The 57,671-nt window shown below is 34.7% G+C and carries 37 protein-coding genes, 4 pseudogenes and 4 CRISPR repeat arrays (1 of these 45 cut by a window edge); of the genes and pseudogenes, 25 read left to right on the top strand and 16 right to left on the bottom strand.

Translation table 11 applies throughout. The features are described from left to right. A CRISPR array of direct repeats spans positions 1-6,015; the repeat unit is 24 nt; unit sequence CTTTCAATTCTATAGTAGATTAAC (it extends 1,000 nt beyond the left edge of the window). Positions 6,016-6,317: 302 nt separating this feature from the next. Further along, positions 6,318-7,013 carry a CRISPR-associated CARF protein Csa3 gene (gene csa3 / locus J5U23_RS08440; RefSeq protein ID WP_218265858.1) on the top strand — a complete coding sequence of 232 codons (696 nt, stop codon included), beginning with the start codon at positions 6,318-6,320 and terminating at the stop codon, positions 7,011-7,013. Positions 7,014-7,548: 535 nt separating this feature from the next. On the opposite strand, the gene cas4 (J5U23_RS08435) is transcribed toward csa3, so the two are convergent. The 4 genes from cas4 (J5U23_RS08435) to cas4a (J5U23_RS08420) are packed head-to-tail and all read right to left on the bottom strand — an operon-like array spanning position 7,549 to position 10,096. Further along, entirely contained in the window at positions 7,549-8,076 is a 528-nt protein-coding gene (gene cas4 / locus J5U23_RS08435; RefSeq protein WP_218265857.1) for a CRISPR-associated protein Cas4, read from the bottom strand. Further along, the gene (gene cas2, locus J5U23_RS08430) at positions 8,064-8,330 is read right to left on the bottom strand and encodes a CRISPR-associated endonuclease Cas2 (RefSeq protein ID WP_218265856.1); all 267 of its coding nucleotides are present in this window, start codon (positions 8,328-8,330) and stop codon (positions 8,064-8,066) included. Before cas2 (J5U23_RS08430) ends, cas4 (J5U23_RS08435) begins: the two co-directional genes overlap by 13 nt. Then, positions 8,331-9,245 (bottom strand): CRISPR-associated endonuclease Cas1, encoded by a 915-nt coding sequence (cas1, locus tag J5U23_RS08425; protein WP_218265855.1) that lies wholly within the window; start codon positions 9,243-9,245, stop codon positions 8,331-8,333. 5 nt (positions 9,246-9,250) lie between these two features. Beyond that, entirely contained in the window at positions 9,251-10,096 is an 846-nt protein-coding gene (gene cas4a / locus J5U23_RS08420) for a type I-A CRISPR-associated protein Cas4/Csa1 (RefSeq protein WP_218265854.1), read from the bottom strand. Positions 10,097-10,487: 391 nt separating this feature from the next. Next, positions 10,488-15,071: direct repeats of the CRISPR family, unit length 24 nt; unit sequence GATAATCTACTATAGAATTGAAAG. A 128-nt stretch (positions 15,072-15,199) separates the two neighbouring features. Between cas4a (J5U23_RS08420) and J5U23_RS08415 the strand changes: the two genes are divergently transcribed. Then, the gene (locus J5U23_RS08415) at positions 15,200-15,442 is read left to right on the top strand and encodes an AbrB/MazE/SpoVT family DNA-binding domain-containing protein (RefSeq protein ID WP_218265853.1); all 243 of its coding nucleotides are present in this window, start codon (positions 15,200-15,202) and stop codon (positions 15,440-15,442) included. A 244-nt stretch (positions 15,443-15,686) separates the two neighbouring features. On the opposite strand, the gene J5U23_RS08410 is transcribed toward J5U23_RS08415, so the two are convergent. Both J5U23_RS08410 and J5U23_RS08405 read right to left on the bottom strand, forming a co-directional pair. Then, positions 15,687-16,742 (bottom strand): ISH3 family transposase, encoded by a 1,056-nt coding sequence (locus J5U23_RS08410; RefSeq protein WP_218265852.1) that lies wholly within the window; start codon positions 16,740-16,742, stop codon positions 15,687-15,689. Between the two features lie 93 nt (positions 16,743-16,835). Then, positions 16,836-18,113 carry an RNA-guided endonuclease InsQ/TnpB family protein gene (locus J5U23_RS08405; protein ID WP_218265851.1) on the bottom strand — a complete coding sequence of 426 codons (1,278 nt, stop codon included), beginning with the start codon at positions 18,111-18,113 and terminating at the stop codon, positions 16,836-16,838. Positions 18,114-18,540: 427 nt separating this feature from the next. On the opposite strand from J5U23_RS08405, the gene J5U23_RS15830 reads away from it, so the two are divergent. The 7 genes and pseudogenes from J5U23_RS15830 (at position 18,541) to J5U23_RS08375 (ending at position 22,776) form a co-directional block, all read left to right on the top strand. Beyond that, positions 18,541-18,828: an ADP-ribosylglycohydrolase family protein gene (locus tag J5U23_RS15830; RefSeq protein WP_244988763.1), complete on the top strand. Its 288-nt coding sequence runs from the start codon at positions 18,541-18,543 to the stop codon at positions 18,826-18,828. A 180-nt stretch (positions 18,829-19,008) separates the two neighbouring features. Continuing rightward, entirely contained in the window at positions 19,009-19,182 is a 174-nt protein-coding gene (locus tag J5U23_RS15825) for a hypothetical protein (protein ID WP_244988762.1), read from the top strand. 693 nt (positions 19,183-19,875) lie between these two features. Beyond that, complete coding sequence (locus tag J5U23_RS08395; RefSeq protein ID WP_218265850.1) at positions 19,876-20,832, top strand: putative CRISPR-associated protein; 957 nt, start codon at positions 19,876-19,878, stop codon at positions 20,830-20,832. Next, positions 20,833-21,150 (top strand): clan AA aspartic protease, encoded by a 318-nt coding sequence (locus J5U23_RS08390; protein ID WP_218265849.1) that lies wholly within the window; start codon positions 20,833-20,835, stop codon positions 21,148-21,150. Positions 21,151-21,800: 650 nt separating this feature from the next. After that, positions 21,801-22,051 (top strand): annotated as a pseudogene (locus J5U23_RS08385) (IS6 family transposase); the annotation flags it as partial. 118 nt (positions 22,052-22,169) lie between these two features. Then, entirely contained in the window at positions 22,170-22,394 is a 225-nt protein-coding gene (locus tag J5U23_RS08380; protein WP_218265848.1) for a type II toxin-antitoxin system CcdA family antitoxin, read from the top strand. Continuing rightward, positions 22,384-22,776 carry a type II toxin-antitoxin system VapC family toxin gene (locus J5U23_RS08375; protein WP_218257805.1) on the top strand — a complete coding sequence of 131 codons (393 nt, stop codon included), beginning with the start codon at positions 22,384-22,386 and terminating at the stop codon, positions 22,774-22,776. Before J5U23_RS08380 ends, J5U23_RS08375 begins: the two co-directional genes overlap by 11 nt. 39 nt (positions 22,777-22,815) lie before the next feature. On the opposite strand, the gene J5U23_RS16005 is transcribed toward J5U23_RS08375, so the two are convergent. From J5U23_RS16005 to J5U23_RS15805, 5 genes are all read right to left on the bottom strand, one after another. Then, positions 22,816-22,950, bottom strand: coding sequence for a hypothetical protein (locus tag J5U23_RS16005; RefSeq protein ID WP_280638372.1), 135 nt, complete (start codon positions 22,948-22,950; stop codon positions 22,816-22,818). Continuing rightward, on the bottom strand, positions 22,943-23,083 hold the full coding sequence (locus tag J5U23_RS15820) for a hypothetical protein (RefSeq protein ID WP_244988761.1): 141 nt from the start codon (positions 23,081-23,083) through the stop codon (positions 22,943-22,945). The genes J5U23_RS16005 and J5U23_RS15820 overlap by 8 nt, the downstream gene beginning before the upstream one ends. A 191-nt stretch (positions 23,084-23,274) precedes the next feature. After that, positions 23,275-23,463, bottom strand: a complete 189-nt coding sequence (locus tag J5U23_RS15815; protein WP_244988760.1) for a hypothetical protein — start codon at positions 23,461-23,463, stop codon at positions 23,275-23,277. 62 nt (positions 23,464-23,525) lie between these two features. After that, positions 23,526-23,996, bottom strand: a complete 471-nt coding sequence (locus tag J5U23_RS15810; RefSeq protein ID WP_244988759.1) for an ATP-binding protein — start codon at positions 23,994-23,996, stop codon at positions 23,526-23,528. A gap of 103 nt (positions 23,997-24,099) precedes the next feature. Continuing rightward, complete coding sequence (locus J5U23_RS15805; RefSeq protein WP_244988758.1) at positions 24,100-24,429, bottom strand: hypothetical protein; 330 nt, start codon at positions 24,427-24,429, stop codon at positions 24,100-24,102. Positions 24,430-24,604: 175 nt separating this feature from the next. Between J5U23_RS15805 and J5U23_RS15800 the strand changes: the two genes are divergently transcribed. The 3 genes from J5U23_RS15800 (at position 24,605) to J5U23_RS15795 (ending at position 25,819) form a co-directional block, all read left to right on the top strand. Next, the gene (locus tag J5U23_RS15800) at positions 24,605-24,907 is read left to right on the top strand and encodes a hypothetical protein (RefSeq protein WP_244988757.1); all 303 of its coding nucleotides are present in this window, start codon (positions 24,605-24,607) and stop codon (positions 24,905-24,907) included. Next, entirely contained in the window at positions 24,870-25,448 is a 579-nt protein-coding gene (locus tag J5U23_RS08360; protein WP_244988756.1) for a hypothetical protein, read from the top strand. The genes J5U23_RS15800 and J5U23_RS08360 overlap by 38 nt, the downstream gene beginning before the upstream one ends. Positions 25,449-25,666: 218 nt before the next feature. Next, on the top strand, positions 25,667-25,819 hold the full coding sequence (locus J5U23_RS15795; protein WP_244988755.1) for a hypothetical protein: 153 nt from the start codon (positions 25,667-25,669) through the stop codon (positions 25,817-25,819). Positions 25,820-26,750: 931 nt separating this feature from the next. On the opposite strand, the gene J5U23_RS08350 is transcribed toward J5U23_RS15795, so the two are convergent. Further along, on the bottom strand, positions 26,751-27,152 hold the full coding sequence (locus J5U23_RS08350) for a hypothetical protein (protein WP_218257797.1): 402 nt from the start codon (positions 27,150-27,152) through the stop codon (positions 26,751-26,753). A gap of 211 nt (positions 27,153-27,363) precedes the next feature. Between J5U23_RS08350 and J5U23_RS08345 the strand changes: the two are divergent. Together J5U23_RS08345 and J5U23_RS08340 are read left to right on the top strand one after the other, a co-directional pair. Further along, positions 27,364-28,020: pseudogene (locus J5U23_RS08345) on the top strand (IS1 family transposase). Positions 28,021-28,395: 375 nt separating this feature from the next. Continuing rightward, positions 28,396-29,610 carry a TM1812 family CRISPR-associated protein gene (locus J5U23_RS08340; RefSeq protein ID WP_218265847.1) on the top strand — a complete coding sequence of 405 codons (1,215 nt, stop codon included), beginning with the start codon at positions 28,396-28,398 and terminating at the stop codon, positions 29,608-29,610. A gap of 19 nt (positions 29,611-29,629) precedes the next feature. Here J5U23_RS08340 and cas2 (J5U23_RS08335) read toward each other — a convergent pair whose 3' ends face one another. Beyond that, on the bottom strand, positions 29,630-29,917 hold the full coding sequence (cas2, locus tag J5U23_RS08335) for a CRISPR-associated endonuclease Cas2 (protein WP_218265846.1): 288 nt from the start codon (positions 29,915-29,917) through the stop codon (positions 29,630-29,632). Next, positions 29,918-30,727: pseudogene (gene cas1 / locus J5U23_RS08330) on the bottom strand (CRISPR-associated endonuclease Cas1). It lies immediately after the preceding gene. A gap of 143 nt (positions 30,728-30,870) precedes the next feature. Further along, positions 30,871-39,432: direct repeats of the CRISPR family, unit length 25 nt; unit sequence CTTTCAATTCCTTCTAGGATTATTC. Between the two features lie 1,040 nt (positions 39,433-40,472). Here cas1 (J5U23_RS08330) and cas4a (J5U23_RS08325) point away from each other — a divergent pair. From cas4a (J5U23_RS08325) to J5U23_RS08280, 10 genes and pseudogenes are all read left to right on the top strand, one after another. Next, a complete protein-coding gene (cas4a, locus tag J5U23_RS08325; protein ID WP_218265845.1) occupies positions 40,473-41,348 on the top strand; it encodes a type I-A CRISPR-associated protein Cas4/Csa1 in 876 nt (291 codons plus the stop codon). A gap of 7 nt (positions 41,349-41,355) precedes the next feature. Then, positions 41,356-41,913 (top strand): CRISPR-associated protein Cas4, encoded by a 558-nt coding sequence (gene cas4, locus J5U23_RS08320; RefSeq protein ID WP_218265844.1) that lies wholly within the window; start codon positions 41,356-41,358, stop codon positions 41,911-41,913. Positions 41,914-42,529: 616 nt separating this feature from the next. Continuing rightward, positions 42,530-43,063, top strand: a complete 534-nt coding sequence (crn1, locus tag J5U23_RS08315; protein WP_218265843.1) for a CRISPR-associated ring nuclease Crn1 — start codon at positions 42,530-42,532, stop codon at positions 43,061-43,063. Between the two features lie 769 nt (positions 43,064-43,832). Continuing rightward, positions 43,833-43,982, top strand: a pseudogene (locus tag J5U23_RS08310) (DUF1404 domain-containing protein); the annotation flags it as partial. A gap of 202 nt (positions 43,983-44,184) precedes the next feature. Further along, positions 44,185-44,673: a type I-A CRISPR-associated protein Csa5 gene (gene csa5, locus J5U23_RS08305; RefSeq protein WP_218257791.1), complete on the top strand. Its 489-nt coding sequence runs from the start codon at positions 44,185-44,187 to the stop codon at positions 44,671-44,673. 2 nt (positions 44,674-44,675) lie between these two features. Continuing rightward, positions 44,676-45,611, top strand: coding sequence for a type I-A CRISPR-associated protein Cas7/Csa2 (gene cas7a / locus J5U23_RS08300; protein ID WP_218265842.1), 936 nt, complete (start codon positions 44,676-44,678; stop codon positions 45,609-45,611). After that, positions 45,612-46,403 (top strand): type I-A CRISPR-associated protein Cas5a, encoded by a 792-nt coding sequence (cas5a, locus tag J5U23_RS08295; protein WP_218257789.1) that lies wholly within the window; start codon positions 45,612-45,614, stop codon positions 46,401-46,403. Beyond that, positions 46,388-47,359, top strand: coding sequence for a CRISPR-associated protein (locus J5U23_RS08290; RefSeq protein WP_218265841.1), 972 nt, complete (start codon positions 46,388-46,390; stop codon positions 47,357-47,359). The genes cas5a and J5U23_RS08290 overlap by 16 nt, the downstream gene beginning before the upstream one ends. Continuing rightward, positions 47,356-49,002, top strand: coding sequence for a CRISPR-associated helicase Cas3' (cas3, locus tag J5U23_RS08285; RefSeq protein WP_218265840.1), 1,647 nt, complete (start codon positions 47,356-47,358; stop codon positions 49,000-49,002). The genes J5U23_RS08290 and cas3 overlap by 4 nt, the downstream gene beginning before the upstream one ends. Then, positions 48,999-49,643, top strand: a complete 645-nt coding sequence (locus J5U23_RS08280; RefSeq protein WP_218265839.1) for a CRISPR-associated endonuclease Cas3'' — start codon at positions 48,999-49,001, stop codon at positions 49,641-49,643. Before cas3 ends, J5U23_RS08280 begins: the two co-directional genes overlap by 4 nt. 43 nt (positions 49,644-49,686) lie before the next feature. Here the strand turns inward: J5U23_RS08280 and cas2 (J5U23_RS08275) are convergent, their stop codons facing one another. Both cas2 (J5U23_RS08275) and cas1 (J5U23_RS08270) read right to left on the bottom strand, forming a co-directional pair. Beyond that, complete coding sequence (gene cas2 / locus J5U23_RS08275) at positions 49,687-49,992, bottom strand: CRISPR-associated endonuclease Cas2 (protein ID WP_218267520.1); 306 nt, start codon at positions 49,990-49,992, stop codon at positions 49,687-49,689. Position 49,993: 1 nt separating this feature from the next. Then, complete coding sequence (gene cas1, locus J5U23_RS08270) at positions 49,994-50,896, bottom strand: CRISPR-associated endonuclease Cas1 (protein WP_218265838.1); 903 nt, start codon at positions 50,894-50,896, stop codon at positions 49,994-49,996. Between the two features lie 202 nt (positions 50,897-51,098). Here cas1 (J5U23_RS08270) and cas6 point away from each other — a divergent pair, with 202 nt between their 5' ends. Then, positions 51,099-51,884 carry a CRISPR-associated endoribonuclease Cas6 gene (cas6, locus tag J5U23_RS08265; RefSeq protein WP_218265837.1) on the top strand — a complete coding sequence of 262 codons (786 nt, stop codon included), beginning with the start codon at positions 51,099-51,101 and terminating at the stop codon, positions 51,882-51,884. Between the two features lie 57 nt (positions 51,885-51,941). Beyond that, positions 51,942-57,623: direct repeats of the CRISPR family, unit length 25 nt; unit sequence CTTTCAATTCCTTCTAGGATTATTC. Between the last annotated feature and the right edge of the window lie 48 nt (positions 57,624-57,671).

Raw genomic sequence — 57,671 nt, 5'->3', positions numbered from 1 at the left:
AACGCAGGTGGGAAATGAGAACTTTCAATTCTATAGTAGATTAACCATTATCGCAATCGCAATGCTTGGGATAGGCTGGTGGTTCTTTCAATTCTATAGTAGATTAACAAAGTGGGTGGAATTGCTGTCCGTAATGCCGGTAGTAAGTCTTTCAATTCTATAGTAGATTAACAAAAAGAAGTAATAAAAGTGTTGAAAGACTTAAGGAAAACCTTTCAATTCTATAGTAGATTAACTGCATTATCAGAGCAGAAAGCTATAGAATATGCCCTAATCTTTCAATTCTATAGTAGATTAACGTAGATGCTCATTACTTAATTACGGCTTGGCATGTCGTCTTTCAATTCTATAGTAGATTAACATTCTCAGGTAGTCTATAAGATGCAAAGAGATAACAATCTTTCAATTCTATAGTAGATTAACCCGGAGGCACAGAAAAGAGCGAAGAACGACGTAAAATAGGATCTTTCAATTCTATAGTAGATTAACGATTCACTATTTTGTTAGCGAGACAATCGAAGTCCATTTCTTTCAATTCTATAGTAGATTAACAGGCATCACAAGCATAGGAGGTGAGTTTTTTGTCAGATACTTTCAATTCTATAGTAGATTAACCCGACAGTATAGTTTTACAATTAAATGCAATACCTAATGACTTTCAATTCTATAGTAGATTAACATCACTATGCAATTTGTCATTAGTTATGGATTAAATACCTTCTTTCAATTCTATAGTAGATTAACGGCTCACCAGTCCTTTTATTGTAAAGTACTATTTGCCACAACTTTCAATTCTATAGTAGATTAACCTATATCTACCGCTATCTTCTTTATTATCCTGGCATATTGCTTTCAATTCTATAGTAGATTAACCAACCTTTCCTTTAATAACGCTGCCTCCGCTACAGAAAGTCTTTCAATTCTATAGTAGATTAACATACTTCCTCAAAAATCTCCCTACTAGGAAATGATATAACTTTCAATTCTATAGTAGATTAACTAGAAAATCCTATCATTGATGGTGGTTTCGGAGGTACCGGCTTTCAATTCTATAGTAGATTAACCTTAAGTGAAGTGCATTCGCCACCCCTCTTAAACGTCCCTTCTTTCAATTCTATAGTAGATTAACACAATCAATGAGGAAAGCCTTTATGTTGATGCTCATTTGCTTTCAATTCTATAGTAGATTAACAAGAAATTATATGATCTGTATCAGAGCGTAGAAGTTGACTTTCAATTCTATAGTAGATTAACTTCTTACAACATTATAATACTAGGGCAAGGATAAAGGGACTTTCAATTCTATAGTAGATTAACCACCTAGTGCTTTCACACTTTCTGTTAGTACTGATATTGCCTTTCAATTCTATAGTAGATTAACACGTTATCAGCACCTAATAAATTCGGCAAAAGGAATTTCTTTCAATTCTATAGTAGATTAACCTCAAAGCGTTGCAGGAACATATAAAGCAGTATGATGCTATCATCTTTCAATTCTATAGTAGATTAACTTTGTCAATGAGGCTATTAGAGAAAAATTGAAAGAACTCTTTCAATTCTATAGTAGATTAACGTCTTACGTATTTCCTCAAGTGTCGGCACACGTAAATCCTTTCAATTCTATAGTAGATTAACCCGGTGACCACAAGAAAATAATGAAGTGAAGTGATTTTTTACTTTCAATTCTATAGTAGATTAACATGTTCCGCCTAACATAGATTATGAAACATTTAGCCTTCCTTTCAATTCTATAGTAGATTAACAACGTTAGCGTCTGTTCTTCTCTCCAAAGAGAAAAGAGAACTTTCAATTCTATAGTAGATTAACCCTAATAGATGATATAGTTGATAATCCTTTAACAGTTCCCAACTTTCAATTCTATAGTAGATTAACTAGGTATACTGATTATCTGTGGGGTATTCCGTTGTTTCTTACTTTCAATTCTATAGTAGATTAACACTGGTTCCTCTTCGGAGACCGAGATAGGAATAAACACTTTCAATTCTATAGTAGATTAACTCATGAATTTATTAAAGAGTTTCTTTAGTGGAGAAAAATCTTTCAATTCTATAGTAGATTAACATTCAGCTCCGGATACCTTGTTGGATACACATAAATGTCCTTTCAATTCTATAGTAGATTAACACGGATATGAAGACCCTAGCGAGCTTGCACAAGCATCTTTCAATTCTATAGTAGATTAACGAGGAAACGGGAAGAGGAAGAAGGAAACAAAGTTCCATATCTTTCAATTCTATAGTAGATTAACATTCCCGTTATTCATAGGTTATCCGAAAAGGGAAAGTTTTACTTTCAATTCTATAGTAGATTAACACTACTGTGGAAGAATGTGAGGCACTTATGGCATGGGCTGCTTTCAATTCTATAGTAGATTAACAGAAAATGAGTATACTACTGAGATTATACAGCAATACAGCTTTCAATTCTATAGTAGATTAACTAGAGTAAAATACATAACCGAAAACTACGAATATATAAAAACTTTCAATTCTATAGTAGATTAACCTTATGACGCCCTGAAAGTGATCACACAAGATATACTAACCTTTCAATTCTATAGTAGATTAACTTTCCTGAAAAACTCCCTATTCCCTTGGGGTTTGAATTCTTTCAATTCTATAGTAGATTAACTTTAAACTACTTTTTACAGTCACATTTACAAACACATAACTTTCAATTCTATAGTAGATTAACATAAAAAATCAAGTAAATTGGTCTAGTACAATAACACCTAACTTTCAATTCTATAGTAGATTAACACAAGTTTTAGAGAGAATTATGAAGATAGCAGAAAGTAGCTTTCAATTCTATAGTAGATTAACCGAATCTGCCGTTCGAAGGGTCGTAGAACTTGGTAGTGACTTTCAATTCTATAGTAGATTAACACGGTCTATAAGCTCTTTTATACTCTTTTCAATAGTTTCTTTCAATTCTATAGTAGATTAACTTAGGCTCATACTCTAAGAGCAATGCATTGCCCTCTGATACTCTTTCAATTCTATAGTAGATTAACAAACTAAGTTTCGAGTTCAGAAGAACTGGCATGCGACTTTCAATTCTATAGTAGATTAACTTGATGAAATTTGGTGGAAAAATGAAACGCTTATAGATAGCTTTCAATTCTATAGTAGATTAACTTATATCTTGAAGTAGATATTGATTGACGCCAGTCATTATCTTTCAATTCTATAGTAGATTAACCGTCTATAGGTAATGCAAGTCCAGGGTAAATCTCTACTGTCTTTCAATTCTATAGTAGATTAACAAACTCCCCAGTTTACCATTAGTAGTTCCCTGGGTACTTTCTTTCAATTCTATAGTAGATTAACGCACATTCAAGAGTTTTCAGACAAAATAATGGAGATGTTCTTTCAATTCTATAGTAGATTAACATATACCACTCAAATTTGACGACGTATTAATTTTGACAACTTTCAATTCTATAGTAGATTAACATATTCGAGACGAAAAAATCTTAACAATCGCAAAATTTATCTTTCAATTCTATAGTAGATTAACAATTGAGCGATTTTTTCAACTTCAGTAAAAGACGATTTACTTTCAATTCTATAGTAGATTAACCTCCGGTACACTTCATATAATAGCGTATGAAATATATCAACTTTCAATTCTATAGTAGATTAACCTTATTATATACGACAACGCTGATAAACCCTAAGACAATACTTTCAATTCTATAGTAGATTAACCAAACTACATTTTCAGTGATAGCGAATGCATTAGAAAGCTTTCAATTCTATAGTAGATTAACCGTTCCATCCCACGTTCCACCTGAAACAAATCCAAATTCCTTTCAATTCTATAGTAGATTAACAAAAGTATTTTTGGGCAAGTTTACGATAATATAAAGTCATTCTTTCAATTCTATAGTAGATTAACGTGACGCTATGTCATCTTGCCAATACGGCATAAACATTTTCTTTCAATTCTATAGTAGATTAACATTTGACTTGTACACGCTTATTGCAGATTATGTATCAAGCTTTCAATTCTATAGTAGATTAACCGGGACATTTGGCGTGGATGTTGTAGTAGAAGAATCAGTAGCCTTTCAATTCTATAGTAGATTAACTAATTTTTCGAGTCCCGTCCCAGACCGACGAAGAGAGCTCTTTCAATTCTATAGTAGATTAACACATACTTTTTCACCAATCCCTTTAATTCTTCTATATTGATCTTTCAATTCTATAGTAGATTAACAAGGTGGTGTGTTAGGTGCAATAGGTGAAGCAGGAGGGTCTTTCAATTCTATAGTAGATTAACTTGGTCTATTACCTTCTTAAGATAATGGAAAGTTATTCTTTCAATTCTATAGTAGATTAACCGGGAAACCCGGGTCTGATAGTGGGTGCCCTTTTAGTCTTTCAATTCTATAGTAGATTAACTTTCTTCCGCGGGAACAATAGTATTACAGAGTGAAATCTTTCAATTCTATAGTAGATTAACACAACCAAGGGAGCTCCCGAAAGCCAACATTATCCTTTGCTTTCAATTCTATAGTAGATTAACGGGCTACATTACTTGAGACAATGATGGATGTTTTTGACTTTCAATTCTATAGTAGATTAACAAGGATCATAGCCAGAATTATCAGTTAGTAGTTTACAGACTTTCAATTCTATAGTAGATTAACTGGCGTACACTCCAAACCCAAAAGGTAACCCACAAGGGACTTTCAATTCTATAGTAGATTAACAGGCTGTTAGTGACGTTGGTTGGTTTGTTCAGTTTCAGTGCTTTCAATTCTATAGTAGATTAACCCTCGGAAATGATCTCAAAGAGCTCTAAGTATAAATACTTTCAATTCTATAGTAGATTAACAAGAAACTACTTATATTGTTTCCCAGCCCTTGAAGCGCCTTTCAATTCTATAGTAGATTAACAAGCGTAGGGAACGACCTAAAGAGTTTCTTTTCAACTGTCTTTCAATTCTATAGTAGATTAACACTTGTGGCTTATAGACGTATAAGAAGACTCGTTGATGCCTTTCAATTCTATAGTAGATTAACTTATCATCAATCCACACGAAAATGTTATAGTATCCTTGACCTTTCAATTCTATAGTAGATTAACACGTAAAACACCTAATATATATGGCTGCCGGAGTTTTTGTCTTTCAATTCTATAGTAGATTAACTTGGTTAACATCTTATGCGGTACTGCTTTAAGAGCAAATCTTTCAATTCTATAGTAGATTAACTGTAAGTCTTCCCAAATAGCCCCTATTGCTATACTTAACTCCTTTCAATTCTATAGTAGATTAACGCGTTGTCACTGGCTTTGTTACGGGGATCGTCCTATATAAATTCTTTCAATTCTATAGTAGATTAACCCCCAGTTCTGGTTGAATGGCAATGCCCATTCTGCCCTCTTTCAATTCTATAGTAGATTAACAAAAATCCGAATGCCGCTGCAAAACCTAGGCTAAATATCATCTTTCAATTCTATAGTAGATTAACGTAGCGGGATTAGGCTATGTGGGTACCGGAGACACTTTACCATACTTTCAATTCTATAGTAGATTAACGCAAAAGATTTAAATATCGCTTTCTACTTTAGAAAGTAATCTTTCAATTCTATAGTAGATTAACTAGAAACTATCCAAACAGAATTGTGGTGAGGTAATAATGTCACTTTCAATTCTATAGTAGATTAACTTAGCCCAGTTACTATAGCTATCAGTGTGTTTAGTCTTTCTTTCAATTCTATAGTAGATTAACGTAATTCATCAATTAATGCCACCATTTGATGAATTTACATCACTTTCAATTCTATAGTAGATTAACTTGGAGAAGTTGATGGTGAGGATGATGGAGATTGTGTCTTTCAATTCTATAGTAGATTAACCAGCCTTGTAGGAGAGGTAGTTCATGAACTTAGAAAAGTCTTTCAATTCTATAGTAGATTAACCTCTGGATTTATATACGTATTTATACGATAGGCCCTTTTCTTTCAATTCTATAGTAGATTAACTGAGGATTTATTAATCTCTATTTACACTCTTATTTTCTCTTCTTTACTTATAAACTTTACTTCATTCTCATATCTTCAATTTTTCTAATAGTTTTCACACTCCCTACTAAACCCGGGACAACAAGATATTCTTCATAAAGGTAATCATTTAAGGACAACATCCTACCTCCCCTCCTTAAAACCTAAAAGAAACAACACTTACAAAAACGGGACAAAAAATACAAAACTACAAAATACCTACCTCAACAACTAGCTCTTAAGTTATAGAAAGATTTATGAGGTGGTAATACCAATTCTATGGTATGAAGTCATATTTTGTCACCATGGGATTTAATGAAACTTTTCTGCTGAGACTTCTAAATGAAACTTCGGCACAAAAAGAAGATAATCTTGTAATCATTGTTCCCTCTCCAATTATCTCTGGAACTAGGACTGCAATAGATAGTTTAAGGGCTCAAACTTCAAGGTTAAACTATCCGTTTCCGAGGGTTTACGAAATAGACATAACCGACTTCAATTCAGCTCTCTCCAAGATCTTGGATATCCTCTTGCCTTTATCAGAGCCAATAATAAGCGACCTAACAATGGGAATGAGGATGATAAACACTTTACTTCTCTTAGGGATTATCGTGAGTAGGAAGAAGTTCACGATTTACGTTAGAGATGAGGGTGGGGGTAGTAAGGTTATTTCATTTAGCGATAAAGCAATAACGGCTTTAATGAGGGATTATAGCAGAGAGGAAATGAAGCTACTTAATTTACTCTACGAAACGAAAGGAGCTGGAGTAACGGAGCTCGCTAAAATGTTAGATAAGAGTGAGAAGACTTTGATAAACAAAATAGCTGAGTTAAAGAAATTCGGTATCTTAATACAGAAAGGCAAGGATAGAAAGGTTGAGCTGAATGAGTTGGGATTGAATATTATTAAACTAAATAGGAGTGTTGTAAACAGCGTCAAAAGCAGTGAGCAACTGATTGAGGAAGGAGAGAGAAGCTAAATTACCTTATTATAGCAGTTGTTCTACTTTAACGTAGCTTAAAGATTTTCATCAAACCTAGTTCATCAACTAAATATATCTCAACTAATCTGAGGAGTTTATCCTCATATTTTTAATTAACTAAACACTAAACTAAAAACCTTATCGGTAGTACCGGGAATTTTGTATTACCGAAGGAAAATTAGAACAACTGCTACTTATTAGATTTTTTGAATTGGAGTTATGTGAGTACTGATAGATAGTGTAAGAGATTAGAAGAGTAAGTGAAATATTATGAGGTCATTCACGCATCCTTTGTGAATTCAGTTTATGTATTGAAATGGAATGAATTTAATTGAACACTCTCCTAGGACCGGCAAGGATTCACGCTTAACAATTTCCTTTTTTAATCTATTTTTGCCATAATCACAATTCGCAATGGAAACCTGAATCGCCCTTAATTTCACTACTTGTCCACTACACTTAACTCTCTAATAACAATCTAATCGAGTCTATTCTGAAAAATATCTTGCTATAAGGCTCTACTTGGTCAAACTCACAACAAAACGCTAACTGGGCAGATCCTCCTATACTGACAAGCCTTACATAACAAGGGTGAGGGATTAACAACTGGAGGGCTATCATCTTCTAAGCTATCAATCAACCGGTTAACTAACTTTCCTATATATTCAATATGTTCCCTTCTAATCTCGATGTTAATCTTCTTCTCCTTATTCATCAACAACACCGAACTCCTCACTCTAAATCCATTTCTCTCAGCTAAGTAGGCATAAGCCAACAACTGTATTCTGAAGTGATTGTAGAACCTCCTATGAAAGGCCTTGATCTCTATTACGCTATCCTCAGTTAGAACGTCGACTATCCCGTTAAGTCCACTGCCCTTATCCCTCAAATGAACTTCGTAATATTTAGGTTCGGGGAAATCACTCACCATCTCCTTTAAATTTACGCTCTTAGCTATCTTTTGACTATTCGTTATTGGCTCTCTCCATCCCATCTTCCTCCTTATCCAAGGTATAACCTTACATAAGGTAAAGTCTTTTAAGTCTGTTACACTAACCACTCCTCTAACCCCTCCTTACCTATTACAATTCTCCTCTCCCAATCCCTTATACCTAAAGGGATGATGTGAACTATGTCAGTGTTAATGTCGACGATTAGCCTAATAACTCTAACCAAATCCTTAACCCTTTGACTATCAATATCACCCTCAAAGGCACTTTTCTGAATCCTCTCTAATCCCAGCTTCTTCAAATTGTTGGCCAGTTTACTTCTCTTACTGTCGTCGGAGACGTCGTATACTACTAATAATTTCACTCACATCACCAACTTGAATCCCTTATATTCCTTCCCTTCCCTAATACTTGATGCAAACTTCACTGCATGAGCCCTTATTGCTTGTATCAAGGTTTTCGGATTATGATCACCCTCCTCCTTAACGTTCTCCTCCATCCCCTTTCTTATCAGCTTAGCTAAATCTCCCCTACTGTTCTCTTCAATCAAACCATCCTTGACCTTTAACCTAAAACCGCTTCTGAAAGCCCTAACCAATAAGAGGTCAATATACGGCTTAAACATTTCTGAGAAGTCGTAGACTAGGCTCTCGTTTCCGGGTCTGTCCTTGTGTATAAAACCTAGGTAAGGGTCCAACCCAGCTATAACTAGATATTTGAATATAGTGTTATAAAGTATGGCGTAAGAGTAGTTCAACGCCATGTTAAACTGGTCAACTCCATCTACATCTCTGCCGTCAAATCCAATATCCTTAGGTAACAGTTGAGATATGTTCTGCCAATATATTCTAGCAGCAGTTGGTTCATCCTTACCCAACAGCTCCTTGTAATCGTTCTTAGTCCCAGTGAACCTAGTCCAATACTTTAGGTGCACACTTTGGTTGTAAATCTTGGAACTTATAATCTCCTCTCCGTATTTAATCTCCTTCCTACCCACAATTATCTCGTACTGCGCCTTCTTAGTTCTAACAGTCTCAGTTATAATAGAAGGTAATAGTATTCCCCAAGGGGTATCCCTAGAGTTCAAGAACATAACGCTTATGCCGTGAGTTAATGCTAGTGATAGGGCACTAGTTGAAATAGAACAAGAGGCAGTTATCAATATTTCGTCAACTTCAGAGGGCGAAATCTCAACCTTCTTATCCCCTTTCTTTATCACGAACATGTTCTTCTTGACGTATACGTAAGCGCCGTAGTCTGATATGATGAGAGTCCTCATACTCTTCACCTCTTGTTATTACAGTAGCTTAGGAAGGGACAAGAGGGTGAACATGAGACCGGCATCCCCGGATCTTTCTCTTGGCTTACCATGTCAATAACCTCATCCCTAGCATCCAAGAATTCCTTCCTAAGGTCAGAGGAGACGTAAAAGACCTCAATCTTAAACTCTGGGGAGGTAGTGGTGATTCCGTTAACGTAAATTAAGGCACCGAAGTCAATTGGAAGCTCTAGAGCGCTCTCCAAAGCCATACCGTATCCTGCTAAGGCCAATTTGTGAAACTCTTGTACACTTCCCACTTTCATCTCAACAACTAAAGAGAGTTGCATTATTGCGTCAACTGAAAGCCTGGAAGAAAGCCCCAAGGGAGTCCCATCTACCTTGAACTCGTTTATGACTGGAATGAAGGAGGTAGAGTCGGAGAAGTCGCTCAATAAGTCCAATGCGTAAGCCTTGTAGACTTCCTCGCAGTACTTAATGAATTGTTGGGGGCAAATACTTTTAGCGATCTTGTTGTTCCTAAACAGAATCTCTAATATATTCCAAGGTTTGTAACCAGAGGAGAGGAGTTTCACGATCTCGTTTGACACGCTCTTAACTATCTCGTGGATTGCTTGGCCCAACAGTAGGGGAGTTCTCTGTTCCCCTTGCACCTTCAAGACCTTCCTTAAGTAGACGTCCCTCTTGGTCTCGCAATACCTATAGGCTACGTCAGACATGGATAGACCTAGATAACGCCTAGGCTTTACGGGGGGCATGTGGTAGTTCCACCCCCGTAGCTCCTCCTCAATAGGGTCTGAAGCCCTATATGAGTGGAGCCTCCGTAACTGTCTAACTATCTGCGACCTCATAATATAATAGTGTGTGGTAAATCTAAAAACCGTTTTAATGAGGTAGAGGAAAAAGTTCCCAGGTTTACTAGGGAAAGCCCTTAAAACTATGGTAAAATCTCTACATAAAGATTAATCGTGGAAAAAGGGAAAAAGGGTAATCTATCGTTGAGGAAAGTATATAGTAGTTTTGTATTTTCTGTCCCGTTTTTGTAAGTGAGTTTCCTTGATCGTAGTTCTCTTAGGAGGCAGGGCGTTAGCCTAAATTCATTACCTTCATAAAGGAATCCTCATCTTCCCAGATTTAGTAGGGATTGCAGAATTTGAATGAAAAATTGTAAGCCTAGAGGAAAGTAAAGCTTATAAATAGAGAAGAAAAATAATAGTGTAGTAAAGGATTAATAAAGCGTCAGATAATCTACTATAGAATTGAAAGTGTGCGAATCTTTGCGATCCTAATGTAGCGACACCTTGCTGATAATCTACTATAGAATTGAAAGAGAAGATACCCTAAGATAGAACCCACAAAAACTCCAGCGATAATCTACTATAGAATTGAAAGGAAATACATTCAGTAGAATACGATGAGGACACTGGAGAAGATAATCTACTATAGAATTGAAAGCCTAGCAACAGTCTCCAGTATAATTTCGTTTCTATCTATGATAATCTACTATAGAATTGAAAGCCAATTCTTCTAGCGATGGTAGATTCGAAAGAGAGTCTATGATAATCTACTATAGAATTGAAAGCCCCTAAGGACGGGAAGGAGGTCAGCCCTACTCAAAAGGATAATCTACTATAGAATTGAAAGTTCATTTGGAATAGGTAGCAATGTCCTTTCGTGGAATTGATAATCTACTATAGAATTGAAAGACATCCGTAAATATCGTTGCTTGATGCGTATTTGTTCGTGATAATCTACTATAGAATTGAAAGATGTCACCTAAGTTTAAGAGGAAGGACATTACTATCTATTGATAATCTACTATAGAATTGAAAGACCCATATTTACGATCACCCCGAAACAAACTGAAATTCCACGATAATCTACTATAGAATTGAAAGGCTTTTTCTGTTGGTTGGGGTATTTCTTCTTGCTGCGTCGATAATCTACTATAGAATTGAAAGAAGTGAAGTGGACTAAATGGCAGCAGCTAACGAGATATGTAGATAATCTACTATAGAATTGAAAGTTAGAATATGATATTGACATAATACATGTCAATTGTATGATAATCTACTATAGAATTGAAAGAACAGACTTGGCAAGTTTGACACTTTAATAACTTACAGGATAATCTACTATAGAATTGAAAGGAAACAAACTGAAATTCCATCACACCGGAACAAACAAAGATAATCTACTATAGAATTGAAAGATAATTGAAAATGGAAAATTTCTAGGATGGAGATACTTAAGATAATCTACTATAGAATTGAAAGCTCTATTTTACTTGCAAAGTCCCGATCCACTTTGCTTAAGTTGATAATCTACTATAGAATTGAAAGTACAATCAGTTTATGTTAACAGCACAGAGTACGTGTTAAATGGATAATCTACTATAGAATTGAAAGGAAAAGCGGAAAACCGTTAACGTATAAGTTACACACTTGATAATCTACTATAGAATTGAAAGCGCTGCGTTGGGCGCCAAATTGTTATTCTTTAATATATGATAATCTACTATAGAATTGAAAGAACCAGTACGAACAACAACTTCAACTAGCGCAGTAATGGATAATCTACTATAGAATTGAAAGGCGGAATCCCTAGTCTCTTCACATCTTCCCCTAATCTTACTGATAATCTACTATAGAATTGAAAGTACTACAATCCTTCAAATATTGATGTGTTCAAATTTTTGGATAATCTACTATAGAATTGAAAGATAATCGCCTATTGCCGACCTTTAGCAAAACCTTCTTGATAATCTACTATAGAATTGAAAGTAACTACAACATCAGGTAGTATCACCATGTCCTCCTTAGATAATCTACTATAGAATTGAAAGTTTTTTTAGTTCAGCCTAATTCTTCATGGTAAACGACTTGATAATCTACTATAGAATTGAAAGATAATTCAAGAAATCTTGGTAAGACAATGACCTTTCACCGATAATCTACTATAGAATTGAAAGTCTCCTCGGTCACATTAGTCAACCTTACTTCGCCTTGAGATAATCTACTATAGAATTGAAAGGTAAGAGTATAACTTATTGGATTGCCAGCGTAAATTATCGATAATCTACTATAGAATTGAAAGTTTCAAAATGTTTTCGGTGGCATAAGACTTTTAGTAGAGATAATCTACTATAGAATTGAAAGAAACAAGTAGAAGTTCTAAGTGTGTCAGAAGTCCCAGCGAGATAATCTACTATAGAATTGAAAGTCTTATCAATCATGTCCATCAAATCAGCATTAGATATTTGATAATCTACTATAGAATTGAAAGTCAGCGTCACAATCACAACAACTATCGCAATGTATAACGATAATCTACTATAGAATTGAAAGGATATAATAAACGACATTATCCATTTACCTCCATTGCATCAGATAATCTACTATAGAATTGAAAGTTGGGGTGCAGGGAAGTGATACATTAGCAAATAATGCGATAATCTACTATAGAATTGAAAGATTAAAAAAGGAAACGATTACTTAGAAAGATATATCACCTGATAATCTACTATAGAATTGAAAGCATCATTTCTTACAACCTCCTCGATATTGTATAAATTAGATAATCTACTATAGAATTGAAAGCCTATGGAATTACAAAACAGACAAGAAGTAACAACACCTTGGGATAATCTACTATAGAATTGAAAGATCAAGTTACCGCTTAAGTCGGCAACAGCTAAGATGCTATGATAATCTACTATAGAATTGAAAGATTAGGAACGCAATCAAAGACATACCGCTTAATCTACTGATAATCTACTATAGAATTGAAAGATTCAAGCTGGAGGTACTTCAGGTTCACCGCCATACTAGATAATCTACTATAGAATTGAAAGTATTACGATCCCTCCAGGACCTATACTCACACTAAGAGCTTGATAATCTACTATAGAATTGAAAGATAAGAATTCTCTCGTTCATGCCTTTCGGTGTCAAGAATGATAATCTACTATAGAATTGAAAGGTAAAGCACAAGTTAGTAGTATTCGATGAAGCTCATAACCGATAATCTACTATAGAATTGAAAGTCTTATCAACACTCCTATATACGGTTTCCTTAATTTCAGGATAATCTACTATAGAATTGAAAGATATTGAAAATGCGGTACAAAGCGCACTGAGTAATGCCGCAGATAATCTACTATAGAATTGAAAGTATGTAAGCCAATAAGTGTTGTTACATCATGTATTGTATTGATAATCTACTATAAAATTGAAAGAAAATCAGGCAGAGTACAAAGTACCACCTTATTCACAAGATAATCTACTATAGAATTGAAAGTATGAATCTCGCTTGTAAGCATTGTGGTACGCCCGCTGCTGATAATCTACTATAGAATTGAAAGCTAGAGATCGTCAGGAGTGTTATAGGTAACAGAAAGACGGATAATCTACTATAGAATTGAAAGACCGGTATAATAAGGATTTTTGAGATCTCCTTATCACTGTGATAATCTACTATAGAATTGAAAGCCTTTTATAGTGAAAACTGCTACCTTCATCGCTTCTATGATAATCTACTATAGAATTGAAAGTACCAGTAAGCAGTTAGGGTAGGGTAAAGATCCCTTTCATAGATAATCTACTATAGAATTGAAAGTTCATCATCCAACCCTGGTCACCTTAAAGTGTCTACGTATGATAATCTACTATAGAATTGAAAGCCTCAGTCCGTACTACAGCCGATATTCCCTATAACGAATGATAATCTACTATAGAATTGAAAGCTAACATAAACCCCTCCGCTAGATAAAATTCCCTTAATCTTGATAATCTACTATAGAATTGAAAGTTTAGTAGTAAATATGATGCTAACAACTTAGGCATTTTTGCTGATAATCTACTATAGAATTGAAAGTTGGGGTTACCTTTTGGGTTTTGGGCTTGTGCCAACTTTTGATAATCTACTATAGAATTGAAAGAGAGTATGCTTCGCCATTTATTATCTATTATAAAAAAATGATAATCTACTATAGAATTGAAAGTTGAGGCTGGCACAAATTCGCAATATTTTCAATCAAAGCGATAATCTACTATAGAATTGAAAGAGTTGAGCAAACGCCGTAGCATAATGCGGTACAATATCGGATAATCTACTATAGAATTGAAAGCTCTATAAGATCTTCAGCTTCTTTTAACGCTTGTTGATGATAATCTACTATAGAATTGAAAGTTGGCACTACTTCGGTTGTTATCAACTGACCCGTTCCGCTAGGATAATCTACTATAGAATTGAAAGAAAGCCGCGCCGAAACCTATAGCAAATAGCATAGGATATGGATAATCTACTATAGAATTGAAAGAGGTGCTTCTTGATATGATTTATTGAGCATTATATTCAAAGGATAATCTACTATAGAATTGAAAGAACGCTATATACACATATACACATATTATAAGTTACTCAGATAATCTACTATAGAATTGAAAGTTTTTAGGCGCTTTTTCGGTAGCTGGTGGTATTTCTTCTGATAATCTACTATAGAATTGAAAGTCATCTTACATCACATGAATATAAACATAACTATTTTTGATAATCTACTATAGAATTGAAAGAGCAGTGCTGATTGAAGAGTTTGTCTGCTTTGCAACGCTAGATAATCTACTATAGAATTGAAAGAATGTTGTTAGAATGGACAACTGGGAAAGAAACAAACGAAGATAATCTACTATAGAATTGAAAGTTTGACGCTTGCGATATTAAAGTTGTTACTTTATCCGTGTCGATAATCTACTATAGAATTGAAAGTTATCGAGCTACATAACACAAGTGTACACGTATTATGATAATCTACTATAGAATTGAAAAATATCCCAATTCATTATCCTTGTAGGTATAGCTGATTTCGATGATGATAATTCTTCCAGAATAGGCCAATTTAATAAATCATTCCAATAGTCAGAACATTTATATATCATCCAGACTAATTATATATAATGGAGACTAAAGTAAAGGTAGGAAAGAAGTTAACAATTCACATACCTAAGGGTATTGCTGAAGAACTTAACATTAAAGAGGGCGATATATTAACTCTAAAGGCTAAGGATAATGAGATAATTTTAGAGGTTAATAACCCAGTTTTGCTATCAATAAAAGGTAAGAAGTTTGCTAAAATTTCTCCAGATGAGGTAGAAAAGATAAGTGAGGAGGGGCAAGGAAAGTACGAGGATTCTGATTGATACCAGCTTCATACTACTTGCATTTGGAATAGACTTAGGCGAAGAGGATTGGAAGACATCAAAAAAAAAAAAAAATTCCGAACCACGAAATATACTTTACGGAGTTTTCCCTAATTGAAGCAATGTGGGTTATTAGGAGATTGATTAAGAGGGAAAAGAAAATAGATTATAATTCTGTTAAAGCAGGGTTAAAAAGTCCATTTAGCACTTGTGAGCTACTCCCTCCTGAACGGTAGACCCAAAATCACCTCCCTAAAAATAAATCTATTACATTAATAAGCATATTTATTAGTTTAAATAGAAAATTTTCCAGATTGAATAAATCACCAGGAAACAAAAGGATAAGCAATAATCTGAACTCTTCCCTCCTCACCACACCCTTAAATATGGTGTACAAGGAGTAGAAAACCATGGCCAGCACGAAGATCAACGTGCGGAAGACGAACTTAGTGGAACTGGTGAAGGGAAGGAAAGCCTTGATGTTCCTGTAAGAGGTCTCTATGGGACTCCTTACCTTATTGTACAACCTCAACACCTCCTTCTTCGGTAGGTCAAGATTAGTCGCCCTAGCGAAGTAAACAACCTTCTTCTTCCTCTTGATTTTCTCCCTGCGATACACGATCAGCCTAAACTTAACCTGTTCATCCCTCCTATGCCTCTTACTATTTGTCATGTACTCTCCATCAAACTCCTCATAGACTTTCACGTCCCCAACGGGAACTCCGATTATATAATTGAACTGCGAAATGAAGTTAAGCACATTAACTGTGTAGAAACCCGCATCAAGAGCTATTAACCTTATCTTGAACCCCATTGCAACAACTTGCTCCACGAGGACCTTCACGATATCATCCTTAGTCATCCCGTTCACTTGTGTGACGAAAGCCAGTAGGAGTACTTTCCCATCATGTTTAGTCGTTGCTGTTGCGTAGTTCCACGAGCTTCCCTTTTCCGAGCTTCCGAGTCCTTCCACCGGTTTCCCATACCAGGTTTTGGTGGTCCAGTCTATTGAAATGTCTATTTCCTTTTCTCCCTTTAGCGTCTCCAAGGATATTTTCCTCACTTGTTCCAAGAGTTTCTCAACTACTTCCACACCTTGCTCCTCCGCGTAGTTCCTCACGGTTTGTGGTGATACGTTGTATGCGCTTGACTTGTTTTCTATGGAGTCGTTCCATAAACACGCGGAGACTAGCGTTTTTTCTACGTTCTCTGCCTTTTTCCCTTGGAAGTCTAACATGGAAAGTAATTTATATCCTATTTGTTGAATGTTATTTTGGTGGGGAAGACAAGGTGTTATCACCTTGGTTCACCTCGTGATAATACCGTCTTCCTCACCTTAAGCTTTTCTTCAATTTGTTGAACTCTTAATATAGTTATAAATTCCATTTATTTTCTATAAAATTAATAGTACCTTACCGGAATTATTTTTGTAAAATGATTTTGGGTCTATCGTGAAGGAGGAAGCTTCCTGCTTCATAACTCCACCTTGCCAGTACTGAAGTACTGGTAGAGGGTGAAGCTCCACAGGCACTAAGGGCAGCTCCCACCCCGACCTACGTAAGATATTTAGAGAAGCATTATAGTCACGGTCAGCTATCCAACCGCACTTAGGACAAGTAAAGATACGGTCAGCTAAAGTTAGATCTTCCTTCACATATCCACATCTAGCACACGTCCTTGACGTGTTTGACGGATTAACTAACACCAATTTCTTTCCATACTTCCCTATCTGATATTTGATTATATCCCTTAGCTCACCAAACGATACGTCATGTAACCTCATCCTAAGCTTTCTGAGAGACTTACCAACCAGTTGTTTAACATTAATATCCTCCATTACCACAACATCGTAATTCATCGATAGGTACTTCCCTATCTTCATGTACATATCCCTCTTCAAATTAGCAAGATGTTCATATGCCTTAGCTAACTTAACCTTGGCTTTAAGCCAATTCTTGGAAAGGAACTCCTTCCTAGACAATTCCTTGTGCAAATGCTTGATCTTACGGAGTGCCTTCTCGTAAAACTTGAAGTTGGGTAAATATTCACCATCTGAAGTTGTTAGAAGCTTCTCTACACCAACATCTATTGCCACTACATTGTTAGTCTTCGGAGCTTGCTGGAACACATGGTCTTCTACCACAAATGATATGTATACTCTTTCAGACTTCGTTAGCTTAACTACCACCCTCTTTACCTTGTCCAAGGGAAAGTCCCTATGGACAATGACCTTGAAGGTGCCTAAGTGAGACAAACTTAGCACAAGCAGTTTCTTTTTATTCTTTCTACTTCCAGTCCTTATTTCTCTAACGGATAGTATTTTCCAACCACTTTGAGGATAGACAAGAGAATACCACTTGTGGATTTTCTTTTCCTTAGGAAAACGTGCTAATTCTTGGAAGAACCTCTGTCTTGCTTCATAAAAACGATTTGCTATTTCTTGTACCACTTGTGAATATAGTTGTTTGTACTCCTTGTCTTGTTTTCTCAAGTCTAGGGCTAATTGTCTTAACTCCGTTTGTGTTAGACCTTTTCCATCTCTTTGGTAGAAGTAGATGTCTGCCCATCGTAACGTGTTGTATATCTCACATGCTAACTTCAACCGGGCTTTTAACGCCCTCAAGGTTTGCTCGTCTGTAAAGGCACGAAAACGAAACGTTACGATGGACATTGAAAAAAGTTAACATTTCGCGTTAAAAAACTTAACTACAAAGGGGACTATCCGTCGTCACCTTAAAAGGTGAGGTTTTTCGTCCCCTTTGAACCCCTTATTTTTATAAATTAATTAAAAATCTCAGGTTAGCCTACATTAAAGCTTTAAAAGATGATAGGGATAAAGACTTTATAGACCTGTTGCTTTATTACACTGCGTTAACCTACGGGATGAAGTTCTTAACTCTAGATGAAAAATTAAGAGAGCTAGACGATAAGGGCATAATTACAAGTAGACTGTGAGCATAAGGTCTTTTTTTAATAATAAATGCAAGAAACTTATAACTTCCCTGAAAGTGCCATTATCTAGTTGTTTAGATAAGGAATTCTATATGTAGAGTACAGTATGGCTTAGATTATAAGAGTTACCTTTTTACTATCGAGGAATGAAATGGCACGAATGCGGCGTTAAATCAGCATCAAATGGTGACTTAATGAGAATATCTCCAGTTATACTCCCTAGTTTAAAAGTGGATGAAAATCATCTTGTAGATTCAGTTCTGGATACCATAATTACGCAGAATGATGTGTTAGCAATAGAAACATCAATAGCTTTCGCAGAACTCTTTAGGAATTTGATAACTTTCGTAAATGATGATTTCTTAATGAACCTCCCCAGTAGGATAGTTAAATTCGTAGGGAATAAATACTATAAGGTGAAAATTTCTATGTAAATTTATATGAATTATTAACGGGAGAAATTGATAAGGCTTTAAAGGGAGATGATACTTTAACCTTTTGTGAGAGATTTCGTTCAACGGCATATTTAGGTGAAACTTTGCCGTGTGTTCTCTATATCGTGAAAAAATTTAGGGAAAACCGCAAAGAGTTGTTTTGGAAGCGGTTAATTATACATGGGATGTGATACAATTTCCTCAATAGTGGGGGCAATAATGGGGGCAATTTACGGGAAAAGTGCGTTTAGAAAGGAATGGATTGATGGTTTATCTGGGAGATTGCTTATCAATGGGAAAGATGGTGTTGTATTCGAGAGGAAGTTTAAATCTTGGCTATCTTCTTCATCGTAAGAGAAGGTTACGTATGATAGGAAAAATTTATCTAATTTTTATTTTAATACCACTTAGTTACAAGTTCGTCTTAAATGTAATAAAGGGTCTAAATTAGGTTGTACTCTATGTGGAGAATCCTTAATTAGGTGCACTAGGTTTGATGAAAATCTTTAAGCTGCGTTAAAGTAGAACAACTGCTGTTAATTAATAATTTTATACCTATATGCCTGATGCTGTGGATATTCTTATTAAATGTTATAATTACTGATAATTTTCATAAAATTAGCTTTATACTGTATGTTGTAGCGAAAATATTGTTAACAAGCTACTATTTTATGTAATTCCTAATTTTTATAAGTCCGTCGAATTTTCTTAAAACGTTAGATTAAAAGTAAGTTTAACATTATAAAAATTGAAGTAACCTAAAAAGCATTTATATTGGAAAAAGTTATAGGCTTGTCGTAATGGGACATTCAGGTTTCCATTACAAATTCACTATATTTCAAAAACTATAACGAATTTAATTTGGTAATAATGGTTAATAAAGGGGATACGTGCTTAATCATGTTAACACTTTTATACTTATATTATTCATAAATTACAATTCACAATGGAGCCGTGAATCACCCGTCGTAATGATTATGGAAAAGACTACATCCTTCGAAACACGTATAAAAAAGTATAAATCTTAGCATAGGGTTACTAGTACATATGAAAGTGCATTTAAGTGCTGTGGGTACTTCCGTATTAAGAAACTCATCTAAAGATCCTAAAATTAAAGATAGACTTAGTAGCCTAGGTTTAGAAAATTGGGATAGTCTATCTTTGGATGATAAAAAGCAAAGAATGATTATAGAATACCGTAATGAACTTCTAGAATATCTTAAGAATTATATTAGAGAGAACGGGGAGAAGGCTTCAGCTGAATTATCAGCCCTTTTAAAGGCTTTCAGAAAGTTTAATCATACACTAGAGGATACTAAAATTTTCCTTTACTACACTAATTCGCCTAACTCTGAACTTGCAGGAGAGGCAATTAGATATTATTTAAATGAATTAGGTTATAAGGACGTTGTATTAGCAGAAGTAACTAAAATAAATTCTGAATCAAATTTTTATGAGGGGACTGTTGACCTATTCGATAAAGTTATAACAAAACTCATAGACTGGAAAAATAATGGATATGAGATATTCATTAATACCACTTCGGGATTTAAAAGTGAAACAATATTTATTTCAATTGCAGGTCTCATGCTAGAATCAACTCTATACTATTTGCACGAAAGCTTCAATGACATTATAATTTTGCCATCGCCTCCCATATCTATAAAACCTAATTACGTTAAAATTATAAAGAGATTAAAGGAGGAAGGTTACGTAGTTCCATTAAGTCGTGCAGAAAAGATATTCTCCTCAGATATTATGCGCCGTCTTGAAGAGCTAGCGATAATTGAGAGAAAAGAGGGAGCCATTAGATTGAGAGATTGGAGTAGGAAATTTATAGATAATTTCTACAAGGAGACAGATATCAGCAAGGGATATAAAATAGTTACAGAAGATGGAAAAGAGATAGTAGTAGCTAACGGAGAAGAGTTGGACAAGGAACTAAGAAAATTAGAGGGTAAAAAGTATAGGATAGAGCCTATAGGTAGCATAAAGGTGAGATAAGTGGAAATTGAAGGTGAAGTTAGCGGGGTTAGAATAAGATTTCTGATAGATACGGGATTTGAAGGTGAATGCACACTTAGTTTTGAAACATTTAAGGAAATTAGAGGTGAGGAGTTTCAAGGAATCCCGTTTGAATCAATAACTGGGGAAATTATACATACCAGAGCTAAATTAGTAGAACTAAGAATAATGAATAGGGTAATTAAGGTGATTTGTTACTCGTTTGAAGGATTAGATGAGAATTTATTAGGAGAGGAAATAGCAAAGAAGTTAAATCTGGTTTTAGATTATAAGCAAGATAAGATAGACGATCCTTAGTTTACTGGGTATAAATGTTTTATTTTGTAATAGTTACACTTTATAGCAGTTGTTCTAATTTTCCTCGGTAATGCATAATCCCCAGTATTGCCAAGAGAGTTTTTCGGTTAGTATCTAACTGAGTGAAAAAGCATGGAGAAATTCCCTAGGTTTATTGAAATCAGTTTAAGAAAAACCTCAAGTCGATAAAGATGTTTAGCCACGTAAAAGTAGAACAACTGCTAACTTTAATAAACAAATGATTGAGTGAGTATAGAATGTGATAATTATATCGTAAATTAGATAAATTGAGGATTAATTTTCTCTTTCAAAAGACTAATTCTAAAGAATAATTGATTACTTTTAAAAACTTATATTTATAGCTTGTTTTTTGATTCGTTCAGTGTATTTCATTAAAACGATATAGTGAGAATTTTGATAGTGTTAGCACTAAGCTATAAATTTTATTAAAAAGGGGAATTCTCTATAGAAAGTATAGTCTAGCTCAGATTCTCAGAGACACCTTTTTACGTTGAAGTATAAATTTATAACTTAATAACGACACTATGTTTTTCCTTAGGTCTTAAGTTAGGCTAATTAGGATAAATTCTAAACTTTAGCGATAGTATCGTGAACTTCATATTACCGAGGAAAAGTAGAGTAACTGCCTTAATGCTTTTAGCTGGTTTAATGTGGAGCATAAGAGGGTCACATTTGGGAAAAGGGATTATGCAGAACAAGGCTTTAGGAGTTTAAAGCATAGCCTCTCCTCAATGGGCTTCCACTTCCCTTGAAATTCTAATAAGTTTACGATAGCCCGTTGGTTCACAACCTTCTTCTTGATCTATAACATTCTCTACACTCTCAAGTATTTTTGTTGGGCAAGGAGGTGACAATAAATATAAATATTTCAGATGAATGAAATTATTCTCCAGACTGTAAAAGTTAGTCATATGTTATCTCTGAGGAAAAAATTGGAGTAACCTAACAAAGCATGAATATACGAAAATTTTATATACGTATATCTCGTATACATATATATGTCAGACGTAATAAGCGTAAGAGTGAAGAAAGAGCTAAAGAAGAAGGCAGAGGAATTGGGAATTAACATTAGGGAAGTTGTAGAAAAGGCTTTAGAGGAAGCCATAAAGGAGAAGGAGAAGGAAGAACTTAAGGATACGGCTAAGAAAATTAAGGAACTAATGAGGGATGTAAGTGAAGATGATTGGGTGAGGACTGTTAGGGAGAGTAGAGATGAAAGATAAGGAATTCTTGCTCGATGCCTCAGCTTTATATTCGCTTTTAGATTACGTGGATAAGGTAGATGTTAAGAAAATTCATATACTTACCCTAACTTTTTATGAGGTAGGCAACGTCATATGGAAGGAGTATTATATACATAAAAAGGTTAAAGACCCCATAACCCTTTCGAGACTTTTCTATAAATTAATGCGAAAATTTAACGTAGTAGAGGATCCGCCTCTTGAGGGGGTAATGAGAATTGCCATAGAAAGGGGTTTAACTTACTATGACGCATCTTATGCGTATGTAGCTGAATCTTTAGGGCTTATCCTAGTGTCTAACGATAAAGAGTTGATAAGAAAGGCTAATGCTATTTCGTTAAAGGATTTGATAAAAAGTATGTAAAAAAAGTAAATTATTGGTATGTTGATATTTTTGCAGTTTTTAGGTTCTCTTTAGTAAGGTGTACATATTAACCACGTTTCTAAATTTCAATAACCTCGTTGTTATTATTATTTCTCTCTCCTCTTCTCCTGGATAATCTACTAAATCAGTTTTCTCTTTAACTTCTTTAGACACTCTCTAACACTATTATTAGTACTCTTCCGGTCTTTGACGGTGTGACTTTAACTTCTTTAGACACTCTCTCATTCCTAGCGTTTAAATAGGCGTAAGTGACTAAAGCTTTAGGGATTTCACAATCCTCTATCATTTGCCCTATGTTGTAAACTTTATATAAATACCCACTCGGTACATTACTTTCAATTAATTTCTTGACGTATTCCAGAAATTTAACAGCCTCACTCCAGCTTAAAGATCTCTTATCTAAGCCATCACATAGTTTTTTCTCATCTTCAGTATACTTCTCGAATATATTACTTGATACCCTGCCTTCTTTTCCGTTTAGTTCTTTCTTAGCGATCCCCTCCTGTTCTTTAGCAAATGAGTACGTGAAGCTATGGGATACTTTTTCTTAAATATAAATATTCCTCCAGAGACAGAAATCGATGGTAAGATTTCAACTATTAAATTAGAGAGTTCACTGAGAAGTATAAGAACATCGTCCCACGCGTAAATTTCCAGCAACTTCAATGTTCTTACATTTTTCAATACAGTAATATAATCCAATTAAATCAATATAAACACGAACCATATTATCCTAACACCGCAGAAACACTGAAACCTGGGATATACCAACTGTCTTCTCTAGGGCCGATCTCTAGCTTCTTTCCATCTCTGTTTATCACATATACCTTAACATTTGAGGAATTACGGTATAAGAGTCCTCTATAAAAGTCCCAACTATGGGTTATGGCAATTACGTGTAAATATTCTGAGTTTTCCGTTAAGTGTCTAATTATTCTCCCTAATGTATAAGCGAAACTGGGATATGTAAAGGCTTCAGGTTCATCAAGTAAGAGCAAAACATTTTCCCTTTTTTTACTTAAGGCATAAGAATACATTGTAGCAGTTAAAACAAAAGAGGGATAAAAAGAGGGAGGAAGCTCAGTGATTTTAGTACCTTCATTTCCAAAAATGTCTCTCCATTCTAAGCCGTTTTTAGTTAAGGAAATCCATAACGGTACTAGATACTTAGCTTCTTCCTCATGCTTTGCTTCTTTCAATTCTTCAGTTATTTCCCGAATGACATTGTTAACTTGTTGTTTAGCCTCGAATAAATCATCGTCTCTAGATAATGAACGTATTTCAAGTAATCTAGAAATACCGCTAAACTTCTTTCTCTATTTCTGATAATTCAGTCAGCTTCTCATTACCCTCATATCTTTCAAAGAATTCTCTATATTTATCATAAATATAATAGGTTATTACATAGGGGTCTATATATATTACGTAATTAAAATCCTTATCTATCGAACATTCTCCTATAGGTGGATAATTTACGCTTAAATTGTATTTTAATCCTTTTACAGAATTATAAATACACCTCAATAATATTGACTTACCGTTTAAATTTGGTCCTATTAGTAACGTTAATCTAGTTAGCTCTAACGTTACGTTAGCTTCTACGAGATCCGTGACGTTTACGTTTACCTTCATAATTAATATTTAGGATAAAAAGATAATATTTCTTTTCTCTCACTAAGTACTTCATTGCGATACCCCTTTATAATGATCACTTATAAAAAGGTTTGGCATTAAATTTGAAGAAGAAAATGGCACATATCTAAAAAGTTGATGAAGAAATATAAAACAGCCTAACAACTATAAATTAATGAAACTCATTGTCATTAGGTTCACATCTCCTTTCAAAATAGCAGAAAGGGAGAACTATATAGATTCAATAACTCTTTACAGAGCGTTCATTAAGGCTTTATCACTCTTAGGTGAATCTTTTGACGAGATAAAAAACAGTGAGGTAAAATTCTCATCTATGTTCCCGATAGTTAATAATAAACTTTACCTAAAAATACCCTTTAAAACAATACAATGCGATAGCAGGGATATGGAAAAAGAGCTCAAGAAAATAGAGTATATAGATGTTGGTATATTGGAAGAAGTTGAACCCGCCTTATAGACTTGAATGTAGAGGGAATGAAAAATACGCTAAGGGGATTAATGGAAAAGAGATAAAGTTGGAATCAAATTACCTTTCATCATACGGAGATACAATAGTTGAGTACAAGAATAGAATGGACAGACTTGTAAATTCAGCCGATATATACGCTACTCCTTCCTTCATGCCTAAACCCGAGATGGGATTTCTAAGTACTAATTGGAATGATAAGCTAGATAAGGCCTTAAGGCTTTTAGAGAAACTCGGTATCGGAAAGGACAGAAATCTAGGATATGGTAGATTTACAGTTAAGGAAATTAAGGACTATAATTTGAGCTTTCCAGAAAAAAGACAGTATAAATATGTTACCGGAAGGGCCTATACGGAACATGAGTTCTTAGCGGAAAGACTAGATAAAGTCCAGATATTAGGAGGTGATATAAGTCCAATATTGTTTAATACTCTGATACTCCTCCCTATCGGTTCTCTTGCGAAGAACGTAAAGAGACTATTGTTAGAAAAAGAAAATAACATCGTAATAATAGATCCCATACTCTTATAAATTAACTAAAAAGTAGCAATAAGCTATAAAAATGATTCTACTCCCTCAACTCTAAAGGAAAAGGAAATTAGAAGTTTCTTAAATTAAATATATTCTATAGATTTTGAGAAAATTTTTGACTTATATAAAAAAAGTAGGTTATTAAGACAAAGCAATATCATTAGCAAGAGAACTTCCCATAGCCTTTTACTTTAACTCCAGAGGAGGTGGCGTATATAGTGACTGTGACAAGAATTATAAAGAATTATGATGAAATTATTAGGGATTACCTTAAGGAAAGTAGCATACTTCAGTTAGGAAATATATTAATACATGGAAGCCTTTCTGAGGATGTGGGGACAGAGGTAAAAGAAGATAGAATAGAACTATGAAATGAAATTGAATTATCAGTAATAGAGAATTACGAGTGTCGTAGAGGGTTACTTCGTCAATAGTTATGACTTCCATGATATTACCTCAAGCTCGTCCCCTATTAGTGTTACCGAAAATTTAGAATCAATTATTCTTATCTAGTTTTAGAGAAACAAATTGAATTCGCAAAGTAGACTTGAATCGCCCAGAATTACATTATACAGAAAATGGAGAAGGACTGCCGGAATATTAAAAGTAAAGTAATACAAACAAACACTCAACGATAAGTAGTTAAATGACTGTCTATCTATAAAATTTATTTATAATTTGTATTGTTTTAAATATTTATCTTTATTTATATATTTACTATTTAAATATAGTAAATCGAATTATCTACGTAAAGCTTCTAACAGTAATTTTGCATAATTTATTGAAAATTTGGGTTAGGGATTATCATAAAATCGGTTTTAATCTCTTCTTATCTCTAAATTTTTACGTACTTTTATGGAAAGACTCAACGTTTTATTACATTTCTATATTAAAAGTATTACTCACGTAAAATCGGTTCTGATTAAGAAAATATTACTGTTAATTTTCGTACTTAATAAACGTGACTAAACACAACACTTCAAAACTATATAACTATCATAAATATCGCTAGATGTGAGGTAAATTAACAATTGTAGGATTTTCTATTAATTTTAGACTTAGCAAATAACTATCATAGCTCTTTAACTTTTTCTATGTTAGACCTTGTTATGCAGAATGTTTTGCGCATTAGTTAATTTTCTCAGTTCTTAAGCTGCTCTGGATAAATCGTCAATAAATTTTAAACCAATTCTAGATTAAAAGCTAGTCATCGTTCTCTCTATAAAAATTAAAGAATTCCGTAAAATATATATAAAATAGATTCAAATATTATCCGTTTTAGGAATTGATTGGATACAACGATTAAAATAACCTAGGCAATTCTACCGGCTTTATGATTCTAACTCCTAATTTTAATACCTCTTCAGCATTCATTTTATTTTTCAGCTTTACCTTTACCTTTTTACGATTTCCGTTTATCTCTCTAGATATTTTAATTAAAGGAAGTAATTGCGATAAATTGTATATTATTCCCTCAAACTCCTCCAATTCCTCCTTAACCTTAAACACCTCTGGATCATTAGGAATATATACCTTTTTTCCGTAGACGTTATAAATTCTAAAATTTTTATCATATTTAAGTAAATTTATAAACGAAGAGAACAAATAGTCTTCACTTTCGCAATAATACCATTTCATCACCTTTCCTTCATATACCTTAAGACAAGGTCTTCCATCTCCCTTAGCATCAGTTATGTAAATCAATTGTATCTCCTATAGATTAAGACTAACAAAATTATAAAAACTAATTGTTCCAATAAATATAGATCGGAAATCTATAAATAACTATGTTATAATATGAATACATTTGATAAAAAATTCTTTATAATTTTTTTCCGATTAAACTTTTTATATTCGTGTTAATAGAGATAGTGTCGTCATTAGAGTATAAATTCTTGTATTATGAGTATTACTTATGGGTAGGAAGCCTGTAATTAGGCAAGATTTAGCTTGTCCTTCTTGTGGTAGTCATCATGTTGTTAAGTGTGGTTGGGTAGGCAGAAGTTTTTGTGTAGTGTGGTAAGCGTTTTTTGGGTGATGCTTCTAGGCATCATTATCATAAGAGGGTTAGGGAGGAGGCTTTGAGGATGTATGCTAATGGTATGAGGGCTATTTCTAGGGTTCCTAATGTGCCTTTGGGTACTGTTTTTACTTGGGTTAAGCGTTATGGTGGGAAGTACGAGAAGCTAGTGGACTTGTGGGATAAAGGGTTTGTTAAGGGTAAAGTTGTTACTAAGGTTGTTGATGAGATGTGGACGTACTTGTACAGAAACACTAGGGCTTTCTACAAGTGGGTGTTTACTTGTTATGTGTACACTAGGCTAGGGTTATACATAATTTACTCTGTGGGTGATAGGGATGAGAATACTTTAAGTGAGGTTAAAATTTACTTGCCGGATGATGGTAGGTGAGTGATGATTACAAAGTTTACTTCTGGTTAAAGGATCACACGGTAGTCTCACTGGTTAACCCTAACGAGGGGCTTCATTCCTCACTAAGGGATAGGCTTTTCAAGAGAGCAACGAAGGCAGTAAATAGGAGCATAAGCATGATTAGCAGTGTTCTACTTTAACGTAGCTTAAAGATTTTCATCAAATCCAGTGCATTAACTAAACACATCTCAACTAACCTGAGGAGTTTATCCTCATATTTTTAATTAACTAAACACTAAACTAAAAACTTTATCGGTAGTGCCGGGAATTTTGTATTACCGAGGAAAATTAGAACAACTGCTAGCATGATAAAGTACTCCATGGCACTAGTCTTATGGGAGAGAAGACTAATCCCAGAATTTATACCCTAACGACAACACTATCAATGTTTACGTCAAAGTATTGAGCTTTCAAGAAAAATATATAAAAATTATTTAATTTGTAATTGTTTCTATATATTATTAGTTATCATTTTCAGCGGTAAACTTAATTAGTCGCTTATCAATATTTAACATATGGTTTACATCGCAACATGGGGCGATCCTCTAGGGTGGAGTATGGCTGAATATAACTCAGACAATGGGAAAATTAAATGTTGGACCACATTATCCATATCAGAAGGTAGATCGATTATAATAGTCTTTTATTCAGCTATCTTTGCAAAACCGAGAGAAGGTAATGTATTATATTCCTTTTGTGATGAAGCGAAAAAGGCTTTAATTAAAGCTAATGAAAGGGTCAATAAAGGGGATGACATAAGGGATGTGGTAAGAGACTACATCTATGATTTGCTTAAGTGTTTAGATAAATGCAATAAATCGGTAAGCGACGTGGAAATTATTCCGATACCGAATTTGGGTAAAGTAAGTGGCGTAAGTTTTAATAAGATAACTTCTGAGGCTATGCGCGGGCTACTTTACGCTGAGCTCTATAAAAGACTTAAGGGAGAAAATGAAATAGTTTTAGATATAACTCACGGAATAAATTACCTCACTGCGATAACGTTAAATGTACTTCAGCAGTTATCTGCACTTTTAGGGGCTAAGCTTAGGGTAATTAACGCAGTACCGATTTCCCAAACTGAGTTCGAAATAGAGACCGTGGCGAAATTCAATAAAGACTCTTTTAATCTTCAAGACCTAGAGAATACAGATGTTATTAATTCGATAAAGCTTAATGCTCCTCTACCATTAATTTACTTGTGCAGAAGGAATAGAAAGAATTTCGAAATACCTGAAATTAAGTTTATTAAGGAAGATATCAAATCGCAAGGGATACTATTCTCTCTAAAAGACAAAAGAGTTTTAGGAGAGCTTAAGGAGAGCGTGATACTATCGAGGATAGTTGAGGATTACATATGCGATAAAATAAATACCTACGATGATCCCTTTAAGGTCGAGAGTCTTCACGAAATTACGGAGCTTTTCGAAAGATTTTACAGTATTTCGAAACCCTTAATAATTAATGAACTTAATAATATTACGAATAAGAAAAAGAGCGGAATGGTTTATGAAATATTAGAACAGCCAAAAGAAGATTGTAATAGTATGATGAAAAGTATAGATCAGACCAGAAGGAACTTTATAGCTCATGGAGGACTTTTAAAGGAGTTCACATACTACGATCATAAAATGAACAGGATATACTATAAGATTGACGATGAATGCTATGGAAATGTTTTAAATAAAATATTAGGCTTTGATATTTACGGGCTCATAGAAAGAGGATAAAAAGCCCACACTTACCAATCTACCAAACAACATTACCTTCCTCTTCTCTATATTCCCCTCCTATCACTATCCTCTGCTTAAATAGTGTATCTGTAACGGGCAATATTAATATCATAAACCTACCCCCTGGATTACTCTTTCTATAAATGAGCCTTAAACCAGCCTCCATATCCTTAAGCCTTGAGGAATTTAACTCCTTAACGAAAACGCTTAATTGAACTCTTCTCATTCCCTTTTTCTTTAAAAAATCTGCAACCTTATTCCTTAACTCATTATCGGTTATATCGTAAAATACAACGTACAACATTTACTTCGCCATATAAGGCTTATATTCCTCATTATGAAGTATAGCGTTAGCCAATCTCCTAGCTTGAGTATATATTTCCTCCTCAAATACCATGTTAGTATATATAACCTTAATGTCCTTCACGTCTTCAGGCTTCTGTCTAGCAATCTCTATTAACTTCCTATCTGCAAATGGAGAGCGGAAATCTTCCATTAAGTCTAGAACCAACGAAGGTCTTCCAGCCCTATACTTATGCAAAAAGCCCAGATATGAGTTCAATCCAACAGAAATTACCGCTCCTCACGCGGACTTCCTCAGCATCCCGTAACCTATATTTAAAGCTACGTTAAATGGATCCTTTGCCTCACCCCTCTTTTTCCTCCCTTTAAATCCCAACTCCTTAGGTATTAATTGCCTCACGCCACTCCAATACCATTTAGCTACTTCAGCCTCCTTCTGCATAGCCCCTTCTACAGTGTTTTCAACTAATACCTCTCTTTCAAGCTGTAATAATTTGCCGGAATTTAAATTAATATTATATTTCTTCTCGTAGTATCTTAACGTAACCCATTGATTGTGAAGTTTACCGTATATGAATTCCCTAGCTAAATTAACCTTCTTGCTCTTCCACGCCCTTATTTGCCTTAACCATAACTTAAAAGACCCAGCATAAGATGCGGGTATTATTTTAGGAATAGGCTCATTACCTTTAAAGAACACTATTTCTATACCGTACTGATTAGCCAAATTTATGACCTCTGAATATATTGAGGAATTAGTCAAAATTATAATTGATGATATTTCAGTTGGAGATAAAGACCATTTAACCATCCTTTACCACACAAGTTATCATATCTTTACTAACTCTAACATAAGCCCCCAATCCTTAACGAAAACAATCTTCTTATCTAACATTATCTTATCAACCCTTTAACTAAAAATATAACTCATGTAGGCAAATTTAAGTTAACGTTCTTTCAATTCCTTCTAGGATTAATCCTCAAGCAGTTCCAATCGGCAATTATAGCGGTTTTGCTCTTTCAAATCCTTCTAGGATTAATCACTGAGGAAGAGGAAGAAGATGACGATATTTTTGAGTGGCTTTCAATTCCTTCTAGGATTAATCCTAATTTACCATTCTCTAATTTTGCTCTGACAGTAACTTTCAATTCCTTCTAGGATTAATCGATTTAGCACGTGGAGAGGATTCCTATGGAGACTAGTACAACTTTCAATTCCTTCTAGGATTAATCAAGTGTATTAGTAAAAATCTATGATGATTATGATAAATCTTTCAATTCCTTCTAGGATTAATCTTGGTATAACATTTGGAAAATCGTATAATGATAAAATTCTCTTTCAATTCCTTCTAGGATTAATCTAAGTCCTTCAAGTATCTTCTTACTAAATACACTGATTATTCCTTTCAATTCCTTCTAGGATTACTCAGTAAATCCTGAACGAAATTATTCCACTCTTGTAACGATCTTTCAATTCCTTCTAGGATTAATCAAAATTAATGATTTCGCATTCGAGGAGGGGGAAAACTTTCAATTCCTTCTAGGATTATTCGATAAGGTGAACGATTCGCTTAGACAACTGGAAGATCTCTTTCAATTCCTTCTAGGATTATTCCTAATTTGCCTGCAGATAAGGCACCTCGTATAATAAACTTTCAATTCCTTCTAGGATTAATCCTGAGCAAGGACAAAATCATACCACCGAAGGAATTTGCTTTCAATTCCTTCTAGGATTATTCAGAGGGCACATGGTTTTTAGTGCTCTCTGCTACAATTTCTTTCAATTCCTTCTAGGATTATTCCAGAGCGTTGGTGATAAAGAGAAATATGGTGTTTAACTTTCAATTCCTTCTAGGATTATTCGCATAAATTTGAATACATTAACATTAAAATGTATTATGACTTTCAATTCCTTCTAGGATTATTCATAATCCACAAAGAGTAAGGGAAATGTATAAGAGATTATCTTTCAATTCCTTCTAGGATTATTCTTATGTTTTTTAAGAAAAAAGATAAAAACTATACATTTGCTTTCAATTCCTTCTAGGATTATTCGATGATACAATTCGCGAAAATGGCGTAGATCTACGTATACTTTCAATTCCTTCTAGGATTATTCAAAGATACAATGTCAAAGAACAAAATGATTGAGAGGTTGACTTTCAATTCCTTCTAGGATTATTCCAACAACAAGAGGAAACTACGACTAACAATACTAACTATACTTTCAATTCCTTCTAGGATTATTCGACAACACATTTGACTACGTTTTTCTGTTTGAGATTTTCTTTCAATTCCTTCTAGGATTATTCTTCCGATTTCTGCATTGTAATAGTTGAGATAATGTAATCTTTCAATTCCTTCTAGGATTATTCATTGTACATGGATTACCCAAAGGCATATCAATATTACGCATCTTTCAATTCCTTCTAGGATTATTCCTTTTCAAGCTTAGGAAACGATATTATAAACGGTATTACTTTCAATTCCTTCTAGGATTATTCAAGTATGAAGTTGCACTAAGTAAAGGAGCTGAGGAGATATGCTTTCAATTCCTTCTAGGATTATTCTACTTTGACGTTGATTAAGGTGTAATTTATGTATCATTGCTTTCAATTCCTTCTAGGATTATTCATTATATCCCGAGGATTTCAAAAAATTATATGAATTTCTAACTCTTTCAATTCCTTCTAGGATTATTCATTCTGTTTAACGATAGCTTTACGGGCATGCTATCTTTCCCTTTCAATTCCTTCTAGGATTATTCTGCTACTGCTATGCAAGCCGCAATAGCAAACAAAAGCCTTTCAATTCCTTCTAGGATTATTCGGAAGCACTAGCATAGGAAGTTCAATTGGTTCTTTCAATCTTTCAATTCCTTCTAGGATTATTCATTATTATTGCACGACCTACGACGTTCGAGAATATAATACACTTTCAATTCCTTCTAGGATTATTCTGAGTATAGCTGATGCTAGGTCAATGGATGTAACTGCACCTTTCAATTCCTTCTAGGATTATTCCATAGAACGACATAACGGGAAGTATGACGTATATATCGCTTTCAATTCCTTCTAGGATTATTCCTGCAACTGCAGCTAATAGTGCAATCCAACAGGAACAGCTTTCAATTCCTTCTAGGATTATTCTTTTCCTTGTATAATGTCCCTGACAGTGCCACCTACTCTTTCAATTCCTTCTAGGATTATTCATTGTTTGCTGATTTCCGGTATTATCAGTATACGTTCTTTCAATTCCTTCTAGGATTATTCTGATAAAATATCAATCAACGCAAATTGAAAACTTGATAACTTTCAATTCCTTCTAGGATTATTCACTTAATAATGTTGAAGATTGTGCATATAAGTCAAGTTGCTTTCAATTCCTTCTAGGATTATTCGAAACGGTGAAATTAGACAATACTGAAATAGAATATCTCTTTCAATTCCTTCTAGGATTATTCAATTATAAAAGATGGATGGTATGGAACTGGAGTATCGGACTTTCAATTCCTTCTAGGATTATTCGATTAAATGGGTCATTTCTAGTAGAGTTAAGGAAAATCTTTCAATTCCTTCTAGGATTATTCAATCCGATCCGATCGTAGATCCCATCATAAATGGGGTTATCTTTCAATTCCTTCTAGGATTATTCTTTCTTTATCAATAAATTAGGCAATCTAACAATCTTACACTTTCAATTCCTTCTAGGATTATTCTATTTCTTCTTGTTGGGCTGGTAGGTACTCGTAAAATACTTTCAATTCCTTCTAGGATTATTCTAGTAGTGTAGAACAAAGTAATGTTGTCAAAGTAGATTTGTTTCTTTCAATTCCTTCTAGGATTATTCTACTTTGACGTTGATTAAGGTGTAATTTATGTATCATTGCTTTCAATTCCTTCTAGGATTATTCATTATATCCCGAGGATTTCAAAAAATTATATGAATTTCTAACTCTTTCAATTCCTTCTAGGATTATTCTATTTTTCATATCTTTTAATAAATCAAACAATTGTTAGTCTTTCAATTCCTTCTAGGATTATTCAGAGTAGGCGCAATACCGCTTATAAACGTCTGCAAAATCTTTCAATTCCTTCTAGGATTATTTCCGATAATTTAACAATATTTAATCATGCAATTAAAGCCTTTCAATTCCTTCTAGGATTATTCGATATAATAATATTATCTTTTTTTATAGAATAGAAGAATTCTTTCAATTCCTTCTAGGATTATTCTACGAGTTAGCCATCCAAATAGCTCAGCTCGCAGGGTTCCTTTCAATTCCTTCTAGGATTATTCTCGATACTTCTATACATTTCAGTATGATTCGATATAACTTTCAATTCCTTCTAGGATTATTCAATTACTTAGAATATGGGGTGGAGCGGAATGGTGAAGTTCTTTCAATTCCTTCTAGGATTATTCGGTTCTAAAAATATCTCTATCTCTTTTTCGCTAGCAACTTTCAATTCCTTCTAGGATTATTCTATGAAAGTATATCACGGAAGTTTAAAATACTGCGTTAAACTTTCAATTCCTTCTAGGATTATTCGGAGAAAAGATTTTGGGTGGCTTGAAAAAACTATTTGGCCTTTCAATTCCTTCTAGGATTATTCCATACTGATATTGTCTATAGCGAGATAGAAACTATTTACCTTTCAATTCCTTCTAGGATTATTCCCTAACATCTGGGATGTGGAATACCGCAGTTTTACTACTCTTTCAATTCCTTCTAGGATTATTCGATTTTTACAAGAAGAATTAAAAAATGAGACTATACCGCTTTCAATTCCTTCTAGGATTATTCATTGTAAATGTTTCATTTATGCTTAAAAATATAAATATACTTTCAATTCCTTCTAGGATTATTCGGTGATTCAACATGAGTGTGTCCAAGTCCAATATTTGTCCCTTTCAATTCCTTCTAGGATTATTCTTAGAAATTATACTAAAAGCCAGTAGATAAATCATACTTTCAATTCCTTCTAGGATTATTCGATAAATTAATGTTCACGGTAAAGATGTCGTTTAATGGCTTTCAATTCCTTCTAGGATTATTCATTTGTTGTATAACTTGTTTGTGCAGGATTTAGCCAATACTTTCAATTCCTTCTAGGATTATTCATGGGTCATTCAAAAAATAATTACTGTTACTCATGACGTCTTTCAATTCCTTCTAGGATTATTCTAATTTACAACCTATAGAGTTGGATTAGAAATCTTAAAACTTTCAATTCCTTCTAGGATTATTCAGAGCTTAACAGTCTGCCGGATGGTGCTGTAATCCTTGCACTTTCAATTCCTTCTAGGATTATTCCTTCTGGTAGATACAATTGTACTTATTTTCATAATTTCTATAACTTTCAATTCCTTCTAGGATTATTCTTGATATACTGCCCGGTTTGTGTAATATATGTTGGGTCAACTTTCAATTCCTTCTAGGATTATTCGTCAACTAGAATAAATAAAGAAATTTTCATAAAATTTACTTTCAATTCCTTCTAGGATTATTCCTAGCGTCGTTAACAAGACATGTTCATGTGGATTAATTCTTTCAATTCCTTCTAGGATTATCCTACATTGAACCATGGTGTTTTGGCACAAATTTCATTTTCTTTCAATTCCTTCTAGGATTATTCAAGATGCCGAAAGAAGTTTTAATTGGTATTTGGATATACTTTCAATTCCTTCTAGGATTATTCGTCTAGATACTGGTTCATCAGTTTTAGCGAAAACTAAACTTTCAATTCCTTCTAGGATTATTCTAAGTAATTCTTAACCGCGCTTTTTTCCTTCATAAACTTTCAATTCCTTCTAGGATTATTCAAGCCCTATTGGAAGTTTTTTGAAGGCTTGACACCAGCTTTCAATTCCTTCTAGGATTATTCTTAGCTTTTGCGCTTGCCTTGGAAGAAGATGAGAAAATTCTTTCAATTCCTTCTAGGATTATTCATTTCTGAGTCAATGTATGAAAGTATATCATGGCAGTTCTTTCAATTCCTTCTAGGATTATTCTTTGAGCTAAACCATCCCAATCAATTTTGCCATCCTTTACTTTCAATTCCTTCTAGGATTATTCGTTATGAAGAAGCGTTTGCTATCTTAACTGCAAGTTACTTTCAATTCCTTCTAGGATTATTCCCTATGTCCGTAAACCAACCAAATTCAACCCAAACTCACTTTCAATTCCTTCTAGGATTATTCACAACAAAAGAGTTAACTCAAACGTGTTATCTCTTTTAGTCTTTCAATTCCTTCTAGGATTATTCTTTGAAAATTATAAGATAAAAATGATAATGTATAACTTTCAATTCCTTCTAGGATTATTCTTTTTATGCTTATTTTTTTATGCCTAACTTTTTCTCTAGCTTTCAATTCCTTCTAGGATTATTCAAAAATTACAGTAGAATTAGCACGTGGAAGCGATTTTATACTTTCAATTCCTTCTAGGATTATTCGCTACAACTAAAAGAGTTGACGCAATAAAGAGATTACTATACTTTCAATTCCTTCTAGGATTATTCACAGTGCTGGTAATGTTACGTTAACTGCCGAATATATAAACGCTTTCAATTCCTTCTAGGATTATTCTCCATTTACTGAAAATATTGATAACATTGTACCTACTTGCTTTCAATTCCTTCTAGGATTATTCTGAAGATCTGCGCCATCTTTTTGTTCCTCAAAATTGCTTTCAATTCCTTCTAGGATTATTCAGAGTTTTATATGCGATTTTCAAATTTAGAAGGTGGTGCTTTCAATTCCTTCTAGGATTATTCAGGCACATCTACACACAAGTAAGAGCGGTCGTCATGGTGCTTTCAATTCCTTCTAGGATTATTCCCCCTCCTCCCTGTGATTGTTGTTGGCTCGCCTGATTTACTTTCAATTCCTTCTAGGATTATTCAAAATCATAATCGTTTGTTGTTGGATCCATTAAACATATCTTTCAATTCCTTCTAGGATTATTCACACTTTAAGGTGGCTAACATGGTTTTGCTCTAAAACTGCTTTCAATTCCTTCTAGGATTATTCATGTTTGGGGCGTAAAGCAGAAAGTGCCATATAGAATCTTTCAATTCCTTCTAGGATTATTCTCAGAATAAACCTACCTCCGAGTTCTTTCATTGCTTTATCTTTCAATTCCTTCTAGGATTATTCATTATAACTAAGGCAATGATAAGGGCGTCATATGAGAAACTTTCAATTCCTTCTAGGATTATTCATTGTAATCCTCCTTTTTCCGAAAAAGCTGCATTTATAAGCCTTTCAATTCCTTCTAGGATTATTCGGTAAAAAGTGAAAAAGATGAGCAAATAAAAGCTAGGGTCTTTCAATTCCTTCTAGGATTATTCGTCAGTGTAGAAAATACTCCTAATGTAAATGTATCTTTCAATTCCTTCTAGGATTATTCCTTCTCGGTGTTAGGCCTTCCCTTTCATCTTCTTCCGTGCATCTTTCAATTCCTTCTAGGATTATTCAAAGATGGCACATAATATTAGATACAAACCCTCCCTTTCAATTCCTTCTAGGATTATTCGAATTAGAGAAAGCAATCAAAAACATAAAAACGATAAACTTTCAATTCCTTCTAGGATTATTCAGGACGGGGAGTAACAATATAGTGAGTATAAGGGTGGTGTCTTTCAATTCCTTCTAGGATTATTCCATCTTTTACTTCAGCTATTTCAATTGCAATATCAGGAACTTTCAATTCCTTCTAGGATTATTCGTTCTAGATTTATTAAGTTGTTAATGTTGTAATGTTTTTTCTTTCAATTCCTTCTAGGATTATTCAATAAACTCAGGCTTCTCGCTCGATACCGGATGGCTAGATCTTTCAATTCCTTCTAGGATTATTCCAAAGAATGCAAATAAGCCAATCTCAAAAATAATTACTTTCAATTCCTTCTAGGATTATTCTCGACATCTAGTTCACTAAAATTTCAGACTTACTATCTCTTTCAATTCCTTCTAGGATTATTCATAATTGCGAAAGATCCTTCTCTCTTTGAAAAAACTTTCAATTCCTTCTAGGATTATTCCTTTTGAAGCTCCTCCACCTAACTTTAATCCCTGTTGACTTTCAATTCCTTCTAGGATTATTCCTGTGCCGTAATCCATTACGTTGACGTAAAACGTGAGGAACTTTCAATTCCTTCTAGGATTATTCGTCCTTCCTCATTAAGACCCTCCAATTCGCTATATCACCTTTCAATTCCTTCTAGGATTATTCGGTGTTTAGTATACAATATTATATTAAGCTCGCCACTGTCCTTCTTTCAATTCCTTCTAGGATTATTCTACTTAATTAAAATAGAGCAAGCGGGGAGTATAATAGGCTTTCAATTCCTTCTAGGATTATTCATCTGAGAAGGAAATTACGAACGAAAAAATTGTCAACTTTCAATTCCTTCTAGGATTATTCGTTCTAAAGCAGTTGTGAGGTCTATCATATCTTTCCCAATCTTTCAATTCCTTCTAGGATTATTCATAAATAGCGCGTTATTACTTTACATTGTGCTACAAAACTTTCAATTCCTTCTAGGATTATTCCAGGTGTATAATTACTCCAACGATCGCAACTATCGCTCCCTTTCAATTCCTTCTAGGATTATTCGGAAAAGGGTTGAGCTACGCTACCGTGCTGATTGACTACCTTTCAATTCCTTCTAGGATTATTCTTGGTGGAGATTAAGGGAAAAAATATTTTTTATCTTTTCACTTTCAATTCCTTCTAGGATTATTCTTATGATAATCCCAGATTTCCTAGGTTCTGTAATGCTTCTCTTTCAATTCCTTCTAGGATTATTCTTCTAATGAGCCGAATGGCGAACAATATTGAAGTTTAGCTTTCAATTCCTTCTAGGATTATTCGCTACCAGTTATGATATTTGTAACTGCATCCAATATTTGCCTTTCAATTCCTTCTAGGATTATTCATAGAGTCATAAATATAAAATTGTAAGATTTCATAAAACTTTCAATTCCTTCTAGGATTATTCAGGAGATTTAAAGTAAAAATTGATAGAAAGCTTTATATACTCTTTCAATTCCTTCTAGGATTATTCAATTGACGCATTTAAATATGTAAGATTTCTAATTTTTTTACTTTCAATTCCTTCTAGGATTATTCATTCATTTAAACGCATTGGGTAAAGTAGGGAAATTTACTTTCAATTCCTTCTAGGATTATTCCAGTGTATAAAATGCAACATTATTTTGAGGACGAAAAACTTTCAATTCCTTCTAGGATTATTCAATTTATTATATCAGCACGTGTATTTTTGGACAGAGAGACTTTCAATTCCTTCTAGGATTATTCTTCAAGTTGTAGATCCTCAAGTAATGCTGACGCTATCGCCTTTCAATTCCTTCTAGGATTATTCCCAGTATTGGGCGTGGAGATAAGTATTCCAGCATCAGAATTCTTTCAATTCCTTCTAGGATTATTCACGTATAATTGCCAAACATGAAAACAAGGAATATGTCTTTCAATTCCTTCTAGGATTATTCTGTTGTGTTTTTATACTTCTTATCTTTCTTTTCTCCTTTCTCACTTATAAATTTTCATGACTATCCTTTACTCTTCATGCGACCAATTTTAGTTGTAATTAATTTAACAATTTCTGGTCGCAAGGATTTTATGTTAAATTGAAATATACCCCATCATTTATAAGCGTTCAATTATTATAGAAAGATTCGTTTTGGTCGCATTGAGACTCGAACCTTCACACTTTTAAATTACTTAATGAAAACGAACTTTTAGGTAACATCTTAGTTATTCTACATCTCTAAAATCGTTACGGATGATAAGCAATAATTTAGTAAATGCGCTTCTTAGTATAATTGTTTTTCATTCTATCGTATAGTTATCCTTTTAAAAAGACTTATAATCACGTTAATTCCACGACTAATCCAGAAATGTATTGGTGAAAACTTTTTAAACAAATATAATATTAATACTGATTAAAAAATAAGGAATCCTCTTGTGGTTATTTTTTTAATCTACACATAGAAATATAAATTTTCTTGTAGGGATGGTTTATTCATGAATTTTAAAAGTTGAATTTCCTTAAGCAGGATTTACTAAACTCTCGTACGATAAAATTTATACTTTCTGAGACTTTAAAGGGCAAGACTTTCTCCCCAATATAAGGTTTTTGTGTAATTTTAGAAATGTCGTTGCCCTTTAGACTATAAGCAAGTATAATGAGATTTAGCCTATCGATAAAGGAGATGGTTGAGATTTAAGGATAGTAGTCTCCCTAGAACGAAGGATATTTGTAAATGTTCAAGTGCTTCACGTCGAGAATCAGCAACTTACTAGTTCCCTAACGACTAAGTATATTTTACACTTCTTCAAACTAATTACTTACCATTGTTTGATAATGGGGATATCAACTTATGATTAATCTTACAAAGAAAATTCCATCAAATTAAAACAAGGGAATTTTAGGGAGATATGGAAACAGTAGGTAGCCTTTTTGTGGTACGTTACGATAAAAGTTACTTAGGATAAAAGAGTTATTAGTTTGCATTGTCTATCTATATATGTGTTCTTTACTCATTCAGATATACTGTTGCTTTCAAAGAGGATAAAGAAGTTACCTAAAAACGTGGATGAGGAGCTGAGGGGATGGAATTGGAGCGAACCACCAGTTTACACTAGATCCCTTTCCCAAGTATCAATTTCCGAAATGGTTTACTGTAGTACTCTGAGAAACGTTTACCTTAAGGTAAAGGGCTTTAGGGGAGAAATAGGTAGGCAAATACTTCAAGGTTCACTTATCCACACGGTTTACGCTATTGGCATAGAAGCAGTTAAGCGCTTTATTTATTCAAGGGAAAACGTTGATGGGAGTACTCTGAGAACGCTAATGGGAGATGAGTTTTACTCTCTACTTAAGGACTTAAAGGAGGAAGAAGGGATTTACGCAAAGATCTTATGGGATCACATTATAAGCATTTACTCGGCTGAACTGGATAGGGTTAGGAGTAAGTTCACTAACTTGACTAGGGATTCCTTGGTCTCCCAAGTTGTACCGTTTTACGTTGAGTTTCCGGTTGATGGTTCCCTTCTGGGCCTAACCAATTTAAGGGTTGACGCTTTTATTCCTCACCTTCCCCTAATAGCGGAAATGAAGACTGGGAAATACAAATACACCCACGAGTTGTCCCTTGCAGGATACGCTTTGGCAATTGAAAGCCAGTACGAGATACCCATTGATTTTGGTTACTTGTGTTACGTTACTGTGACTGAAAAGGAGGTTAGGAATAACTGTAAGCTGATTCCCATTTCAGACTCCTTGAGGAGTGAGTTCTTGGACATGAGGGATAAGGCTCAAGACATAATGGATAAGGGTGTGGATCCGGGGATAGCTAAGGATTGTGAGAGGGATTGCATGTTTTATAAGGTTTGCCACCCTTAATGTATTAATGACAATAAGTGGCATTACGATAAAGCACTTCGCCTACTGCCCTCAAATAGTTAGGATAGAGAGCATGGGATTTACTGAGAGGGTGAGTGAGGCTATGATTGAGGGGGAGCAAGTAGAGAAGGAAAAGGTTATGAACTTCCTTTACGCCACATTAAAACCGTTGAATGTTGTGGGAAAACCGATCTTTAGGTATGGGGACTTGATCGGTTCACCGGACTACGTTTTGACTTACCCAAATCACTGGGTTCCACTCGACGTTAAGAGCGGGAGGAAGAGGTATGATCACAAGTTGCAAATGAAGTATTACCTTTACCTAATGGACATGAATGGGATTAACGTGAAAGAGGGGTTGTTATATTACGTTAGCCTTAAGGAAATGGTTAGGTTAGAGTACAATTACGCTGAGAAGAGGTATGTGGAGAAGGTTTTGAGTAAGATAAGGGATGCCATAAACGGTAAGGTGAGGGTTGTTCAAGACGCGAGGAAGTGCCATAATTGCGGATTTTTCATCTATTGTAAACCTAAAATAAAGGGAAATTTAGCTTATGTTGATTGAGAGAAAAAAGGGTTTCATTAACGCATCCTTTGCGAATCCAGTTTATTTAAAGAATTGTAATGAATTTAATTAAATACCACTACACAGACTAGATTGTGATCAACGCTAAGTAGTTTACTTTATCGTATCCACCTTATTTTTATGAATTACAATCCGCAAAAGAGACCTTAATTGCCCAACGCGATTGGCGTTTGTAATTAGAGTTTACGTTGATTAAGAAAAAGTATACCAAAACGGATCGATATTTGAAGATATATACACACAATCGAATTATTGATAGGAAAAAGAATATTATTGGGTAAAACTGGCTTTTCCTTAATATACAAAAGCCTTCTTCTCTTTATTATCCTATTTAAGTATTGTGATAAGCATTCCACCAATGAGGTAGCTAATACAAAAAGGGGATAACGTTAATTTCCCTAGGTAAAAGTTGAGACAGAGTGAAACATTTTAGGGAACAGGCAATGATTCAGCTGATTTGTGAAATTAATTAAATTTCAGCAAAGCCCATTTTTGGTAATTTCATTAAAAGATACGTGAAGAAGTTGAGTGAATTCCGACGTAGTTGGGAGAGGAAGCGTACTAGTTTATAAGTCACTTCTTATTCATTTCAACTATGGTAAAGCTAGTCGCAACTCTAGGTAAGTCTCCTGGAGGAATAGCTGAGACTTTGGATAACTTGACCTCTGGAAATTACGTAGCTCCCTTTGAGGCTAAGGAAATCAAGGTTAATGAGCTTGTCGTAATAAGGACTGAAGAGGTGACTGAGAGCTATTACTTCTTGAAAACCATTCTTCTATGTTGTTTGGATTTCACTAACGTTAGGGAAATAGCGTTACCGTTTGACGATATTTCATCCCCCCAGGATTTCATAACTGTTAGGGAAAGTGTTAGGAAGGTTTTGAGTACTGGAGATTATTTGGACTTCTCTGGAGGAAGAAAGGCAATTACTGCAGCTGCAGTATTGACAGCAAGGGATGTTGGGGCGCACCTGGTTACAACTGTTATTGATCAAGACGATTACATTAGAATGAATAGGAGGTATGAGGAACTGAAGGGTAAGGCATTGTCAGTTTATAACAAGGGGCAGTGTGTAAGTTACTTCTGCGATTTGATGTCATCTAAGGCTAAGACTATAATATTTTTCTAAAAATAGAAATATTAGGTATATAATCGCGGCAAGAAAGGATGGCCTATTGTTAGATTTTAGTACGTTCTTGGATCCATGTAGGGAGAAATACAGCGTATATTCATAAACGTTAATTCCTTGAAAGCTCTGTTTGAGACTTCACGTAATATTTGAAAAAGGGCTACTATTATAGCCGATAATTATATCGTTAGATGTGTAAAGGAAAAATTGGCGTAATACAATTTGAAAAGAATTTGGTAAAAAAGAGGTTTAAGTGGTTTTCTAAGTGTTGGAAAAATAACGCTAGGACAGAGCGTACCACGGTTGTACTTTTTTAGTGTACCGGAGTTTTGAGTTGAGCTGTTAATTTAATTGTAGCCTTTGGCAATGGAAGTAAATGACGTATAGTGTTGAAGTACAGAGTAACTAAAGAATGATTTAAGTAACTTTAAGTTTAGGCTGATATACTCCCCAGTTAATTTGCCTAGAGAGTATTAAATTGTTACAATGTTTTAACTTTTCTCATGATATTATTATTATACATAAAAGTCTAGAATTTTCTATCTTACAATTTATATGATTTCTCGCTATCAATACCAGTTGTTCTAATTTTCCTCGGTAATATAAGATTTTCAGTACTGCCGATAAAGTTTTTAGTCTAGCGTTTGGTTAATTAAAAATATGAGGAGAAACTCCTCAGGTTAGTTGAGATATGTTTGGTTGATGCACTAGGTTCAATGAAAATCTTTAAGCTACGTTAAAGTAGAACAACAACTGCTATCTAGTTTACTTCTCCGGAATATTTGTCGGTTATAAGTGCTTTAAGGGAGACGAAATTTCTTTAGCACTTGGATTGATATCACCTATCTTGTGGCACTTACATTTTTTCGCATTAGGATTGAGAAAAATCCTTTTTACTTTAATTCCTTCTATCCTTTAATCAAGTTTATTTTACTACTTGATGTTCTGCATGTTATTTAATGAGCTTATGAGATTTGCGTAAATATATTTATCTATACTTTTTCGCGCATAGGAAAAAATAACGTAACATATTTATCGTAAAATGTGAAGTTTCTTTTCGTAATACAAAACGTTTAAATAATGGGCAATATTTAAATACTGGAAAATACAAGTGATTTCCTATGGAAGTGTCAGAACCAGTTGCGGAAACTATCTCGAAAAGGTTTTGGGCATTAATAAAGATGTTGAGGTTCTACGTTGTGCTTAGGAGGTTTGGCTACATAGACCCCTTAATATATTCCATTGATCCGAAGCAAATAAAGGATGTGTTGTCAGAAGCATTGAGGGAATTCGTTTCTTATACTTCCTCTTCATCTAGTAGAAGCATTGTTATTAATGATGATCCGAAAAATCCGGTAACCACTCAAGCCCCTTGTCTAGTTGTAGCTAAGAGGGAGGAGATCCCCCAAAACTTCCCCAATATTTATCGATATACAATTTACAAGATTGATAAATCTAGTGAGTACTGTATTTCCCCTCTTGTTGTAAATGATAAGTACGCTACACTTATTACACCTAATGAGTCAATTATAAAGGAATTTTTTGATAAATTAGATTCAAATATTCAATACGCTCGAGTTTTAGCCTCACTTGCAGTTGGAGGTGAATAATTATGTGGATATCCTTTTCCGTTAGGTATTTGGTAAACGTGGAAGATCTAAATAACGTAGAGTCTGCAGGGAACTACGTAAGGCATAGGAGGGCTCCATTAGTCTTTAAGGAAAAGGACTCCTACACGGTAACATATGTGCCAGCGGTTAGTGGAGAAATGATAGCACATGGGTATCAAATGAATCTAGTCGAATTAGCACTTCAAAGAAATCTACCAGTAGATAATTTAGCTAAGCAGGGAATATTGATAAAGAGGGGTTCTGACGATAAGGTTCATGAAGGTACTAAATGTGATGATAAAAAAGGGTCGGATTACGAACTCTGCGTTATTGATGAGGATGTAGTCGAGGACGTTGCAGGATTCATGAATCCAAACAAGCTAGTTAAGAGAACTTCAAATATAGCCTTTAGTTACATGGTTCCTGCAATAGATGCAGTTAAAGCTTCAACAATATCTTCCCAATTTCACGTTAGGTATGCTAATAAGGAACTAATGGATAAATACAAGAACGAGAATATTCAATCCCTATATAATATCGAAACCGCGAGCGCATCTTATGTGCTTACAGGTTATTTGAACGTTAACAGTATAGGAAAGACACAAAATTATCCCGTAAAGGAAGTTGATAAGAAAAAGGATAGGGAAAAGGTTGCATTGGATGCCTTAATGATAACTTTAACGCAATTCCTATTTGGCGCAAAGTTGACTAGATTTAAGCCCATAGTGGAGATAGAGGCCTTATTTGTTAGCGCTTCAGAGAAGCCTTTCAATCTACCGCCCGTAACTGGAGACATTAAGAAATACATAGACCTTGTTAACTCCACAACTGATTCCTTCGCTAAAGTGTTGAATATTAAACGACCCGTAGTAAAGTACTATCTAAAGGAGGAGAAAGGTAACGTCAACACGCCGATAGATGCGTTTACGGTAATGTAGATGAAAGGTGTTGTTATTTTCGGTATTCACCATTGGGGTTTTTCAGTTAGAGTTCCCAGAACTTCCGCAGGTGGAAGTTCTTATATCGTTCCTCCCATAACTACTATTTTGGGTGCGTTAAGTAGAGGTTACTGTACTGATTACGCTGTTAAGAACAACGTTTCTTGTACTAAGGAGTTCATAGATAAATTCTCATCTGATCTCTTCTGGGTTACTTACGGTACTGAGGAACATATGCTAATGCCCTATTCAGATCTCTTGAGGGAGGAGAGAGTACCATATAGACAGTCAAAGAATAGAAGTTTGGACCACGTAAGTGATTGGTTTGGAGTTTCAGCTTTTGGAAAAGTTTACTGTGAAAGCGTAAATTTTAGCATATTATTACTACTGAATAAGGAAAATTCCGAATTCTGGAGTAAATTGGGTTGGCAAATAATATCATTAGGTACAAAGGAGTCGTTAGTTACAATAACTGATGTAAAGGTAGTTGACGTAGAGGAAAGCAGCGATGAGGACATTTATACAATATACTATATACCGGCAGAATGTCTAACAAATACAGAAGAGTTTGAAGTAGTGAACATGCCCGTAAAGAACGTGTATGAGCTTTCCAGTAAGCCGAGTATTGGAGCTTTCTCAAATTTCTTAGTCCCAAGGAAGACTCCATTTATAGGAGGAAAAGTAAAGGTTAAGAAGAGTGATGTGAGAGGGGACATATGCAAAGTTTATAAAATGGCTGATAAATACGTGATAACCCTTAAGGAGGGATTAGGGAGATGGTATTCAAAATAAATCTCCCATCTGAGGGATTATTTGCTAGAAGTCTAGTGGTAAGTGAACTATTAGGTTTACAAAACGTTGGGATTAATATAGATGACGATGTAGCAAATATAGAAAGGGAAGAAGAGTTTAAGGACAATTTGAAGAACGAATTAAGCCAATTTAAAGTCGTATTCAACAAGCTAAAGACGTATAAAAAGAACTACACAAACGAAGTAAACCTTGCAGAGAAGATCTTTAACGGTGACGTTGAGGAGTTCTTTAAAGAGGATAATGAAGAATACTTTTTACCTTTAATCTTCCCGGAAATCATGGAGGCTGAAAAGTGGTTCGGTGGCTGGAGCGGGAGTGGAAAGGGGTCTAAAAGAACTATTGGAGTTAATAGACAGTCCTTTATTCTGTCATTGTTGAGTTTAGGAAAATATCAACTAGTTAGCTATAGGGCAGCTAAAGAACAAGTCACGGTTTTAGCTTTAGTGGATACCACAGTGATGTCAGATATGTGTAAACCCTCCAAGAAAAAAGAGCTCAGAGTCCAATCAAATTTAATAGGTCAACTATCTCACATTAGTAGATTGCTTATATTCTCAACTGTGTTGGATGAGCAAGGTTGTCAAGAAGTACTCTTATTAAAAGAGGGAACACATAGAGCGGAAATATACGAGAGAAATCCACACACATCTTTAAGGCCATTAATTCGCTTCTGGACTTTAGTGGATGACGATAGTGTGGAAAGGAGGATCACCAGTCTAGCTAACCAATCTCCGGACTCACTTAACAAGGTGTCAAATTACATCTTTGAGGGAATTAAGGGTACGTTATCACCGGTAGAAGTAACATACATGATTGCTAGGGATACGTATTTGAAGGATGAGCAATCGCCTCTCACCTCATGGGATATTAAGAAAATAAGAGAAGCATTGGAAAAGATGAGAGTCGAGATGGAGGAGGTATACTCATCCACATGAGGAAGGGAATACAGAAAGTCTTGGACATTCTCAACTGTCGTGATAATTCAATTTATTATGAATGTGAAGACGTAAACTTCATCCTAACGTTCCCAACTGGTTACGGAAAGACCACGCTTTCTTTGGAAATTGCACAAATGATTGACTTAAAGCCCACTCAAAACTTCAGTAGGTTAATCCACGTTGTTCCTACTAGGTCTTTGGCAAGGGATATTCAGAATTCCGCTTTTGAAAGAGGACTAAGATTCGCAGTTCAATACTCCTTCACTCCCTCTCACATAAAATCCCCACTTTTCTTAGCGAAGTTCATCATAACGACTTACGATTCGTTCTTGCTAAACTTGTACAAGGCGTCAATAGGAGAGCCTTTCTCACATCACGGTCATTACGATTTGCCCAGATTTGGAATATACACTTCTCTAGTACACTTCGATGAGTTCCACTTAATGAATGAGGGAAATTCATGGACCTCTCTGTTAGGGGCAGTTAGGCACTTATCTAAAGTTGGAGTGAATATGATACTCTCATCAGCTACACCTAGTAGGAGCGTGGAGGAGGAACTAATCAGAATGATGGAGAACCGAAAAGTAGTTAGGTTGGCGGTTGTAAACGAATACGGCGAATCCGTGAAAAATAGAAATTGCGTGAAAGTTAGTGAAGGTTACTACGAGTGTAAAGTGGGAAGCGTGAAGTACACTAGCGTAGAGGTGGAGGATAAGATGAAGGTCCCTAATATAAACATTAATTTTCTTGATGAAGAGGATGAGGTATTAGGAGTAGTTAGGAGAAATAAGGATAAGAAAATTATGGTCATAGTGAACACTGTTGATAAGGCAATAATGCTTTACGAAAAGTTAAGGGATTTATCTCCTTGCTTAGTACACTCGAGGTTTAAGATAGGTGATAGGGATGAGAAGTTGAGAAAGGAGTGCAATATTATAATTGCAACTCAAGTCATTGAGGTTGGCGTTAACATTTCCTCTGAGATGATGATAACTGAACAAGCTCCAATAACCTCTATTGTACAGAGAGTTGGTAGGTTATTAAGAGATAAAGAAAAGGATAAGGGGGAACTTTACATATGGAAGAGCGGGAATTATTATCCCTATGACAAAGACGAAGTTGAAAACACTGTTAAGGAGTTAGAAGGTACGAAAAACGACATATCCTTAAAGTTACCTTCAAGTTACGGAGAAATTGTAGATAGAGTTGTAAAGCCTCCAAGAGGGGACCTTAATTTATTAAAAGAGCTAGATAATATAGCGGAAAACTTATTCGCAACTAAAGGGGACTTAGAAAAATTACTTGATAGGTATTGTAGTCTAACTAACTCGTATGTTATAAACGTAGCGTATGATACTCCAGCTTCAGAGAGGGATCTAATTCCACTTGACGGGGATTTGGCACTTAAAATAGCTGTTAAGGGTAATGATTGTGTCTACGCTTACGTAGAGGAATACATGCCAGAGAAAAAGGTAGAGCTTGATAAGGTAAATGTAAGGGAAACTTGCGTTGAAATAACAAAACCTTGTAGAGATTATAGGAAAGTCTTTCATGATGAAGATAAACGCTATATAATATACGCACTGAAGATAGATAAAGAACTTTACAATGAAGAAACTGGGTTGAGGTTGAAGAAATGACTTGTTGGGCATTTTACGGAATGGAAACGATTAAACAACATAGTTTAGGTATACTCAATTTCTTTAGGGATAACTTCTCCTATATCATTCCAATTATATCATATAGGACTGGGATTGATAAGGAAACGGTGAGGAAGAGTGTTGAGATAGGCGTTTCCCTTCACGACATAGGTAAAACGTCTAAACAATACGATAGGAGCTATTTCGGCCATGAATTTTATAGTGGGTATCTCGTTTACAAGATCCTACGAGAGTGTTGCGATTCAGAACTAAAACCGTTAGTTGCCCTGGCTGCAATGAGTCATCACCAAGGGATGGGGGGTAGAACGTTAAACGAGATGATATTGAAGGGGAATTACACGAGGATTCCTTCACCTTACGAGTTGAGGGAAGAATGCAGGGATGATATTGTAGAAATACTAAGAAAAATTGGTGTGGAAATAAAGGATTTCCCTCAAAAGGTTACTATAAGTGACGTTAAGAGTTGGTTTCAAAAGTTGAACATTAAGTGGAAAAACTTATACGTTATAATCCTCGGACCGTTAATGGTATCTGACACAGTTGTGGCTAACAAGAATAGGGGAGGGGATCAGTACAACAGAATAATAGAGGAATACGAGAAGTGGATAAAAGTTAAGTAATTGATTAGTTTTTAAAATCTACTAACCATGAAACCGAATCCCTCTACCACACAACGTTACTTTTCTCCTCTCTTTCACTTCCAGAGTAACCTATCACAATCCTCTCTCTGAATTGGTTTTCAGTTATTGGAACAATAAGTATGAAAAATCTCTCATCCTCTTGAAGCTTCTTTCTATTGCCTATCATTTTCAACCCAGCCTCGACGTCCTTAAGCCTAGACGAGTTTAAATCCCCCATAAACACACTATATTGTATTCTATCCAATCCCTTCTTCTTCAAGAACTCGGCAACCCTATTCCTAAGATTATCATCAGTAATATCGTAAAATATTAGGTAAAGCATTACGATTTCACTTCGCTAGGTATGGTCTGTATTCCTCATCATTCAGTATAGCGTTAACTAACCTCCTAGCTTGAGTGTAAATCTCGTCCTCCTTCATGTCAGAGAATAAAGAGTAGAGTGTTTTCAAGTCAGTTACCTTATCCGCACTCTCCCTCGCCAATCCAATTAGCTTCCTATCAACAAAGGGACTCCTAAACTCCTCCATTAAGTCAAACACTAACGATATTCTACCACTTCTGAACTTGTGTAAAAACCCTATGTACGGGTTTAATCCAACTGATATCACCGCACCCCAAACGACTTTCCTCAGCATTCCATAACCTATATTCAAAGCCCTATTAAAGGGATCTAAGTTATCGCTAACCCTCTTCCTCCTCCCCTTAAATCCCAAGGACTTAGGCAGTAAAGACTTAACTCCCCTCCAATAAACCTTAGCAGCCTCAGCCTCTTTTTGCATCACATCCTCAGCGGTGTTAACGAGCGTGATTTCCCTAGCCAATCTATCCATCTCTTGACTCATTAGATCATACCCGTATTTCCTCTCATAATACCTTAACGTAACCCATTGGTTGTGAACTTTACCGTAGATAAACGCCTTTGCGAATTGGACTTTTCTCCTCTTCCAAGCAGTTAACTGTTTCAGCCAAACCTTAAATGAACCGGCGTATTTCGCAGGGATTAGCTTTGCATAAGGTTCATGGTTGTTGAAGAACACTATTTCTATTCCGTACTCGTTTGCGACCTTTACCACTTCAGATGAAATGGAGGAGTTCGTTAGAACGACTATGGAGTGGAGTTCTGTAGGGGCAATAGACCACTTCACTTGATCCTTTATCTTACAAGTTATTAACCCCTTCTCGACCTTTAAATAGGCACCGTAATCCTTAACGAACGCTATTTTCTTATCCATAGGTAAATTTGGTATTACCTCTTTAAAAATAATTATGTAAAGTTCTAGACTATAATTTAGGTACTCATTTCTCCTTCGTTTAGGTTTTCGGCAGATATAGTCACAGTTCCGTTTATGATGCGTTTAAAACTCTTCTCCGTGGATACTTATGAGCCATTATTTCGAGTTAAGTTTAAAGTTACGTTAATCCATTTAATATACTGTGATTTACACACTTACATTCCGATTAAAACCCTCAAACGACGTAATTGTCCCACCTTTCACTTCTAAGCTCAGTAGGACGTTATTCTTACCTTTTTCCCCCACGTACTCGAAGATTATAGAGAGTAAGGAGCCGAACAAACCCTTGAGGATAACTGTTGTAAAGGATCAAGGCAGACCCTTGTACTCAAACGGGAGGAGTAAAGTGGTACTAAAGGCAGAGAACACCTACACCTTTATCGTAAATACTCTGTTGGAGGATGTGGTAAAGGAGGTAATAAGGGCTGAGAGCGTCAATAGGGAAATTTACAACACTAATTTTCACGTGGAGTTGGAAAACGTTTCAGTAAAGGAAAACATCATGGTTGAGGAGGCCAGGTTTTACGTAGTTCACTTCAAGACGCCTACGCTTTTACAACCCCCTAGGCCTAGGATGAAAAGAAAGGAGAACAGGTATGTGTTATTCCCTTACGTCCCACTTCTCTTCTACTCCATAGCCTCCCACTGGAATAGATATATGGATAAGAAGATTGTGGGAGTTACCGGTAGTAAGACGTTATACTACTTTAGAGAGGTGAACTATAGGATAAGACCGATGACTACTTATTACGGAAACATACCCAATAAGGGATTTGTAGGATGGGCTGTGTTTGAGTTGAGTGCTAGAAAAGGCAGTAAGATAAGGGAGAACGTTAGAAAGCTATTGGATTACGTAAATTACTTCGGCGTGGGAAAGAGTAGGAACATTGGCTTTGGAGAGGTAGAAGTAAAACCACTTAATGGTTAACGAAACGCTATTTTCTCACTCTAATAGAGGATTATTTTACTTAGGCTCTATTGCGTACCTTCAATTCCTTCTAGGATTAATCCTACATCAACTACTGCAATACAGAGTATAAACAGTACTGCTGAAACTCTTTCAATTCCTTTTAGGATTAATCAACGTAAACGTAACTACTCCTCAACCACAAAACGACAAACTTTCAATTCCTTCTAGGATTAATCTTGAATCATTCATTTTTTTATACTCCAAACGTTTATTCTTTCAATTCCTTCTAGGATTAATCTTTCTATAATTAAACCGGCACAAAGGTACTTGAAGTAATCTTTCAATTCCTTCTAGGATTATTCACCGTAGTAATAAAAGTCAATCCGCTCCAACTCGATGACCTTTCAATTCCTTCTAGGATTATTCTTGATGATAATTATCAATAATATCGCTAAACTTCAATACTTTCAATTCCTTCTAGGATTATTCCAGAGGAAAGAATGAAATATATTTAACAATTTATTTCTTTCAATTCCTTCTAGGATTATTCGCAAGAGTTGAAAAAATAAAATTTTAATTAAAAGGGCTTTCAATTCCTTCTAGGATTATTCCCTAGTGAATTAAAAGGGTACTATTATTACCTACAAAACTTTCAATTCCTTCTAGGATTATTCAATAGCGTGTAATAGAATTGATAGCGTAGAGGCATTGTACTTTCAATTCCTTCTAGGATTATTCAGAGTTCTGGAAAGAGGAAGAGGCCCGAAATGCTATGCACTTTCAATTCCTTCTAGGATTATTCGGATGTGAGTGAATTGAAGTACAAAGCTAACACGGTCGTCTTTCAATTCCTTCTAGGATTATTCTTGACGGGTTTGGATTGTCCCTCGGAAGCGGGGTTTTGCTTTCAATTCCTTCTAGGATTATTCAGGAAGAGAAGCAAAACAATAAAATAACAAATAAAGAAGTCTTTCAATTCCTTCTAGGATTATTCACGATGATTTGATATGGGATTTCCTTAAAAACGAGCTAATCTTTCAATTCCTTCTAGGATTATTCAAAGAATATGACTTTGGCGACGGCTTAATATTATCTTCCTTTCAATTCCTTCTAGGATTATTCTGTTTCCCAACTTCTTCCAAACGATATCAGTATGAACTTTCAATTCCTTCTAGGATTAATCTCTGCGGTATATGAATTTGAGGTTGTACAATAGGTTGTCTTTCAATTCCTTCTAGGATTATTCTTAGATTTTTTAGATGCTACGCCAAAAATAGTTAAAATTCTTTCAATTCCTTCTAGGATTATTCTTGGTATTGGTTTTGTGTGTTAATAGATAGTTAATAATCTTTCAATTCCTTCTAGGATTATTCGGAAACTTCAAATTTACAGCGACATCCCTCACTGGGCAGGCTTTCAATTCCTTCTAGGATTATTCAAATTAACATGATGAAAAATGAATCTTGAAAAAGCAGACTTTCAATTCCTTCTAGGATTATTCCGGGAAGTTTAAATATTTCACAATCTCAATATGCCTTTCAATTCCTTCTAGGATTATTCGAATGACAAAATGGCTTATTACACTTATAAATTTTACTTTCAATTCCTTCTAGGATTATTCGTACCAGTATTATGCATGGAGGAGAATTATGAAATTCGTCTTTCAATTCCTTCTAGGATTATTCCATATACTCTTACTATGTTTATTACCAACGGTAATGCTTTCAATTCCTTCTAGGATTAATCTTCACAAACTTAGGAAGTAGTTCTGGTACTTTCGGCATCTTTCAATTCCTTCTAGGATTAATCAAAATACAATATTTCCCAGTGAAATTGGGATATGTGTACTTTCAATTCCTTCTAGGATTAATCTATAAACATTTCAGGCTTTTCACTTATAATTTTCACCGCTTTCAATTCCTTCTAGGATTAATCCGCATTTTTATTTAGTTATAAAGGAGGCAGAGAAAAACTTTCAATTCCTTCTAGGATTAATCCACAAATTCGCAGTATTTTCAATCAAAGCTAGCTTTTGACTTTCAATTCCTTCTAGGATTAATCGTCATCTCATCGCTCATCTTCATCTTCTCGGCTATTTCCTTTCAATTCCTTCTAGGATTAATCCACAAAAAGAACGTCAAGATGTTTATTTTCTAGTAAAAAGTCTTTCAATTCCTTCTAGGATTAATCATCGTAAGGTATCTGTGTTAAAATATCATAAAGTTGTTCATTCTTTCAATTCCTTCTAGGATTAATCTAAACTTAGTGGTTGAACGGGTGATGGTGTGCCGTTTGTTCTTTCAATTCCTTCTAGGATTAATCCACGCAAGCAATTAATCGGATTTATGGGTATCGTTACCTTTCAATTCCTTCTAGGATTAATCAGGGAATTACAGTGGTGGAAGCCGGGAGAGGGATGGATCGGCTTTCAATTCCTTCTAGGATTAATCGGTATATAAATTTAAAGTAGAAGATGAGGAGGCAATGAGCTTTCAATTCCTTCTAGGATTAATCTTGCATCTTATAGGATTCAGAAGTCATGAAGCTGAGAAATCTTTCAATTCCTTCTAGGATTAATCTAATATTTCCGTCAGGGCTGATGATCTCAACTATTCTATCACCTTTCAATTCCTTCTAGGATTAATCCCATTTCGGTGTAGATAAATCTGGGGCATCCAGTGATGTCTTTCAATTCCTTCTAGGATTAATCAGTACAATAAGTTGCCTGAGTTGCCGACTGACATTGACTTTCAATTCCTTCTAGGATTAATCATAAAGATCAAAGCGATATAGGTAACGAATTTCATGATCTTTCAATTCCTTCTAGGATTAATCAATCGATTGGTATGTTGTAACACTTTTTGATAGTAATTCCTTTCAATTCCTTCTAGGATTAATCAACGAGATAGTGTATTTTGACGACATTGATGAGGACCTTTCAATTCCTTCTAGGATTAATCACATATAGTAAATTAGAGGTGAAAGGTGTGGGACAAGACTTTCAATTCCTTCTAGGATTAATCTCAATGCAGAACTTTGCTAATATCGTGTCCTATCTGACTTTCAATTCCTTCTAGGATTAATCATAGATTAACATTATATTTAGGACTAGATATAATAAACTTTCAATTCCTTCTAGGATTAATCTTGTGATTGCTGCTGACGATACCAATTTTACTTTAAGTTCTCACTTTCAATTCCTTCTAGGATTAATCACTACCCACACTAAACCCACCACTGCTATTAATAAAATACTTTCAATTCCTTCTAGGATTAATCAATTAGAATGCAAGAACGATACAGAATTAAAAATGTATTCTTTCAATTCCTTCTAGGATTAATCCTGGACTTGCCATTTACTCACCTTATTCATCTATATGAATTCTTTCAATTCCTTCTAGGATTAATCAAACCAATGTTAGTCCCCGACTTCTCTTCAGCTATACCATTCTTCTTTCAATTCCTTCTAGGATTAATCAAAAGTCTGCTAGACCATCCGAAGTTTAAGATAATAAACTTTCAATTCCTTCTAGGATTAATCATATCAAGTAGGTGTGGTTGGAGCGAAGAGTGATAAACAACTTTCAATTCCTTCTAGGATTAATCGACAGTTGGGGATGCGATATTAATTGATGATAATCCCTTTCAATTCCTTCTAGGATTAATCTCCAATAGTTTTCTTATTGTAAACCGCAAGAGTATATAATCTTTCAATTCCTTCTAGGATTAATCGAGGTGTACCGAATAAATATTGTGATTGAAAAAAGCTCTTTCAATTCCTTCTAGGATTAATCAAAATTTCTTCAGTTGAGCGATTTTTTCAACTTCAGAAAACTTTCAATTCCTTCTAGGATTAATCCAATTACTAAATTCAAAATTTCAAGACTTGAGAGTTTAGCACTTTCAATTCCTTCTAGGATTAATCACAGTAAATTTGCATATCCGATTATCGTTGAACTAAGAACTTTCAATTCCTTCTAGGATTAATCCATTCAGGGCATTCCTGAATATGTTTCCACACCTGATCTACTTTCAATTCCTTCTAGGATTAATCATTCACATGAGAAAGATGAGGGTTCTCAAAGTGCCAAGCTTTCAATTCCTTCTAGGATTAATCGGCACTTTCATAGTCCCATCTTCTTCTATAATGTCATATCTTTCAATTCCTTCTAGGATTAATCAAAATTTTTTTAATGAACGCATTTTTATCTAGTTATAAACTTTCAATTCCTTCTAGGATTAATCAAGACTGAGCGTTTTATAGTCCTTTACCTATGGAGCTTTCAATTCCTTCTAGGATTAATCAGGCATTAACATTAGCTGCGAACGGTACTAGCGCTGTAACCTTTCAATTCCTTCTAGGATTAATCGAGCTAACAAAACTTAGAGATGATATAAAATACTTATCTTTCAATTCCTTCTAGGATTAATCTCTGCCTTTATAGTATATGTGTGTTTCGTAGTACTTCTCTTTCAATTCCTTCTAGGATTAATCAAGAAAGGAAACAGAAATAATATTTGGGGAATATCATTCTTTCAATTCCTTCTAGGATTAATCGACTATGATATAATAGATATTCTTGCCACCCTTTATCACTTTCAATTCCTTCTAGGATTAATCTCCCAAGTCATCATTAAGTATCCAGAATGCAGTGCCTTTCAATTCCTTCTAGGATTAATCTAGGAGAAATATGGGACAGCTTTACGCCGAAATGAATCTTTCAATTCCTTCTAGGATTAATCATCTAAGGTTCAGCGTGTACAAAAGCAATTTAGGAAACCTTTCAATTCCTTCTAGGATTAATCAGGATTTTTATTTGGACTTTATATAGATGAAGTAAGAAAAACTTTCAATTCCTTCTAGGATTAATCAATTCTTATACTGCAAGATAAAGGATGTTGTAGTCTGGACTTTCAATTCCTTCTAGGATTAATCGGATCTGGTTTTAGTTAAGCGTTTTGCCAACTTAATCTTTCAATTCCTTCTAGGATTAATCCTTAAAATGTCATTTCTTGTCTCGCTTCTTGAACATGGACTTTCAATTCCTTCTAGGATTAATCCAAATCGAGGAAAAAAAGGAAGGAGGTGAGGAGTACTTTCAATTCCTTCTAGGATTAATCAACGACATTCTGAACGGCATTTCAAGCGTAGGGAACTTTCAATTCCTTCTAGGATTAATCTACCTTTTGGGTTTTGAGCTTGTGCCAACTTTTTGCACCTCCTTTCAATTCCTTCTAGGATTAATCTAAGTTATGTTGTTTTAACAATTTTTTAATCTCTATCTCCTTTCAATTCCTTCTAGGATTAATCAGATTGCATAATCTTTTTTGATGACAAATGAGTGAGAAACTTTCAATTCCTTCTAGGATTAATCTTCAGGATGAAGGATGAGAAATCAAATACATTACTTTACTTTCAATTCCTTCTAGGATTAATCTTAGTTATATATGACTGTATTTGTGGTGGTACTATACCTCTTTCAATTCCTTCTAGGATTAATCGATAATGCAAGTGGCTGCTATATTTGTTTACAATCAATACTTTCAATTCCTTCTAGGATTAATCTCCGAAGATAAGCCACTTACTTGTTTCCACACAATAACTTTCAATTCCTTCTAGGATTAATCTGAACTATGGCGTGGAAAAATTGATTTTAATAAATATCTCTTTCAATTCCTTCTAGGATTAATCGAAAGGGTTTTTGATGTATCTTCCTGCTTCTTATCGTTAACTTTCAATTCCTTCTAGGATTAATCTGATGTGTTTTTATACTTCTTATCTTTCTTTTCTCCTTTCTCACTTAT

Source organism: Saccharolobus shibatae B12 (assembly GCF_019175345.1).
Lineage (GTDB): Archaea > Thermoproteota > Thermoprotei_A > Sulfolobales > Sulfolobaceae > Saccharolobus > Saccharolobus shibatae.
The sequence above is the reverse complement of the archived record's forward strand: the minus strand, read 5'-3'. Positions and strand labels throughout refer to the sequence as shown.

Coding starts and splice junctions, on each gene's coding strand:
- csa3 (WP_218265858.1), top strand. CDS start 6,318: ATGAAGTCATATTTTGTCACCATGGGATTTAATGAAACTTTTCTGCTG.
- cas1 (WP_218265855.1), bottom strand. CDS start 9,245: ATGAGGACTCTCATCATATCAGACTACGGCGCTTACGTATACGTCAAG.
- cas4a (WP_218265854.1), bottom strand. CDS start 10,096: ATGAGGTCGCAGATAGTTAGACAGTTACGGAGGCTCCACTCATATAGG.
- J5U23_RS08415 (WP_218265853.1), top strand. CDS start 15,200: ATGGAGACTAAAGTAAAGGTAGGAAAGAAGTTAACAATTCACATACCT.
- J5U23_RS08405 (WP_218265851.1), bottom strand. CDS start 18,113: ATGTCCATCGTAACGTTTCGTTTTCGTGCCTTTACAGACGAGCAAACC.
- J5U23_RS15830 (WP_244988763.1), top strand. CDS start 18,541: ATGAAATGGCACGAATGCGGCGTTAAATCAGCATCAAATGGTGACTTA.
- J5U23_RS15825 (WP_244988762.1), top strand. CDS start 19,009: ATGGGATGTGATACAATTTCCTCAATAGTGGGGGCAATAATGGGGGCA.
- J5U23_RS08395 (WP_218265850.1), top strand. CDS start 19,876: ATGAAAGTGCATTTAAGTGCTGTGGGTACTTCCGTATTAAGAAACTCA.
- J5U23_RS08380 (WP_218265848.1), top strand. CDS start 22,170: ATGTCAGACGTAATAAGCGTAAGAGTGAAGAAAGAGCTAAAGAAGAAG.
- J5U23_RS08375 (WP_218257805.1), top strand. CDS start 22,384: ATGAAAGATAAGGAATTCTTGCTCGATGCCTCAGCTTTATATTCGCTT.
- J5U23_RS15820 (WP_244988761.1), bottom strand. CDS start 23,083: ATGATAGAGGATTGTGAAATCCCTAAAGCTTTAGTCACTTACGCCTAT.
- J5U23_RS15805 (WP_244988758.1), bottom strand. CDS start 24,429: ATGAAGGTAAACGTAAACGTCACGGATCTCGTAGAAGCTAACGTAACG.
- J5U23_RS15800 (WP_244988757.1), top strand. CDS start 24,605: ATGAAACTCATTGTCATTAGGTTCACATCTCCTTTCAAAATAGCAGAA.
- J5U23_RS08360 (WP_244988756.1), top strand. CDS start 24,870: ATGTTGGTATATTGGAAGAAGTTGAACCCGCCTTATAGACTTGAATGT.
- J5U23_RS08340 (WP_218265847.1), top strand. CDS start 28,396: ATGGTTTACATCGCAACATGGGGCGATCCTCTAGGGTGGAGTATGGCT.
- cas2 (WP_218265846.1), bottom strand. CDS start 29,917: ATGTTGTACGTTGTATTTTACGATATAACCGATAATGAGTTAAGGAAT.
- cas4 (WP_218265844.1), top strand. CDS start 41,356: ATGACAATAAGTGGCATTACGATAAAGCACTTCGCCTACTGCCCTCAA.
- crn1 (WP_218265843.1), top strand. CDS start 42,530: ATGGTAAAGCTAGTCGCAACTCTAGGTAAGTCTCCTGGAGGAATAGCT.
- csa5 (WP_218257791.1), top strand. CDS start 44,185: ATGGAAGTGTCAGAACCAGTTGCGGAAACTATCTCGAAAAGGTTTTGG.
- cas7a (WP_218265842.1), top strand. CDS start 44,676: ATGTGGATATCCTTTTCCGTTAGGTATTTGGTAAACGTGGAAGATCTA.
- cas5a (WP_218257789.1), top strand. CDS start 45,612: ATGAAAGGTGTTGTTATTTTCGGTATTCACCATTGGGGTTTTTCAGTT.
- J5U23_RS08290 (WP_218265841.1), top strand. CDS start 46,388: ATGGTATTCAAAATAAATCTCCCATCTGAGGGATTATTTGCTAGAAGT.
- cas3 (WP_218265840.1), top strand. CDS start 47,356: ATGAGGAAGGGAATACAGAAAGTCTTGGACATTCTCAACTGTCGTGAT.
- J5U23_RS08280 (WP_218265839.1), top strand. CDS start 48,999: ATGACTTGTTGGGCATTTTACGGAATGGAAACGATTAAACAACATAGT.
- cas1 (WP_218265838.1), bottom strand. CDS start 50,896: ATGGATAAGAAAATAGCGTTCGTTAAGGATTACGGTGCCTATTTAAAG.